Annotated in this window: 40 protein-coding genes; 25 read left to right on the forward strand and 15 right to left on the reverse strand. The window is 68.6% G+C overall.

Annotated elements, in window-relative coordinates:
* Window positions 1–560 precede the first annotated feature (560 nt).
* Window positions 561–2,540 carry a protease pro-enzyme activation domain-containing protein gene (locus tag ACFXI3_RS36255; RefSeq protein WP_378405778.1) on the forward strand — a complete coding sequence of 660 codons (1,980 nt, stop codon included), beginning with the start codon at window positions 561–563 and terminating at the stop codon, window positions 2,538–2,540.
* Window positions 2,541–2,646: 106 nt separating this feature from the next.
* Here the strand turns inward: ACFXI3_RS36255 and ACFXI3_RS36260 are convergent, their stop codons facing one another.
* Window positions 2,647–3,858: an MFS transporter gene (locus ACFXI3_RS36260; protein ID WP_378405780.1), complete on the reverse strand. Its 1,212-nt coding sequence runs from the start codon at window positions 3,856–3,858 to the stop codon at window positions 2,647–2,649.
* Window positions 3,859–3,959: 101 nt separating this feature from the next.
* Between ACFXI3_RS36260 and ACFXI3_RS36265 the strand changes: the two genes are divergently transcribed.
* From ACFXI3_RS36265 to ACFXI3_RS36295, 7 genes are all read left to right on the forward strand, one after another.
* Window positions 3,960–5,333, forward strand: coding sequence for a purine-cytosine permease family protein (locus ACFXI3_RS36265; RefSeq protein ID WP_378405782.1), 1,374 nt, complete (start codon window positions 3,960–3,962; stop codon window positions 5,331–5,333).
* Between the two features lie 44 nt (window positions 5,334–5,377).
* On the forward strand, window positions 5,378–6,052 hold the full coding sequence (locus ACFXI3_RS36270) for an SDR family NAD(P)-dependent oxidoreductase (RefSeq protein ID WP_378405784.1): 675 nt from the start codon (window positions 5,378–5,380) through the stop codon (window positions 6,050–6,052).
* Window positions 6,049–7,074: an S-adenosylmethionine:tRNA ribosyltransferase-isomerase gene (locus ACFXI3_RS36275; protein ID WP_378405786.1), complete on the forward strand. Its 1,026-nt coding sequence runs from the start codon at window positions 6,049–6,051 to the stop codon at window positions 7,072–7,074. Before ACFXI3_RS36270 ends, ACFXI3_RS36275 begins: the two co-directional genes overlap by 4 nt.
* Window positions 7,075–7,188: 114 nt before the next feature.
* Window positions 7,189–8,244 (forward strand): ABC transporter substrate-binding protein, encoded by a 1,056-nt coding sequence (locus ACFXI3_RS36280; protein WP_378405788.1) that lies wholly within the window; start codon window positions 7,189–7,191, stop codon window positions 8,242–8,244.
* Window positions 8,245–8,269: 25 nt separating this feature from the next.
* Window positions 8,270–9,046, forward strand: coding sequence for an ABC transporter ATP-binding protein (locus tag ACFXI3_RS36285; protein ID WP_344269589.1), 777 nt, complete (start codon window positions 8,270–8,272; stop codon window positions 9,044–9,046).
* On the forward strand, window positions 9,033–9,917 hold the full coding sequence (locus ACFXI3_RS36290; protein ID WP_378405790.1) for an ABC transporter permease: 885 nt from the start codon (window positions 9,033–9,035) through the stop codon (window positions 9,915–9,917). Before ACFXI3_RS36285 ends, ACFXI3_RS36290 begins: the two co-directional genes overlap by 14 nt.
* 47 nt (window positions 9,918–9,964) lie before the next feature.
* Window positions 9,965–10,957 carry a YdcF family protein gene (locus ACFXI3_RS36295; protein WP_344269595.1) on the forward strand — a complete coding sequence of 331 codons (993 nt, stop codon included), beginning with the start codon at window positions 9,965–9,967 and terminating at the stop codon, window positions 10,955–10,957.
* A gap of 12 nt (window positions 10,958–10,969) precedes the next feature.
* Here the strand turns inward: ACFXI3_RS36295 and ACFXI3_RS36300 are convergent, their stop codons facing one another.
* Window positions 10,970–11,380: a hypothetical protein gene (locus ACFXI3_RS36300; protein ID WP_378405792.1), complete on the reverse strand. Its 411-nt coding sequence runs from the start codon at window positions 11,378–11,380 to the stop codon at window positions 10,970–10,972.
* Window positions 11,381–11,459: 79 nt separating this feature from the next.
* Here ACFXI3_RS36300 and ACFXI3_RS36305 point away from each other — a divergent pair, with 79 nt between their 5' ends.
* Window positions 11,460–11,891 (forward strand): MarR family winged helix-turn-helix transcriptional regulator, encoded by a 432-nt coding sequence (locus ACFXI3_RS36305; protein ID WP_378405794.1) that lies wholly within the window; start codon window positions 11,460–11,462, stop codon window positions 11,889–11,891.
* A gap of 202 nt (window positions 11,892–12,093) precedes the next feature.
* Here the strand turns inward: ACFXI3_RS36305 and ACFXI3_RS36310 are convergent, their stop codons facing one another.
* Window positions 12,094–13,653: a DEAD/DEAH box helicase gene (locus ACFXI3_RS36310; protein WP_378405796.1), complete on the reverse strand. Its 1,560-nt coding sequence runs from the start codon at window positions 13,651–13,653 to the stop codon at window positions 12,094–12,096.
* Between the two features lie 277 nt (window positions 13,654–13,930).
* On the opposite strand from ACFXI3_RS36310, the gene ACFXI3_RS36315 reads away from it, so the two are divergent.
* Together ACFXI3_RS36315 and ACFXI3_RS36320 are read left to right on the forward strand one after the other, a co-directional pair.
* On the forward strand, window positions 13,931–15,259 hold the full coding sequence (locus tag ACFXI3_RS36315; RefSeq protein WP_378405798.1) for a serine hydrolase domain-containing protein: 1,329 nt from the start codon (window positions 13,931–13,933) through the stop codon (window positions 15,257–15,259).
* Between the two features lie 12 nt (window positions 15,260–15,271).
* Window positions 15,272–16,999 (forward strand): acyl-CoA dehydrogenase, encoded by a 1,728-nt coding sequence (locus ACFXI3_RS36320; RefSeq protein WP_378405800.1) that lies wholly within the window; start codon window positions 15,272–15,274, stop codon window positions 16,997–16,999.
* Between the two features lie 55 nt (window positions 17,000–17,054).
* On the opposite strand, the gene ACFXI3_RS36325 is transcribed toward ACFXI3_RS36320, so the two are convergent.
* Window positions 17,055–19,472, reverse strand: coding sequence for a Tex family protein (locus ACFXI3_RS36325; RefSeq protein WP_378405802.1), 2,418 nt, complete (start codon window positions 19,470–19,472; stop codon window positions 17,055–17,057).
* A gap of 125 nt (window positions 19,473–19,597) precedes the next feature.
* Here ACFXI3_RS36325 and ACFXI3_RS36330 point away from each other — a divergent pair, with 125 nt between their 5' ends.
* Window positions 19,598–21,100 (forward strand): chitinase, encoded by a 1,503-nt coding sequence (locus ACFXI3_RS36330; protein WP_378405804.1) that lies wholly within the window; start codon window positions 19,598–19,600, stop codon window positions 21,098–21,100.
* Here ACFXI3_RS36330 and ACFXI3_RS36335 read toward each other — a convergent pair.
* Together ACFXI3_RS36335 and ACFXI3_RS36340 are read right to left on the reverse strand one after the other, a co-directional pair.
* Complete coding sequence (locus ACFXI3_RS36335) at window positions 21,072–22,547, reverse strand: flavin-containing monooxygenase (RefSeq protein ID WP_378405806.1); 1,476 nt, start codon at window positions 22,545–22,547, stop codon at window positions 21,072–21,074. The genes ACFXI3_RS36330 and ACFXI3_RS36335 overlap by 29 nt on opposite strands.
* Before the next feature lie 81 nt (window positions 22,548–22,628).
* On the reverse strand, window positions 22,629–23,720 hold the full coding sequence (locus tag ACFXI3_RS36340; RefSeq protein ID WP_378405808.1) for a winged helix DNA-binding domain-containing protein: 1,092 nt from the start codon (window positions 23,718–23,720) through the stop codon (window positions 22,629–22,631).
* Between the two features lie 80 nt (window positions 23,721–23,800).
* Here ACFXI3_RS36340 and ACFXI3_RS36345 point away from each other — a divergent pair, with 80 nt between their 5' ends.
* From ACFXI3_RS36345 to ACFXI3_RS36355, 3 genes are all read left to right on the forward strand, one after another.
* Window positions 23,801–24,817, forward strand: coding sequence for an AraC family transcriptional regulator (locus ACFXI3_RS36345; RefSeq protein ID WP_378405810.1), 1,017 nt, complete (start codon window positions 23,801–23,803; stop codon window positions 24,815–24,817).
* A gap of 42 nt (window positions 24,818–24,859) precedes the next feature.
* Window positions 24,860–25,459 carry a TetR/AcrR family transcriptional regulator gene (locus ACFXI3_RS36350; protein ID WP_378405812.1) on the forward strand — a complete coding sequence of 200 codons (600 nt, stop codon included), beginning with the start codon at window positions 24,860–24,862 and terminating at the stop codon, window positions 25,457–25,459.
* A gap of 67 nt (window positions 25,460–25,526) precedes the next feature.
* Complete coding sequence (locus tag ACFXI3_RS36355; protein ID WP_378405813.1) at window positions 25,527–26,723, forward strand: MFS transporter; 1,197 nt, start codon at window positions 25,527–25,529, stop codon at window positions 26,721–26,723.
* Here the strand turns inward: ACFXI3_RS36355 and ACFXI3_RS36360 are convergent.
* Window positions 26,672–27,295: a TetR/AcrR family transcriptional regulator gene (locus ACFXI3_RS36360; protein ID WP_344269799.1), complete on the reverse strand. Its 624-nt coding sequence runs from the start codon at window positions 27,293–27,295 to the stop codon at window positions 26,672–26,674. The genes ACFXI3_RS36355 and ACFXI3_RS36360 overlap by 52 nt on opposite strands.
* A 70-nt stretch (window positions 27,296–27,365) precedes the next feature.
* On the opposite strand from ACFXI3_RS36360, the gene ACFXI3_RS36365 reads away from it, so the two are divergent.
* The gene (locus ACFXI3_RS36365) at window positions 27,366–27,749 is read left to right on the forward strand and encodes a hypothetical protein (protein WP_377927732.1); all 384 of its coding nucleotides are present in this window, start codon (window positions 27,366–27,368) and stop codon (window positions 27,747–27,749) included.
* 60 nt (window positions 27,750–27,809) lie between these two features.
* Here ACFXI3_RS36365 and ACFXI3_RS36370 read toward each other — a convergent pair whose 3' ends face one another.
* Window positions 27,810–28,691, reverse strand: a complete 882-nt coding sequence (locus tag ACFXI3_RS36370) for a GntR family transcriptional regulator (protein WP_378405815.1) — start codon at window positions 28,689–28,691, stop codon at window positions 27,810–27,812.
* Window positions 28,692–28,796: 105 nt separating this feature from the next.
* Between ACFXI3_RS36370 and ACFXI3_RS36375 the strand changes: the two genes are divergently transcribed.
* Window positions 28,797–29,981, forward strand: a complete 1,185-nt coding sequence (locus ACFXI3_RS36375) for an FAD-dependent monooxygenase (RefSeq protein ID WP_378405817.1) — start codon at window positions 28,797–28,799, stop codon at window positions 29,979–29,981.
* Here ACFXI3_RS36375 and ACFXI3_RS36380 read toward each other — a convergent pair.
* Window positions 29,970–31,283 (reverse strand): MFS transporter, encoded by a 1,314-nt coding sequence (locus ACFXI3_RS36380; protein WP_378405819.1) that lies wholly within the window; start codon window positions 31,281–31,283, stop codon window positions 29,970–29,972. The two genes, ACFXI3_RS36375 and ACFXI3_RS36380, sit on opposite strands and share 12 nt — an antisense overlap.
* Window positions 31,280–32,506 (reverse strand): M20 family metallopeptidase, encoded by a 1,227-nt coding sequence (locus ACFXI3_RS36385; RefSeq protein ID WP_378405821.1) that lies wholly within the window; start codon window positions 32,504–32,506, stop codon window positions 31,280–31,282. The genes ACFXI3_RS36380 and ACFXI3_RS36385 overlap by 4 nt, the downstream gene beginning before the upstream one ends.
* A 120-nt stretch (window positions 32,507–32,626) precedes the next feature.
* Between ACFXI3_RS36385 and ACFXI3_RS36390 the strand changes: the two genes are divergently transcribed.
* On the forward strand, window positions 32,627–33,661 hold the full coding sequence (locus tag ACFXI3_RS36390; protein WP_378405823.1) for an Lrp/AsnC ligand binding domain-containing protein: 1,035 nt from the start codon (window positions 32,627–32,629) through the stop codon (window positions 33,659–33,661).
* On the opposite strand, the gene ACFXI3_RS36395 is transcribed toward ACFXI3_RS36390, so the two are convergent.
* A complete protein-coding gene (locus ACFXI3_RS36395) occupies window positions 33,658–34,605 on the reverse strand; it encodes a GlxA family transcriptional regulator (protein ID WP_378405825.1) in 948 nt (315 codons plus the stop codon). The genes ACFXI3_RS36390 and ACFXI3_RS36395 overlap by 4 nt on opposite strands.
* 72 nt (window positions 34,606–34,677) lie before the next feature.
* Here ACFXI3_RS36395 and ACFXI3_RS36400 point away from each other — a divergent pair, with 72 nt between their 5' ends.
* On the forward strand, window positions 34,678–35,679 hold the full coding sequence (locus tag ACFXI3_RS36400) for a saccharopine dehydrogenase family protein (RefSeq protein WP_378405827.1): 1,002 nt from the start codon (window positions 34,678–34,680) through the stop codon (window positions 35,677–35,679).
* Between the two features lie 4 nt (window positions 35,680–35,683).
* Here the strand turns inward: ACFXI3_RS36400 and ACFXI3_RS36405 are convergent, their stop codons facing one another.
* From ACFXI3_RS36405 to paaI, 4 genes are read right to left on the reverse strand one after another with little or no spacing between them, the layout of a single operon-like run.
* Window positions 35,684–37,264 carry an SMI1/KNR4 family protein gene (locus tag ACFXI3_RS36405; RefSeq protein WP_378405829.1) on the reverse strand — a complete coding sequence of 527 codons (1,581 nt, stop codon included), beginning with the start codon at window positions 37,262–37,264 and terminating at the stop codon, window positions 35,684–35,686.
* A 45-nt stretch (window positions 37,265–37,309) separates the two neighbouring features.
* Window positions 37,310–37,900, reverse strand: a complete 591-nt coding sequence (locus tag ACFXI3_RS36410; RefSeq protein WP_116206018.1) for a TetR/AcrR family transcriptional regulator — start codon at window positions 37,898–37,900, stop codon at window positions 37,310–37,312.
* On the reverse strand, window positions 37,897–39,177 hold the full coding sequence (gene paaK, locus ACFXI3_RS36415) for a phenylacetate--CoA ligase PaaK (RefSeq protein WP_378405831.1): 1,281 nt from the start codon (window positions 39,175–39,177) through the stop codon (window positions 37,897–37,899). Before paaK ends, ACFXI3_RS36410 begins: the two co-directional genes overlap by 4 nt.
* Window positions 39,174–39,569: a hydroxyphenylacetyl-CoA thioesterase PaaI gene (gene paaI, locus ACFXI3_RS36420; protein ID WP_344269804.1), complete on the reverse strand. Its 396-nt coding sequence runs from the start codon at window positions 39,567–39,569 to the stop codon at window positions 39,174–39,176. Before paaI ends, paaK begins: the two co-directional genes overlap by 4 nt.
* A gap of 200 nt (window positions 39,570–39,769) precedes the next feature.
* Here paaI and paaZ point away from each other — a divergent pair, with 200 nt between their 5' ends.
* From paaZ to paaE, 6 genes are read left to right on the forward strand one after another with little or no spacing between them, the layout of a single operon-like run.
* Entirely contained in the window at window positions 39,770–41,800 is a 2,031-nt protein-coding gene (gene paaZ, locus ACFXI3_RS36425) for a phenylacetic acid degradation bifunctional protein PaaZ (RefSeq protein WP_378405833.1), read from the forward strand.
* The gene (paaA, locus tag ACFXI3_RS36430) at window positions 41,797–42,738 is read left to right on the forward strand and encodes a 1,2-phenylacetyl-CoA epoxidase subunit PaaA (protein ID WP_378405835.1); all 942 of its coding nucleotides are present in this window, start codon (window positions 41,797–41,799) and stop codon (window positions 42,736–42,738) included. Before paaZ ends, paaA begins: the two co-directional genes overlap by 4 nt.
* The gene (gene paaB / locus ACFXI3_RS36435) at window positions 42,735–43,019 is read left to right on the forward strand and encodes a 1,2-phenylacetyl-CoA epoxidase subunit PaaB (protein WP_009073848.1); all 285 of its coding nucleotides are present in this window, start codon (window positions 42,735–42,737) and stop codon (window positions 43,017–43,019) included. Before paaA ends, paaB begins: the two co-directional genes overlap by 4 nt.
* A gap of 13 nt (window positions 43,020–43,032) precedes the next feature.
* Window positions 43,033–43,890 (forward strand): 1,2-phenylacetyl-CoA epoxidase subunit PaaC, encoded by an 858-nt coding sequence (paaC, locus tag ACFXI3_RS36440; protein WP_378405837.1) that lies wholly within the window; start codon window positions 43,033–43,035, stop codon window positions 43,888–43,890.
* Window positions 43,884–44,375 (forward strand): 1,2-phenylacetyl-CoA epoxidase subunit PaaD, encoded by a 492-nt coding sequence (gene paaD / locus ACFXI3_RS36445; protein WP_344269687.1) that lies wholly within the window; start codon window positions 43,884–43,886, stop codon window positions 44,373–44,375. The genes paaC and paaD overlap by 7 nt, the downstream gene beginning before the upstream one ends.
* Window positions 44,376–45,452, forward strand: a complete 1,077-nt coding sequence (paaE, locus tag ACFXI3_RS36450; RefSeq protein ID WP_378405839.1) for a 1,2-phenylacetyl-CoA epoxidase subunit PaaE — start codon at window positions 44,376–44,378, stop codon at window positions 45,450–45,452.
* The last annotated feature ends 553 nt before the right edge of the window (window positions 45,453–46,005 follow it).

The raw sequence follows: 46,005 nt of genomic DNA on the forward strand, positions 1-46,005 counted from the left end.
GGGGGGGCGCCCCCCCCGGGCCTACCCCCGCCTCCCCCCCCCCCCCCCAACCGCAGGGAGGCTTCGTATCGGGGTGCGGGGGAGGGGCTGGGTGCCTCGATCGTTGGGTGCATCGGTGTCTGTTGGGTGGGCTGTGAGGGGCTCCTTGAGGGAATGTCGGTTCGCGAAGGGGGTTGCGCGGCTCTGAGGTTCGTGAGGGGAACCCTGAGGGACTCAGAGTTCGTCAGGGTTCCCCTCACGTACTTGGGGGCGGGTGGGCAGATGGGTGAGTTTTTGGTGTTGTTGATCAGGATTGTGCGACCTTCGTAGGTGGCGGTTGGGGCTGTCTGGTGCTGTGAGGGGAGGGTGGTGAAACGGGCGTTTTTCTGATTTCGGCACATTCCGCTGTGGACAGTGCGGATGAAACGGACTTTGGTCGCACTTGTCCCTTGTGTCGCGATGAGGGGAGCAGATAACGGTTCCGCACCGGGGAGCTTGACGCTTCCCCGGCGGGCGGGGGCAGTCCTAGTCTCGTTCCGGCGGCAGGCGGGGTCGAGGCCGCGCAACACGAGGGAGTTGCTGTGCGTAGAAGCGTCACCATGTTTCTTTCGCTGGCGGTGGTGGGCGGCCTGGCCGCTTCGCCTGCCGTGGCGTCGGCTCAGGGGCGGGCGGACATTCCGCAATCGCATCCGGCTTGGGCCAATCCGCAGTCCAAGGTGGCCGACACGGCTGGGTCGTCCACAATGGACTTTCGGGTTTACCTGAATCTCAAGGACCAGGGGGCGGCCGAGGCTGCCGCGCAGTCGGTGTCCGATCCGAACAGTCGCGGGTACCGGCATTATCTTTCGCCGGACCAGGTGCGCGACCAGTTCGCGGCTTCCGACCAGACTGTGTCCGCGGTGAAGAATTGGCTGTCCGCAAGCGGATTCGCCACCGGCGAGGTGCCGTCCAACCGGGCGTACGTCGAGGCGACCGGTACCGCTGACCAGGTGCAGCGCGCGTTCGCGGTGAACCTGGGCAAGTACCAGGTCAAGGGGCAGACGTTGCGGGCGGCGGACAAGGACCTGTCCGTTCCGGCGTCGCTGGCCAAGGACGTGCTCGGCGTAGTCGGTGTCGACCAGGCGACGAATCTGTTCAAGCCGGACCACACCGACGGTGCGGACACGCCGGCGACGAAGCAGTCTCGCGTGCAGGGCAGCCCGTCGACCGCGCCGCCCAGCAAGGGGTTCCGCAACTCGGGGCCGTGCAGCGCCTACTACGGCGAGAAGACCGACACGACTGACCCGGCGTACAACGGGAAGCAGCTTCCCTACGCGCCGTGCGGTTACACGCCCGCGCAGCTGCGTTCGGCGTACGGCTTGGACCAGGCCGCGAAGCTCGGTGCGGACGGTCGCGGCACCACGATCGCCATCGTGGACGCGTTCGCCTCGCCGACGATCTACGCCGACGCGGCGGAGTACGCCAAGCGCAACGACCCGGCGCACCCGCTGACCAAGCAGCAGTTCAAGCAGCACATTTTCCCGCCCAACCCGGTGCTCGAAGGACCGGACCAGTGCGACGCTTCCGGCTGGTACGGCGAGGAAACCCTGGACGTCGAGGCCGCGCACGGGCTCGCGCCGGGCGCCGACATCCTCTACGTCGGCGGGCAGGACTGTGAAGACCTGTCGCTGGACACCGCGCTGAACTACGTCGTCGCGGGGCACAAGGCCGACATCATTTCCAACTCCTACGGCGACACCGGCGAGGACATCCCGGCCGCCGAGGTCAAGGTGTTCAACCAGATCTCGCTGCAGGCGGTGCTCGAGGGCATCGGCGTGTACTTCTCCTCCGGCGACAACGGGGACGAGGTCGCGCGGCTGGGCACGCCGTCGCCGGACTTCTCCGCTTCGGCTCCGTGGGTGACCGCGGTCGGCGGGACGTCGCTGGCGGTCGGCCAGGACGGCAAGCGGATCTTCGAAACCGGTTGGGAGACCGGCAAGTCGACGCTGACCGACGGCGCCTACGCCCCGGCCTTCCCCGGCGCGTTCAACGGCGGCGCGGGCGGCGGCACGAGCCGGCTGTTCGGCCAACCCTTCTACCAGAAGGGGATCGTGCCGGACGCGCTGTCCACGAAGAACCAGACCGGCGGCGCGAAGGGCCGCGTGGTCCCGGACATCTCCGCGGTCGCCGACCCGAACACCGGGTTCCTGGTGGGCCAGACGCAGACCTTCCCGGACGGCGTCTACTACGACCAGTACCGGATCGGCGGCACGAGCCTGGCGTCGCCGGTGTTCGCGGGCGTGATGGCGGTGTCGGACAGCCTCGACCACTTCCACCACGGGTTCATCAACCCGGTGCTGTACCAGCTGACGTCGCGCACGTCGGCGATCCACGACGTGCAGCACGTCGACGGCACGGTGCAGCGCGTGGACTTCGCCAACGGGACCGACGCGAGCGGCGGGCTGAAGACCTCGGCCCGGGTGCTCGACTACCCGAACCTGACGATCCACACGACCAAGGGCTACGACGACGTGACGGGCCTCGGCTCGCCGAACGGAGTGGCATTCCTCTTGCTGGTGTGACCGAGGGGTGAAAGGAAGGGCCTGCCGGGACTCTCCGGCAGGCCCTTCCTTGCGTGACGGTCCGTGAAGGGCTCCTTGAGGGAATCTAATTCCCTCAAGGAGCCTTTCACGGCACGGGGACCGGCGGGTGCCGCAGTGCGCGGACGGCGCGGGAGCGCAACGGGGAAAGCGAGGTGGCGACCAGGACGAACCCGCCGACGAGCAGCACCGCGGGCGCGCCGAACGCGGCGCCGAGCGGTCCGGCGAGGAGCTCGCCGATCGGAATGCCCGCGTAGGAGCCGAAATCGTCGAACGCGGCCATCCGCGACAGGAGATGCCCGGGGATGTTCTCCTGGACCGTCGTATCCCAGGCCACGCCCATGACGCCGGCGGAGAATCCGGCGACGAACGTCGTCCCGGCCAGCACGGCGAAGTTCGCGTGCGTGCCGAGCGCGAACAGCGGCAGCGCGGTCAGAGCCGCACCAACCAGTCCGACCGGCAGCAGTCGTTTCGGCGCGAACCGGTACATGACCAGACCGGCCAGCAGCGCGCCCACCGCGCGCACGCTCAGCGCCGCGCCCCATCCGGCCGCGCCGATGGTGTCCTGCGCGATGCCCGGCGCGAGAACCAGCCAGCCGCCGGTGAAGACGATGTTGTAGACGGTGAACGCCGTGACCACCCGCCACAGCCACGGGATCCGCCAGAACTGCCGCCAGCCGATTCGCACACTGTGCAAGACACTGTGCTGCTCGGACTTTTCCGCCGGGGGCAGCGTGATCGCCTGGTAGAGCAAGGCGGCGAGTACGAACGACACCCCGTCGGCGGCGATCGCCCACCCGCCGCCGACCGTGCCGACCAGCACTCCGGCGACGGCCGGACCGGCCACCTTGGTGATGTTCCGTCCGGTGGCCAGCAGCGAGTTCGCCTGGCGCAGCGATTCCGGCGGGACGATCTGCGGGACGATCCCGCGCAGCACCGGCGTCGTGAACGCGGTGCAGATTCCGCCGAGGAACTCGGTCGCGACGAGGGCGCCCAGCGAGTAGTTGCCGGTGAGCAGGATGGCCGCGGCCGCCAGCTGGGCCGCACCGGCACCGAGGTTCGACAGCCGCAGCACCCGGTTGCGCGGGAACCGGTCGCCGACCGCGCCGCCCACCAGCAGGAACGCCAGCAGCGGCACGATCCCGGCGGCGAGCACGACGCCGAGGTCGGTCGGGCTGTGGCTGCTGCCGAGCACCGCGAACGACAAGGCGACCGGGGTCATGGCGCTGCCCAGCAGCGAGACCAGTCGTCCGGTGTAGAAAATGGCGAACGCGCGATGGCGCAACGGTGCTTCCCCCACCCGGCGATCCTGCCGGGAACGGGTCGGGAACGCCACAGAGTATTGGCGCGGCCGGGCGCTCCGGTTCAGACTCACGGGTCAGCCGGGAGAAAGGGCAGCGCATGAGCGGGATCGACGCCGAGGTCTTCGGCGGCCGGATGCCGTCCGGAGCAGGGGATTTCGCGATCGAGACGCACGGAATCACCCCGATCCCGGCGGAGAACCGGTTCGGCCGTCCGTGGCGGCTCGCGGGCGTGTGGTTCGCGCCGAACCTCACCATGACCGCCGTGTTCACCGGCACCCTCGGCGCGACGCTCGGGCTCGGTTTCACCACCGGGTTCGTCATCGCGCTGATCGGCACCGTGGTCGGTTCGCTGCCGGTCGCGTGGCTGTCCACCTGGGGTCCGCGCACCGGAACCGGCCAGTTGCCGCTCGCCCGGCTCCCGTTCGGCCGCGGCGTCGTGCTGCCCGGCCTGGTGCAATGGCTCGGCTCGATCGCGTGGGACGCGCTGGTCGGCCTGTTCGGCGGCGAGGCGCTGGCGCAGCTCACAGGGCTGCCGTTCTGGGCCGCGGTGCTCGTGGTGCTGGTGCTGCAGTGCACGCTCGGCGTATTCGGTTACGCGGTGATCCACCGGGTCCAGGCTGTGATGAGCGTGGTGCTGGTTGTCGCATTTGTCGCGCTCGCCGTAAAGGTGGTGCTTGACCACCCGATTACGTTTACCGATTCCGCGAGCGGCGGCGATTTCGCCGGTGCCGTCGTGCTGTTTTCCACTATTACGCTCAGTCTCGCTATTTCTTGGGCTCCTTATGCGTCGGATTTCAGCCGTTACCTGCCTGCTTCGACGCGCCCGAGCGGCGTCTTCTGGTTCACCCTTCTCGGCCTGACCGCCTCGTACGCGCTTGGCGAGGGCATCGGTCTCGCGCTCGGCACTGCGCTGGGCGACCAGACCGCTGCCGGGGTGTCGACGCTGCTCGGCGGCGGTGTGCTGGGTGCGGTGGCGTTGCTGGTGATCGCGCTGGCGGCGGTGTCGTCCAACGCGATGAACGACTACAGCGGCTCGCTCGCGCTGCAGACTGTCGGCGTGCGGGTGCGTCGGCCGGTGTCGGCGGTGGTCGTGACGGTGCTGGCGTTCGCGTTGATTCTCTGGATGCACACCGGTGACCTGGCGGCGAAATTCCAGAACGTGCTGCTGGTGGTGAGTTACTGGATTCCGCCGTTCCTCGGTGTCGTCGTCCCGGATTGGCTGCGGCGCAAACGTGGCGGGCGCGAGATCGATGTGCTCGCTGAGCTGCAGCGTCCGGTCCGCAGCTGGGCCGCACTCGTAGCGTTCGTAGTTGGCTTCGCGGCGGCGGTGCCGTTCATGAACACGACTGTCTACACCGGACCGGTCGCCGCCGCGCTGCACGGTGCGGATCTGGCCTACTACGCCGGGTTCGTGGTTTCGCTCGTGGCGTACACGCTGCTGCGCGGCCGTCGACCGGTTGACCTCCAGTAAGGTAGAGGTCGCACGCTGGCAGGTGCCTACTTCTGGAGGAACCCATGCCAGTAGCTGTAGTCACCGGAGCGTCCGCCGGTCTGGGCCGGGCGCTAGCCGCGGCTCTCGTCCGTCGCGAATGGACAGTGCTGGGCACCGGGCGCGACCAGGGGACGCTGCGCACCGCCGCAGCGGACCTCGGGTTCACCCCGGTGCCCGGCGACGTCACCGACCCCGAGCATCGCGCCCGGCTCGCCGAAGCCGCCGGACCCCGGCTCGACCTGCTTGTCAACAACGCCAGCAAACTCGGCGTCAGCCCGCTGCCGCCGCTGGCCGAGTATCCGCCGGACGAGCTGGAAACTGTCTTCCGCACCAACGTTTTCGCGCCGCTCGCGCTCGCCCGCCTGCTGTTGCCCGCGCTCACCGCGGCCAAGGGAGTGCTGGTGAACATCAGCTCCGACGCCGCCGTGGAGCCGTATGCGGGCTGGGGCGGCTACGGCTCCGCGAAAGCCGCGCTGGACCACGTGAGCGCGGTGCTGGGCGTGGAAAATCCGGACATCGCGGTGTACGCCGTCGATCCCGGGGACCTGCGCACGGCCATGCACCAGGCCGCTTTCCCCGGCGAGGACATTTCGGACCGGCCGCTGCCGGAGACCGCGGTACCGGCTTTCCTGCGGCTGCTGGAGGAACGTCCGCCGAGCGGCCGGTTCCGGGCAGCGGATCTGCAGGTGCGGTCGTGAACGCGCCGCACACCCGGTTCGACCTGGCCGAGGACCGCAGCGCGTCCGCTCCGCCGGAAGCGCGCGGACTCGCGCGGGACGAGGTGCGGCTGCTCGCGGCCAGTCCGGAGGGCGTACAGCACGCGACTTTCCGTGATCTGGCAGCGTTCCTGAATCCCGGCGACCTGTTGGTGGTCAACACGTCTGGCACGTTGCCCGCCGCTGTCGACGCGGTCCGGGACGAACGCGTCATCACTGTCCACTTCTCCACCGAACTCGACGACGGCACCTGGGTGGTCGAGCTCCGCGCACCCGGCGGTCCGCTCCTCGACGGTCGCGTGGGGGAGCGGCTCGGCCTGCCCGCCGGTGCTGTCGTCACGCTGCGCGCGCCACACGTCGCCGGTGCGCAACGGTTGTGGCGCGCGAAGATCGACGTGGAAGGCGAGGTCGCGCGGTATCTCGCGAAGGTCGGCCGGCCGATTCGCTACGGCTATGTCCCGCGCGCGTGGCCGTTGCCGAATTACCAGACCGTGTTCGCGCTCGATCCGGGTTCGGCTGAGATGCCGAGCGCGGCCCGGCCGTTCACTCCGGAGCTGGTGACTCAACTGGTCTCGAGGGGAGTGCTGTTCGCGCCGATCTTGTTACACACTGGCGTCTCGTCGCCGGAAGCCGGAGAACCGCCGTACGGTGAGCGATTTCGCGTTCCGGCGACGACTGCCGCGTTGGTCAATTGGGTGCGTGACCAGGGTGGACGCGTTATCGCCGTAGGGACAACGGCGGTCCGCGCGATCGAATCGGCCACGAATCCCGGCGGACTCGTCACCGCGGCGGCAGGCTGGACCGAACTCGTGCTCGGTCCCGATCGGCCAGCCCGCGCCGTCGACGGTTTGATCACCGGACTGCACACGCCGGAGGCGTCTCACCTGCTGCTTCTCGAGGCGGTCGTGGGTCCCGCGCTGGTGCAGCGGGCTTACGACGCGGCAGTGCGACGGGACTATCTGTGGCACGAGTTCGGTGACGTCTCGCTTCTGACAAGCAGGTGAGGCCCGGGCCTGTCAAGTAATCCCACACAATTTCCCGGGATGCGGATGCCTATGCAGTCTCGCGGGTGAACGTGTCATTCTCGCCCCGTTCCGCTGACCGCGAAAGGGCCATTTGTGCGTACATTTCCGCGAACCCGATTGCTTGCTTCCGCGCTCGCCGCGCTGACGGTGCTCGGGGCGCTCGCCGGGTGTTCCCGCGCGGACCGCACCGAGGCCGCGACCAACCAGGGCGCCGCGGGGGAGGTGCGCGTCGGCTTCTTCCCGAACGTGACGCACACGCCGGCGCTGATCGGGGTCAAGAAGAACTTCTTCGCGCAGAACCTCGGCGGCACGAAACTCACGACACAGACGTTCAACGCCGGTCCGTCCGAAGTGAACGCGCTGCTCGGCGGTTCGCTCGACGTCGCGTTCATCGGATCCGGACCGGCGATCAACGCCTTCACCAAGTCCAAGGGCGCGATCCAGCTCGTGTCCGGCGCGGTCACCGGCGGCGCGCAGCTGGTGGTGAAGCCCGGGATCACGTCGGTCGACCAGCTCAAGGGCAAGACGATCGCGACGCCGCAGCTGGCCAACACCCAGGACGTCGCGCTCAAGAAGTTCCTCGCCGAGAAGCACCTGACCGGCCAGGTCAACGTGACCAACCTGGACAACCCGAAGACGTTCGACGCCTTCAAAAAGGGCGAGGTCGACGGCGGCTGGCTGCCTGAGCCGTGGTCGTCGCGGCTGGTCGCCGACGCGGGAGCGAAGGTGCTGGTCGACGAAAAGTCGCTGTGGCCCGAAGGCCGCTTCCCGACCACTGTCGCGATCGTGCGCAGTGAGTTCCTCAAGCAGCACCCGGACACCGTGCGCGCGCTGCTGAAGGGCGAGCTGCAGGCGATCGATTGGGCGAAGAAGAACCCGGCCGAGGCGAAGACCGTCGTCAACGGGGCGCTCAAGGAGCTGTCCGGCAGCTCGCTCAGCCCGGCCGTGCTCGACCGCGCGTTCTCGAACATCGAGCTGACCACCGACCCGGTGCCCGCGCAGTTCCCGCAGCTGGCCAAGGACTCGGTGACCGCGGGCGTGGTCGACAAGGTGGTGGACCTGAAGGGGTTCGCCGACTTCGGCCCGCTCAACGACGTCCTCAAGGCACAGCAGCTGCCCGCCGTCAACGCGCCCGAACTGGCCAAGTGACGTCCCGACCGGAAGGCGATCCGCGATGACCTCCACCCTGGCCCGACCAGTGACCGCCGCCGTGCACCTCGACCGCGTGGGCAAGGTGTTCGGCTCCGGCGGCGGCGCGGTGACCGCGCTCGACGGGGTCGACCTCACCGTCGAGCCGGGCGAGTTCGTCTGCCTGCTCGGCGCTTCCGGCTGTGGCAAGAGCACGCTGCTGAACCTCGTCGCCGGCCTCGACCAGCCGTCCGCCGGCGAGATCACTCTCACCACTTCGCGGCCCGCGGTGATGTTCCAGGAGGCCGCGCTGATGCCGTGGCTGACCGCGTCCCGGAACGTGGAACTGCCGTTGCGGCTGGCCGGATTCGGCCGATCCGAGCGTCGCGAAAAGGCTGCGGAGCTGCTGGACCTGGTGCGGTTGAGCGACGCCGCGCGCAAGCGTCCGCACGAGCTGTCCGGCGGGATGCGGCAGCGGGTCGCGCTGGCCCGCGCGCTGGCCGCGACCCACCGCGTGGGCGGTGACGACGGCAATGCGTTGCTGCTCATGGACGAACCGTTCGCGGCGCTCGACGCGATCACCCGCGATGTGCTGCAGAGCGAGCTCCTGCGAGTGTGGCGCAGCACCGGTACCTCGGTGCTGTTCGTGACGCACGACGTCCGCGAGGCTGTCCGGCTTGGACAGCGAGTGGTGCTGCTGTCGTCGCGTCCGGGCCGTGTGGTCCGCGAGTGGCACGACGTCCCGTCCGCGGACGCTGAACTGCTGGCCGACGAGATCACGGCCGATCTGCGAAAGGTGATCAGCACCCATGCCCCGTCCTGACCAGGCGGCCCCCGACCTAGACGAAGCCGTCGGCGCTGGCCTGGACCGGCTCGACACTCCCGCCGGCGCGCGGCCGGCGTCGCTGCGCCGCCGGTTCGTCCGCGGATTCCTGCCGCCGCTCGGCGCGCTCGTGCTGCTGGTGGTGATCTGGCAGATCCTGTGGGCCGCCGCGTTCTGGCCGGAGACGACGCTGCCCGCGCCGCTGGACGTCTGGGCCGAGTTCGTGAGCACGATCAACGACGGTTCGGTGTTCGGCTTCATCTGGACTTCCGTGCACCGCGCCGCTTTGGGCTTCGCCGCCGGCGTCGTGATCGGGACGCCGCTGGGCATCCTGGTGGCGAAGGTCCGCGTGGTGCGCGCCGCGATCGGGCCGCTGCTGAGCGGGTTGCAGAGCCTGCCGTCGGTGGCCTGGGTGCCCGCCGCGGTGATCTGGTTCGGCATCAACGACGCGGCGATCTACTTCGTCGTGCTGCTCGGCTCGGTCCCGTCGATCGCGAACGGCCTCGTGTCCGGCATCGACCAGATCCCGCCGATCCTGCCGCGCGTCGGCAAGGTGATGGGCGCCGGCCGCTTCGCCGCGGCCCGGCACATCCTGCTGCCCGCCGCGCTGCCCGGGTTTCTCGCCGGGCTCAAGCAGGGCTGGGCGTTCTCGTGGCGTTCGCTGATGGCGGCGGAACTGATCGCGCGCTCGCCGAGCCTCGGGGTCGGGCTGGGGACGTATTTGAACGACGGGTCCTCGTACAACTCGATGCCCAAGGTGATCGCGGCGATTTTCCTGATTTTGTTCGTCGGGGTGGCGATCGAGCTGATCGTGTTCCGCCCGCTGGAGCGGTCGGTGCTGCGGGCACGGGGCCTGACGACGTCACTCTGAGTACCTGCCCGCGCGACGCTCGGGCTTGCCAGACAGAATGCACGACCATGACGTCCGGGCTTTTCGCGATCGCTTCCGTGCTGGTGTTCGTCGTGCGGTTCGCGCGCGAGCCGAGGCGGGTCGGCAACGCGGTGTGGTTCCTGGTCGCGCTGTTTTTCACCGGGTTGTGGCTGCTGTCGTTCTTCAACCACGTCGAATGGGCGCAGATCGCGATCATCGCGGTGGTGGTGATCATCGGCGGGCTCGGCGCGCTGGCCCTGCCGTGGGCGCTGATCGCGAACGGCGTCGTGATGCTGCGACGCGAAGGACGGCGGCTCGCTAACCTCCTCTCGCTGCTCGCCGGGCTCGGTCTGCTCGCGGTGTTCGCGCTCGCGGTGAGTTCGCTGGTCTTCGACGATCAGCCGTTGCTGCGCGTGGCCGCGATGGCGGTGCTGTTCGTGACCGGTTATCTGGCGTTCCTGTTCACGGCGCTGTTGCTGTACTCGATTCTCTACAGCCGGGTCACCCGACGCGCTCGCGCCGGCGCAGTGGTTGTTCTCGGTTCGGGGCTGCAGGGCGACCGGGTGCCGCCGCTGCTGGCCAGCAGGCTCGACCGCGCGGTGCAGGTGCAGCAGCGATCGCCGGGTGCGTTGCTGGTCGTGTCCGGCGGTCAGGGCGCGGACGAACTGACGTCCGAAGCGGATGCGATGGCACGGTATCTCATCGATGCTGGGGTTCCGGCGGAGCAGATCGTCCTTGAGGACCGGGCGACGACCACTAACGAGAACCTGCGGTTCAGCGTCGCTTTGCTTGAGCAGCGCGGGTTTTCCGGCCCGATTCTGGCCGTGACGAACAACTACCACGTGTTCCGCACAGCGGTGCTGGCGCGGCAATTGGGGTTGCGGCTCAACGTGATCGGGGCGAAGACGGCGTCGTACTTCGTGCCCAGCGCGTTCTTGCGGGAATTCGTGGCGTTGCTGCTGGAGTACCGGAAGACGAACGCGGCGGCGTTGTTGTTTTTGGGCGTGGGACCGTTTTTGCTGTTCTTGTCCGCGCAGTGAGCCGGTTTGGCGTTAGGCGGCCGACCCGCTGAGGCCCGCCAGCACAGTCCGGTACTCCGATTGGACGGCATTGAGGACACGCCCCGCGGCGGCGACGTCATCGGGGTCGAGGTTCTCCCAGATCGATCCCGTCAGGCTGGTGATGACCTGCGTGATCCGTGCGATCAAGGACTGGCCCTCGCCGGTGAGCTGATCGCCGGCGACGAGCCCGCGGGCCGCGAGCCGCGCCACGAGGTCGTCCGCGTCTTCGAAGTGCGCCTGAGCACGCACAAATGCCGCCAACGGCACGGCGCTGGTGTCGGCAGCGAGCCGAAGGGCGACCCATTCACTGGTCGACAGGTCGTGCTCGCGCAGGATCCTGGTCAAAGCGGCGTCGAGCGTCTTCTCGGTCTGGCCGATCAGCCGCGGTCCGAGGGGGAGCATGGGCGATACCTCCATGTCGTTGGTGTCACCAACAATATCAGGTTGTTGGTGGCACCAACAAGTCCGGTAGGCTGCCAGCGTGCTGAAGCGACTTCACGGCCGGGCGACCTGGTTGGTCAACCTGGCGCAGAGCCGGAGCCATGCCTTGCTGTCCGAGGCCTTCGCGGAGGCGGGCTCGCGGCCTTACCACTATCGGATCCTGGCCGCGTTGGAGCAGGCAGGCCCGCTCAGCCAGGCAGAGGCGGGCCGGCTTTCGGGCATTGACCGCAGCGACGTCACCGTTGCGCTCGAAGCGCTCGACCAGGCTGGATTCACCGAGCGCCAGCCTCATCCCTCGGACGGGCGCAAGAAGCTCGTTCGGCTGACGGCCTCCGGCCGGCGAGAACTTGCCAGGCTCGACACCGTTCTCGAGGACGTCCAGACCCGCTTTCTCGCACCCCTCAACGCTTCTGAACGCCAGCAATTCTTCACCCTTGTCCGCAAGATTGCCGACGAGGGCGCTCCGGAGTAGCAACAGCGGGGTGGCGTTCGCGGGAGCGACTTTCCGGCTGGCCGTGGCCGGCTGGCTCGCCGGGGGCGACTAGCAGAAAGACGCGTTCCAATGGAAATGCGTCGGTGCCTGGTTCACCGACGAGGAAGCGGACTGACTTCCCCGCACAGAAAAGCGGGCCGGAGATCGAACAAACCGATCCCCGACCCGCCCAGAGCGAAACTCAGGACTCTGACTGACGCCGTCCGCTCGAGCCGTTTCGGCGGTTTCGGGGCGGCTGGCCCGATCCGCGACGGTCGGTGCCGGCAGCGCGACGGCCAGCGCCTTCCGAGCCTCGGCGGCCGGTGCCCGTGCCGCGGCGTTGGTCTTCCCGGCGAGCTTGACCTGGCTGCCGGTCTGAACCAGCCGAAGACCCGGCCCGAGCGGCGCGCGGCTCCGTGCCCTGACGAGGTCCGCCGCGGCCGCCGCCGGAGCGGCGGGGTTGCGAACCGGTCCGAGCACCGAGGCCGCCTCGGTTTTCCGAAGGGGCGCCTCGGCGGCGGCCGGTACCCGGTGCGGCGCCGGAAGCGGTCACCGTCTTGGGGCGGTTGTCCACCACCGGGCGGCGCGGCGAAGCGGTGAACGAGCGGTCCCCGGGGGCCAGTTCGGCCAGCAGCGGGTGCGAAGGCGAGATCCGCGTGGTGGTCGGCGAGATGCCCGCCTTCCGGGTGAGCGCGCGGACGTCCGAGACCTGCTCGTCGGTCATCAGCGTGACGACGGTGCCGGACGCGCCCGCGCGGGCGGTGCGGCCGGAGCGGTGCAGGTAGGCCTTGTGCTCGACCGGCGGGTCGGCGTGGATGACCAGCGTGACGTCGTCCACGTGGATGCCCCGGGCGGCGATGTCCGTGGCCACCAGGGTTTTCGCGGTGCCGGAAGAGAAGGCTTCCAGGTTGCGCGTGCGCGCGTTCTGGCCGAGGTTGCCGTGCAGTTCGACGGCCGGGACGCCGCTCGCGACCAGTTTGCGGGTGAGGGCCTTCGCGCGGTGCTTCGTGCGGGTGAAGACCAGGGTGCGGCCCGGAGCCGCGGTGAGGTCGACCAGTACCGGCAGGCGGTGGGTTTCCTCGAGGTGCAGCACGTGGTGCGTCATGGTCGAGACCGGGGACTGCGCCGAGTCGACGCTGTGCAGCATCGGGTCGTTCATGAAGCGCTTCGCGAGCACGTCGATGCCGTTGTCGAGCGTCGCCGAGAACAGCAGGCGCTGGCCGCGCTCGGGGGTCGCCGCCATGATGCGGCGGACCTCGGGCAGGAAGCCGAGGTCGGCCATGTGGTCGGCCTCGTCGAGGACGGTGATCTCGATCTTGTCCAGCTTCGCTTCGCCGGAGCGCATGTGGTCGGCGAGCCGGCCGGGGCAGGCGACGACGATGTCGACGCCGTCGCGCAGGCGGGTGATCTGCGGGTTCGCGCTCACGCCGCCGAAAATCGTGGTGGCCTTGAGGCCGAGCGGGCGCGCCAGCGGCACGATCGCGGCCTCGATCTGGGTGGCCAGTTCGCGCGTCGGGGCGAGGATCAGCGCCCGCGGACGGCCGGGACGCCGCCGCGTCGGGCCCGCGGCCAGGCGGGCCAGCACGGGCAGCACGAAGCCGTAGGTCTTGCCGGAGCCGGTGCGGCCGCGGCCGAGGACGTCGCGGCCCGCGAGCGTGTGCGGGAGCGTGGCGGCCTGGATCGGGAAGGGCTCGGTGACGCCCTGCGCGGCGAGCGCGTCGACCAGAGTCTTGGGCAGGCCGAGTTCAGTGAAAGTCGTCATGGTTGGTGCGGACGCGAAAGCGTCCCGTATCTCCGTACGTAGCGCGGTTGTCCTGCCCGGCGCGGCCTCGGGTGGCTGCGGCGCGTGGTCGTCGACAACAGTGAAACGCGGTCCGAGGCAGAACTGAGCGGACCGCACCGTCCACTATACCGTCCCAAGATCCAGCGGGCTACGTGATATCGCCCGCAGGCCGCCACGCGCGAACCGACGAAGCGGGCGCGCGATGTTCGTTCGTTTCCACCATCGACGGCGCGCCGGCGGGTGCGAGGCTGGCCGCATGAGCGCAGACGAACTCCGGGGACTGCTGGGCGAATGGGCGCGGGAAGCGGGGGTTCCCGGCGTCTCCGCCGGGATTTTCCACGAGGGCAAGGAAACCTTGCTCACCGCAGGAGTGTCCAGTGTGGACACCGGAACCCCGGTGGACGACGACACCCTGTTCATGATCGGCTCCACCAGCAAGACGTTCGCCGCGGCCGCGGTGCTCGTGCTGGTCGAGGACGGCGTACTCGAATTGGACCAGCCGGTGGTCGAGTACCTCCCGGAGCTGCGGCTGGCCGATCCGCTTGCGACCAAGACCGTGACGCTGCGCCACCTCCTCACGCACTCGTCCGGCTTCCTCGGCGACATCGAGGTCGACACGGGCTGGGGCGACGACGCGCTCGCCCGCGCGGTGCGGCAGTTCGACGAGTTGCCGCAGGTGTTCCCGGTCGGCGAGGTGTTCTCCTACTGCAACGCCGGGTTCCTGCTGGCCGGCCGCGTCGCGGAGGCGGTGTCCGGCGGCAGCTACGAGGACCTGGTCCGCACCCGGCTCCTGGAGCCGCTCGGCATGACGGACTCGTACTTCCAGCCCTGGGACGTGCTCACCCGGCGGCACGCGGTCGGGCACGCGCTGCGCGAGGACGGTCCGGCGGTCGCGCACACCGTCGGCCTCGTCCGGGCGGACGCTCCGGCGGGCGGCCTCTGGTCGACTGCCCGTGACCAGCTGAAATGGGCTCGCTTCCAGCTGACCGGCGCGGAGATATTGAGCGACGAGACTCGCCGCCTGATGCACAACGCGCAGCGCAAGGGTGCGTTGCCGTTCGAGGAGGTCGGGCTGTCCTGGCTGCGGCTGAGCCACGGCGACGCGCAGCTGGTGCGGCACGGCGGGAACGTCAGCAACCTGCAGCTGTCCGAGTTCGTCATGGCACCGAGCGAGAACCTCGCGGTCACCGTGCTCACCAACAGTGCGGGCGGCGGCGCGCTCGGTCCGCGGATCGTCGACTGGTGCCTGGAGAACCTCGCTGACCTGCCGAAACTGGACGGTCGCCCGTCCAGGGCGATCGACCCGGGCGACTGCCCTGGACGGTATCGGACCGGCTCGCTGATCTTCGAGGTCACCGAGCGCGACGGTGCGCTCTGGGCGCAGATGATCCTCGACACCGATCAGCCGGACATCCTCTCGGCCCCGCCGTTCGAGGTCGTCTTCGTCGCCGACGACGTGCTCGCCCGCGCCTCGGACACCCGCAGGCCGAGCGCGCGTTTCCGCCGCGATGACCACGGCCGGGTGGACGCGGTGGAATTCGGCGGCCGCACCGCGCTAAAGTTACCGGGCAGTAATATCGGCTGACCTGGAGATGCGATGAGCGAAACGGCGACAGCGCTGCTGAACCCGCGCGACTACGACGCCCGGAAGTTCGACCCGGAGACCCAGCGGCTGCTGCGGGCGACGATCGACTGGTTCGAAGCGCGCGGCAAGCGCCGTCTCGCGCAGGCGTATCACGACCGCGAGTTCTACGCCGACTTCCTGGAGTTCGCGGGCAAGGAAGGCCTGTTCGCCACGTTCCTCACCCCGGCCGCGGATTCCTCCGGGGACTCCGAGAAGCGCTGGGACACCAGCCGGATCGCCGCGCTGGCGGAAATCCTCGGCTTCTACGGCCTCAACTATTGGTACCCGTTCCAGGTCACCGTTCTCGGGCTCGGACCGGTGTGGCAGAGCGGAAACGCGGCCGCCCGCAAGCGAGCCGCGGAAGCGCTGGCCGAGGGCGGCGTCGGCGCGTTCGGACTGTCCGAAAAGGAACACGGCGCGGACATCTACTCGTCCGACCTCGTGCTCACCCCGGACGGCGAGGGCGGCTACCGCGCCAACGGGTCGAAGTACTACATCGGCAACGGAAACTGCGCGCGCACGGTTTCGGTGTTCGGCCGGATCGAAGGCGTCGAAGGACCCGAGCAGTACGTGTTCTTCTACGCCGATTCCGAGCACCCGAACTACCACGTCGTGAAGAACATCGTGCCGTCGCAGATGTACGTCGCGGAGTTCCGGCTCGAGGACTACCCGGTGCGCGCCGAGGACCTCCTGCACACCGGGGCCGAGGCCTTCAGCGCCGCGCTGAACACGGTCAACATCGGCAAGTTCAACCTGTGCTTCGGCGGCATCGGGATGGCGACGCATTCGCTGTACGAGGCGGTCACGCACGCGCAGAACCGGATCCTGTACGGCAACCCGGTCACCGATTTCCCGCACGTGCGCCGCGAATTCGTCGAGGCCTACGCGCGGCTGACCGGGATGAAGCTGTTCTCCGACCGCGCGATCGACTACTTCCGCTCGGCGAACCAGCAGGACCGCCGCTACCTGCTGTACAACCCGATCACCAAGATGAAGGTGACCACCGAGGCGCAGAAGGTGATCGGGCTCGTCGCGGATGTCGTGGCGGCCAAGGGTTTCGAGGCCGACACCTACCTCGCGATGGCCAAGAACGACATCGACGGCCTGCCCAAGCTGGAGGGCACGGTCGCGGTGAACCTCGCGCTGATCGCGAAGTTCATGCCCGCGTACCTGTTCGCGCCGCAGGAATACCCGGCGGTGCCGACCCGCGACGACGCCTCCGACGACGATTTCCTGTTCCGCCAAGGCCCCGCGCGCGGGCTGTCGAAGATCCGGTTCCACGACTGGAAACCGGCTTACGAGAACGCGAAGCACCTGCCGAACGTCGCCCGGTTCACCGAACAAGCCAATGTGCTGGTGCGGCTGCTTTCCGAGGCGACGCCGGACGAGGCGCAGCAGAAGGACCTGGACTTCGGCCTCGCGCTCACCGAGCTGTTCACGCTCGTCGTGTATGGGCAGCTGATCCTGGAGCAGGCTGAGCTGACCGGCGTGTCAGACGATGTGCTAGACCAGCTGTTCGCCGTGCTGGTGCAGGACTTCAGCGTCGCCGCGGTCGATCTGCACGGCAAGCCGAGTTCCACCGAGAAGCAGCAGGAGCTGGCGCTGGCCGGGCTGCGGAAGCCAGTGGTGGACGACGAACGGTTCGGTCGCGTGTGGGCGATGGTGCGCGAGCTTTCCGGCGCGTACGAGATGAATCCCTGAGTCGAGACAACCAAAACGGCCTCCCGAATAGCTCGGGAGGCCGTTTTTCGTTGTGCTACTTGCCGAATCCGGCGCGCCGCAGAGCGTCCGCCATCGCGCCGCCGCCCCCGGAGTCGCGGCGGTCCCGGCCGCCACCGCCGCCGCGCTGCTGCGGCTGGTTCCGGCGCTGACCGCCGCCACCCTGACCGCCCTGGCCACGGTCCCGGCCGCCGCCACCGCCGCGGTTGTTGCCCGCGCCGGGCTCGTCGTCCAGCCGCAGCGTCAGCGAGATCCGCTTGCGCGGCACGTCGACCTCGAGCACCTTCACCTTCACGATGTCGCCCGGCTTCACGACGTCGCGCGGGTCCTTCACGAAGTTCTTCGACAGCGCCGAAACGTGCGCGAGGCCGTCCTGGTGCACGCCGACGTCGATGAACGCGCCGAACGCGGCCACGTTCGTCACCACGCCCTCCAGCCGCATGCCCGGCTTGAGGTCGCCGATCTTCTCGACGCCCTCGGCGAAGGTCGCGGTCTTGAACGCCGGACGCGGGTCGCGGCCCGGCTTCTCGAGCTCGGAGAGGATGTCGGTGACCGTCGGGAGACCGAAGGTGTCGTCGACGAACTCGGCGGGCTTCAGCGCCTGCAGGGTCCGGGCGTTGCCGATCAGTTCGCGGATGCCGCTGCCGGTGCGGTCGAGGATCCGCCGCACCACCGGGTACGCCTCCGGGTGCACCGAGGACGCGTCGAGCGGGTCGTCGCCGTCGGGGATGCGGAGGAAGCCCGCGCACTGCTCGAACGCCTTCGGGCCGAGCCGCGCGACGTCCTTGAGCGCGGTCCTTGAGCGGAACGGGCCGTTGCCGTCGCGGTGCGCCACGATGTTCTCCGCGAGCGACGTCGTGATGCCCGAAACCCGGGTCAGCAGCGGGGCGGACGCGGTGTTCACGTCCACGCCGACCGCGTTCACGCAGTCCTCGACCACCGCGTCCAGCGAACGCGACAGCGACACCTCGGACAGGTCGTGCTGGTACTGGCCGACGCCGATCGACTTCGGGTCGATCTTCACCAGCTCGGCCAGCGGGTCCTGCAGCCGGCGCGCGATCGAGACCGCGCCGCGCAGCGAGACGTCCATGCCCGGCAGTTCCTGCGAAGCGAACGCCGAAGCCGAGTACACCGAAGCGCCCGCCTCGGACACGACGGCCTTGGTGAGCTTCAGCTCCGGGTGCTTCTTGATCAGCTCGATCGCCAGCTTGTCGGTCTCGCGCGAGGCGGTGCCGTTGCCGATCGAGATCAGGTCGACGTTGTGCTTCCCGGCCAGCACGGCCAGCTCCGCGATCGACTGGTCCCACTTGTTGGCGGGCTGGTGCGGGTAGATCACGTGGGTGTCGACGACCTTGCCGGTCGCGTCGACCACGGCCACCTTCACGCCGGTGCGGAAGCCCGGGTCGAGGCCCATCGTCGCGCGGGTGCCCGCCGGAGCCGCCAGCAGCAGGTCGCGCAGGTTGGCCGCGAACACGCGCACGGCGTCGTCCTCGGCCGACTGGCGCAGCCGCATCCGCAGGTCGATGCCCAGGTGCAGGAGGATCTTCGTGCGCCAGGCCCAGCGCACCGTGTCGCCGAGCCACTTGTCACCCGGGCGGTCCTGCTGGCTGATGCCGAACCGGGCGGCGATGCGCTGTTCGTACTCGGTGGGGCCGACGCGGACCGGAGCGTCCTCGGCGACCGGCTCGGAAGGCTCCATCGACAGGTCGAGGATCTCTTCCTTCTCGCCGCGGAGCATCGCGAGGATCCGGTGCGAGGGGAGCTTGGTGTAGGGCTCGGAGAAGTCGAAGTAGTCGGAGAACTTGGCCCCGTCGGTCTCCTTGCCCGCGCGGACCTTCGACGCCAGGTGGCCCTCGGTCCACATCTTCTCGCGCAGCTCGCCGATCAGGTCGGCGTCCTCGGCGAAACGTTCGACCAGGATGGCGCGCGCGCCGTCGAGGGCGGCCTGCGCGTCCGCGACGCCCTTGTCCGCGTCGACGAACACCGCGGCGGCGGCCTGCGGGTCGGTCGTCGGGTCGTTCAGCAGGCCGTCGGCCAGCGGCTCCAGACCGGCCTCGCGGGCGATCTGCGCCTTGGTCCGCCGCTTCGGCTTGTAGGGCAGGTAGATGTCCTCCAGCCGCGACTTCGTGTCCGCGGCGAGGATCTGCGCCTCGAGCGCCTCGTCCAGCTTGCCCTGGCTCCGGATGGACTCCAGCACCGCGCCGCGGCGCTCGTCCAGCTCGCGCAGGTAGCGCAGCCGCTCCTCGAGCGTGCGCAGCTGCGCGTCGTCCAGCTCTCCGGTGACTTCCTTGCGGTACCGGGCGATGAACGGCACCGTGGACCCCTCGTCGAGGAGCCCGACGGCGGCCTTGACCTGCCCCTCGCGCACCCCCAGCTCTTCGGCGATCCGCTGCTCGACCGACTGCACGCTCAAAACCAGGCTCCTGCTTCGTCTCGGGTTGCTCCGAGCCTGCATTGTGCCGCTGCCCGCCCGGCGCGGCGCGCATGGCCCGCCGAAGCACCTCCGGAAGTTCCTTGACATCCGTATTGGTCTAGTCCATTTTGAGGTGACCTGGCTCACTGTCGTGCGGAGGTCTGCCCGTGTCCCCACACCCGTCCCCCCGGCGGCTGCCTGCCCTGGTGTCCCTGCTGGCCTCGGTCGCGCTCGCGCTCGGTGTCACGCTCGCCCTCGGCACCAGCAGCGCGTCGGCCGCGAACATCCTCGCCAATCCCGGCTTCGAGACCGGCTCGCTGTCGGGCTGGACCTGCACCGGCACCTCGTCGGTCGTCACGACCCAAGCGCACGACGGCAGCCACTCGCTGAGCGCGGCGCCCTCGGGCTCCGACACCGCGCAGTGCTCCCAGCAGGTCACTGTGCAGCCCAACACCGCGTACAAGCTGTCCGCGTGGGTCCAGGGCAGCTACGTCTACCTGGGCGTCTCCGGCTCCGCGGTGCAGAACACCTGGACGCCCGGCGCGACCGGCTGGCAGCAGCTCAGCCTGAGCTTCACCACCGGCTCGTCCACGAGCCTCACGGTGTACCTGCACGGCTGGTACGGCCAGCCCGCCTACCTCGCCGACGACGTGAACCTCGACGGCCCGGGCACCCCGCCCACGACGTCCACGACCCCGACCTCGCCGACGTCCACCACGCCGACGACTCCGACGTCGCCGACTACGACCACGACGACCAGCACGCCGCCCCACAACGGCGACCTGCCGAAGCACATCCTCACCGGCTACTGGCAGAACTTCGACAACGGCGCGAAGACACTGAAGCTCGCTGACGTGCCCACGACGTACAACGTCATCGCGATCGCCTTCGCCGACGCCACCACCACGCCCGGCGCGGTGAGCTTCACGCTCGACCCGGCCCTGTCGTCGAAGCTCGGCGGCTACACCGACGCGCAGTTCCGCGACGACATCAAGACCGTGCAGGCGCGCGGCCAGAAGGTGATCATCTCGGTCGGCGGCGAGAAGGGCACGATCAGCGTCGGCGACAGCTCCTCGGCGAGCAACTTCGCCAACTCGGTGAAGCAGCTGATCTCCACGTACGGCTTCGACGGCGTCGACATCGACCTGGAGAACGGCATCAACGCCACCTACATGGGCCAGGCGCTGCGCAGCATCCACGACGGCGGCGGCTCGGTGATCACCATGGCGCCGCAGACGATCGACATGCAGTCCACCCAGGGCGGCTACTTCCAGCTGGCGCTGAACGTCAAGGACATCCTGACCGTCGTCAACATGCAGTACTACAACTCGGGCGCGATGAACGGCTGCAACGGGAACGTCTACTCCCAGGGCACGGTCGACTTCCTCACCGCGCTCTCGTGCATCCAGCTGCAGGGCGGCCTGCGGGCCGACCAGGTCGCGTTCGGGCTGCCGTCCTCGGGCTCGGCGGCGGGCGGCGGGTACCAGTCGCCGTCGAACGTGGTGTCGGCGATGAACTGCATGGCCAAGGGCACCGGCTGCGCTTCGTTCAAGCCGTCGACGACGTACCCGGAGTTCCGCGGCGCGATGACCTGGTCCATCAACTGGGACGCGTCGAACGGTTACGGCTTCGCCAACACGGTCAGCGCGGGCCTGAAGAACCTGCCCTGATCGAACGCACCAGGTAGTCGGCCGGGTCGAGTGCCCTGGTCCGGCGGTCGTATTCGGTGACCAGCCCGGGCCAGTTGGTGCTCACCCGGCCGTTCTCCTGCCGGTACCAGCTTGTGCAACCGCTCCAGACGCTGTGCGAGAGCCGCGCTTGCACCTCGCGGTCGTAGCGTTCTTCGACGTCGGCGCGCACCTCCAGCGATGCCACGTCCGGCCGGGCGAGGTGTTCGACGGCCTGGCGGAGGTAGCGCGCTTGCCGCTCGATCATGTAGATGATCGAGCCCGCGCCGAGGTTGGTGTTGGGGCCGTAGACGCAGAACAGGTTCGGGAATCCCGGCACCGTCATGCCGAGGTACGCCCGCGCGCCGCCGCGCCACGCCTCGGACAGCGACCGGCCGTCACGGCCGAGCACCTTCATCGGACCGAGGAATTCCGTCGCTTTGAATCCGGTGCCGTAGATCAGCACGTCTGCTTCGTGCTCCACGCCGTCCGCGGTGCGCACGCCGCGTGGGGTGATTTCCTTGATCGAGGACGTTTCGACAGAGACGTTCGGCTGCGCGAGCGCGGGCAGGTAGTCGTTGGTGAACAAGATCCGCTTGCAGCCCAACGGATAGTTGGGCTTCACGCTGCGGCGCAGGGCGCGGTCCTTGAGATGGCGACGGCGCAGTTGAGCCGTGCGCAGTTCGAAGATCTTGGTCAGCAACGGATATCGCGTCATGCCGTAGGTCGCGTACTCGGCCAGCAGGAAGATCCGGGCGCGGCCGAACAGCTGTGTCTTCGGCAGACGGCGGAAAAGCCGCTTCTGCCAGGCTTTGTAGCGGCCGTCGTTCTTGCCCATGATGTACGGCGGCGTGCGCTGGAAGACGGTGACGTGCGCGGCTTCCTTGCGGATCTCCGGCACGAACTGGATCGCGCTCGCGCCGGTGCCGATCACCGCGATCCGCTTGCCCGCCAACGGGATTTCGTGGTTCCACTCAGCGGAGTGGAACGCCTCGCCGGCGAAGGTCTCGCGGCCGGGGATCGACGGCCAGGCCGGCCGGGAGAGCTGGCCGACGGCGGGCACGAAGACGTCTGCCTCGAAGGTTTCGCCTTGCGCGGTCTCGACCCGCCAGCGGCCGTCCTCGTAGGTCGCGGACGTGACCTCGCGGCCGTAGCGGATGTGCGGTTCGATGCCGTACTTCGCGATCACGCGCTTGAGGTAGGCGTGGATGTCCGGCTGCATCGCGTACCGCTTCGGCCAGTCCGGATTGGGCTCGAAGGAGAACGAGTACAGCGGCGACGGAATGTCGCAGGCCGCGCCGGGGTAGGTGTTCTCGCGCCACACGCCGCCCGGTTCGGCCGCCCGCTCCAGGATCGTGACGTTCGGGAAACCGGCGCGCTTCAGCTCGATCGCGGCGCCGATTCCGCCGAATCCGGTGCCCACGATCAGCACTGACGGGGTGTCGTCCATAGCCCGAAGCTACGCAGGCGGCCGCCGGTCCGGAAGGGCACGAACGGCCACTCGATCGAGAATTCCGGCCAGCGGACGCGGTTACTCGCTCATCAGCCGGACCTCGTGCGTCTTGCCGGGCTCGGCCCAGGCGAGCAGCTTCCGCCCGGCGCTCTCCAACGCGGCGGTGTCGCGCTTCGAGATGCGCTCGAACGGCGTCAGCGCCATTGCCGCCGACTCGCGCGTGGTCGTTGTTTCCCAGATTCCGCGGACCCGGCCGTCGACCAGCAGGGTGCCCTTGACCAGGCCGTTGATGGTGATCACGCGTTTGCGGTGCTCGTCGCTGATCATCCGCGTGCGGTCGGCGTAGGACAGCAGCGTCTGATCGAACGGACCCAGCAGCCGCGGCGGCGCGGGCGTGTCCTCGTCGGGCAGCGTGGCGTCCGGCAGGTCGTAGAGCGTGCGGCCTTCAGGATCGAGATAGGTGCGCAGGTCCATCTCCTCGATGACCTCGCCGAGCTTCGTGACACCAGCCCAGGCCTGCACGTCCGCCACCGTCGCCGGACCGAACGCGGCGAGATAGCGGCGGACCAGCTCGGCGGCGGACGGCTCGGGCGCGGCGACGCCGTCGAGCCAGTGGTCCGCGACCTGGTACGTCGGCTGCCCGGCCTTGCCCCACACGCCGCGCGGCGGGATCTGCACGAGTGGCAGGACCGCGCGGACCAGGAACATCAGCGACGCGGCCGGCGTCTCCGGATAGTGCTCGACCAGCGCTTTGCCGAGCTGGTCGCTCGAATACGGTCGCTCGCGCAGCAGTTCGCTGGTCGTCTTCGCCACGGCGTCGTGATCGAGTTTCGACAGCGGTTCCCGGTGCTGGTTGGCGGCTGTCAGGGCGCGGTCCATGACGATCTGCGTCAGCGGACGCCAGGCCAGCGCGTCGGCGGCGGGGACGAGGTGCACCGTGCCGCGCATCAACACCATCCGCACCACGCTGCGGTCGAGCAGCAGGCTCGCGAGATCGTCCGGCTGGAAACCCGGCAGCCGGCACCACAGCGCGTAATACGGCGGGAACGGCGCTTGCGCTTGCAGCCCGGCGAGATGCGTGACGGCGTCGAGAACCGGCATCTTGGCGGGCTTCAGGAGCAACTGCCGGTCGAGGGTCGCGCGGTTGAGGAGGCGGTGGGAAAGGTGCACGGCGGGAGCTTAACGACCAACTCCGACAGTTTTGGCCCTCGATCGGCACGCGGGCGGCCGGTTCATCCATAATTCCGGCCATGGCCGAGCTAGCCGCACCCGCCATCCGCGACTGGGACTACCCGCGCGGCACGGCGAGTGTGCTGCTCATGCACCGCTTCGCCGAGGAGCACGGCGTCGCGCTGCCCGGCGTGCCGGTCGAGGAATTGCGCGCGCCGGACCGGCAGCTCGACGCTCGGCAGGAGCTGGCCGTCGTGCGCGCGCTGCTGTCGACAGTCGGCTCGGGCGACGACGTCGCGCTCAGTCTCGGTTGCCGGTATCGCGCGACGACGTTCGGCATCTTCGGCTTCGCTTGCATCAGCAGTCCGACGATGCGCGACGCGATGGTGTTCGCCTTGCGATACTTGGATTTGTCGTTCACTTTCTGCATTCCGCACGTCGAGCTCGACGCCGCCGGACTCCGCCTGGTGCTGGACGATTCGCGAGTGCCGGAGGACGTCGCGCGGTTCCTCGCGCTGCGCGACCTGTCCGCGATCTGCACCGTCATGCGGGATCTCTTGCCGGAGATCTCCTTGGAACGGCTGGAGTTCCGGTTCCCGTCGTCGTCCTTTGTGGATTCATATCGGACGGCCTTCGGGGTCAGCCCGATTTTCGGTGCGGCCGAGCATCAGGTCATTCTCGATCCGGAGCTGTTGAATCTTCCGTTGCCGCAGGCCAACGAGCAGACCGTCGCGTTGTGCGCCGCGCAGTGCGACGCCCTCGTCGCCCGTCGCCGCACGCGATCGGGAGTCCCGCAGCTGGTGCGGGAACGGCTGGTGCGGCTGGGCGGCGCGGACGCCGGGATGGACGAGATCGCCCGTCAGCTCACGCTCAGCGCGCGAACCCTGCGGCGTCGGTTGACCGAGGCAGGCACCGGCTACCGTCAGCTGCTCGACGAGGTCCGTCAGACGCTCGCCGAGGAAATGCTCGACACCGGCGTGCTGTCCGTCGACGACGTCGCGCTCCGGCTGGGCTACGCCGAGGCGTCGAGCTTCATCTACGCGTTCAAACGCTGGACTGGCACCACGCCTGCCGCGTACGCCCGCCGCAACCGATAGCCGTTATGGACATATCGTTACACAATGCCGTAGGCTCACGGCATGGCTCGACCACGCACCTTCGATCGCGAGCAAGTGCTCACCGCCGCCACTGACCTGTTCTGGCGGCGGGGCTTTCACGCGACCAGTGCCGAAGAGCTGTGCCAGGCAACCGGTCTGGGCCGCAGCAGCCTGTACAACACCTTCGGCAGCAAGGGCGCACTGTTCGCGGAATGCCTCGGCCGCTATCTCGACACCACTGCGCAGGCCACCGCCGAGGTGATCGCCAAGAAGGGCGACGCAGTGGCGCGAATCGAGGCTTATCTGACGAAGGCGGTCCTCGAGGAAGCCGAACGGTCGAGCACTGGCGCGCCGAGTGGATGTCTCGCCGTGAATTCCGTTGCCGAACTGGCTGGCGACACCGAGAACGCGGAATTCCTGGAGCAGGTCGCGCGCGACACCGATGCCCGGCTGCGCCTGCTGACGGACCTGTTGCGCGCAGGTCAGGCGGCTGGCGAAGTCACCGCCGAGGTTCCCGCGGAAGGCTTGGCCGCGTATGTGAACGCCAGTGTTGCCGGGCTGCGGATCTCCGCTCAAGGCGGCGCACCGCTGGCCCGGCTGGCCGACATCGTCCAGGCCGCCACCCGGGCACTTCGTCCGTAACAACCCCGTCCTTCCCGGTTGAACGCTGACCGTGTTTTGAACCGATCGTTACAGGAAAGGGTCTCCCATGTCCGCGCCCCAAGTGCCGTCCGCGGTTTACGTACTGGCGGCAGGCATTTTCGCCATGGTCACCAGCGAATTCGCCGTCGCCGGACTGATGCCGCAGCTCGCCGCCGGACTCGGCGTCGAGGTCGCGCAGATCGGCTACCTCATCACGGTCTTCGCCGTCGCGATGGCAGTCGGCGGCCCGGTGCTGACGCTGGTGTTGCTGCGCGTCCGGCCGAAAACCGCGCTAATGGTCATCTTCGCGGTGTTCCTGGCGGGCAACGTGCTGGCCGCGCTCGCGACCACGTATTCGGTGATGGTGGTCGCCCGCGTGATCAGCGGTGTCGCGTCGCAAGCCTTCTTCGGCATCGCGATTTCCCTGTGCGGGCAGCTGGTCGAAGAACGCGTGCGCGGCCGGGCGATCGGCGTCGCGATGAACGGCCTGATGCTCGGCACCCTGCTCGGGCTGCCGCTGGCGACCTTCGCGGGCGGACATTTCGGCTGGCGGGCGGCGTTCTGGACGATCACCCTGCTGACCGTGCTCGCCGCGCTGCTGACTCAGTTCCAGGTGCGCGATTCCGGGCCGGTTCCGCAGCGAGCATCTGCGGACCTGCGCGTTTTCCGCCGTCCGAAGCTGATTCTCGCGCTCGTCTCCAGCACGCTGATCATCGGCGCGACATTTTCCGCATTCAGCTTCTTCACCCCGATCTTGACCGAGGTCAGCGGGTTCTCGCCGGACACGGTCCCGCTGCTGTTGCTCGGCTACGGCGCGGCCACGGTCATCGGCAACAGCGTTGTCGGCAGGCTTGCCGACCGGCACACCCTGGCGACGCTCGTGGTCGGCACGCTCCTCAACGCGGTCTTCCTCGCCGGCTTCGCGCTGTTCACCGACGTGCCTGCGGCCGCGCTGGTGTTCATGCTCGCGGTCGGCCTGGCCGGCGTGACGATGAACCCCGCGATGGCGGTGCGGGTGCAGCGGGCGGGGAACACCAGTCCGCTGGTCAACACGGTGCATTCGTCGTTCATCACGCTCGGGGTCATGCTCGGCTCGTCCGTGGGAGCCAGCCTGATCGAGCCGTACGGGCTGCGCGCGCCGATCGTCCTCGGTGCCGCGATGGCCATGGCCGCGGTTGTGACGATCCTGCCCGCGCTCCGTCGCCGAGCAGCTCAGCCGGCGCTGCCCGCTCCGGAGGTCTGCTGCGCCAGCACGGCCGGATAGGTGGTTTCCAGCAGCTGCACCAGCGATTCCACCAGGAACGCGCGCAGTTCGGCCCGCTCCAGCGTGCCGCGGACCAGCCATTCCCGGGACGCGGCGCGCAGCATCCCGCCGTACGCGCGAATCATCGCCCGCAGCTGCGGATGTCCGTTCGCGGGCAGCTGAGCGGCGGCGAGCACGCGGTCGGCGGCGATCTCGTCGGCCTCCCGCATGATCCGCTCGACCTCGGGGTCGTGCGCCGCGTCGATCACCGTGAGCCAGGCGTCGCGGTTGCGTTCCACGACGTCGATCCACCGGTCGATGCCGATTTCCAGCCGCAGCCGGGGCGGGCCCTCGGGCAGCGCGTCGACGACCGGGGCGGGCACGATCGTCATCTGCCGCACCACTTCGAGGTACAGCTCGCGTTTGCCGCCGAAATAGTGGTTGATCAGCGGCCGGGCGACCCCCGCGGCCGCCGCGATGTCCGAAGTGGACACCGAGGAGTAGCTGCCCGCGCCGAAGCACCGCCGGGCCGCGGCGAGGATCTCGGCGCGGCGCTGCGCGGGGTCCAGCCGCCGCCGGGGTCCGCTGCTCACCGCGCCAGCCTCGCCGCCGGGCGAGGTCGTTGTCAACACGTTGCGGGCTCCCCGGCGGCGCGGTCACCGGATGCCGTTACCCAACCGGAACAACCGGCTGGTAACTCCGGCCGCCCCGGCCGCGACCTTCAGCCGGGGGACGTGGGGCGAGCGGGAGCGGGCGATGAACGGCACGGACCAGCAGCCGCGGCCGCCCGGCCGGTGGGTCGGGGTGCGGTTGCACTACCGGCACGTCCGGATGGACGACCGGCCGTGCGCGACCGGCTGCCCGGAGGACGAGCTGACGGTGTCGTATCCGGGGATACTGATCAGCAGCTACGACGACGGCGAACTGGTGGAGGAGCGGTGGATCCCGCTGGGCGCCGAGCCGAGCGAGGAGGACGACGAAGCGCTGATCGAACAGCTGCGTGCGGCGCTGTGGTGGCAACTGGGCGAAACCCAACCGGACACCTGACCCCCGCGGAGAAGTCCGTGAGGGGAACCCTGAGGGACTCTGATTCCCTGAAGGTTCCCCTCACGGACTTCCCAGCCGCCGTTCGAGGCCGTCGAGGAGCAGGCGCAGGCCGTATTCGAAGGTCTGGTCGAGGGTGTGCTGGGTCTGCTGGGCGGTCAGGTGGTCGAGCGCGGGGTAGCGGCCGGTCCCGACGATCCGGCGGAACTCGGCCTCGTGCCCGTCGAGCCATTCGTCGTTGGCCAGGCCGGTGTCTTGGCGCGCCCACGCTTCCGACTGCCAGGTGAGCGCGAGGCTGCGGACGTGGCCGAAAAGATTGAGGTGCGCGAGAAGCAGCTCTTCGGTGGGCAGTCTGGTCCGGAGCAGCGCGGCCAGCACCCACTCGGAGTACCGCATCAGGTTCGGCATGGGCCGGGGCCGCGTCATGGACAGCGCCTCGGCGACCCAAGGATGGCACCGGCAGACTGTCCACAAGAGACGAAGGGTGTATTCCAGGCAAGCTCGCCACGGGGTCGGCGGCTCGCGGCGGATCGCTTCGCTGGCAACAGTGTCGGCCATCAAATGGAGCAGTTCTTCTTTGTCGCCGACGTGCCGGTACAGCGACATCGTCGCCGCGCCGAGTTCGGTGGCGATCCGCCGCATCGACACCGTCGGCAGCCCGTCCGCGTCGGCGATTTCGACGGCGACGCGCACGATCCGGTCCCGGCTCAGTTCCGGTTCCCGCTTCCGCCGCACCGACCGCACGACGGTGCCCGCGCCTGGTTTGGGGTCGACCAGACCCTGCTCGCGCAGTTCGGCGATGACCTTCGTCGCGGTCGCCATCGCGACGCCCCATTCCCGGGTGATCTGCCGGGTCGACGGCGCGCGGTCGCCCGGCCGCAGCCGTCCGCTCGTGATGCGCTCCCGGATCTCGGCCACGATCCGCTGGTAGGGCGCGGAGTCCATCGATGCCTCCAGTGCACTAGTGCGCTCCATCGCCCCAACCGGGGTGTTAGAAGAACTGCACTAGAACAAAGGTACCCGAAGGAGAAGCGCTCGTACGGTGTACACATGCGCACTGTCCTGATCTCCGGCGCGGGCGTCGCCGGTCTTTCCCTCGCGTACTGGCTGCGGCAGTACGGTTTTCACCCGACGCTGATCGAGCGTGCTCCCGCGTTGCGGCCAGGCGGCCAAGCCGTCGACATCCGCGGCACGGCCCGCGAGGTCCTCGCTCGGATGGGCCTGCTGGACGAAGTCCGCGCCGCGCACACCGGAACTCGCGGCATAGCCTGGCTCAACGAGCGTGGCCGTCGGGTGGCGGAGATGGCGGCGGACGCGTTCGGCGATTCCGGCGGGGTGATCGCGGATCTCGAAATCCTCCGCACCGACCTCGTCCGGATCCTGTACGACGCCGCAGCCGCCGACATCGAATACGGCACCGAAATCACCGCGCTGACCGAGGAATCCGACGGAATCCGCGCGACCTTCACGCACGGCCCGGCGCGGACGTTCGACGTCGTGGTCGGCGCGGACGGCATCGGCTCGGGCGTGCGGTCGCTGGTGTTCGGTCCGGAATCCGTCCGCGATCTGGGCTATCACCTCGGGTACTTCCCGGCCCGGACGCGGCTCGCTCTCGATGGCTGGGAGGTGGTCTACAACCTGCCCGCGGGCAACGGCGTCGGCGGCCGGGTCGTCATGCTGTACCCGCTCGGCACTTCCGGAGACTGCCGGGTCCTGATCGGTTTCACGTCGCCGGAACCGATTTCGCCGCAAGCAAACCCAGCCGCGGTGGTAACCGACGCGTTCGCCGGTGCTGGCTGGGAAATCCCCGCACTCCTGGCGCAACTGCCGGACGACCTGTACTTCTCCCGCGCCGGAGAGGTCCGGCTGGCTGAATGGCACCGAGGTCGCACGGTCCTGCTCGGCGATTCGGCCTTCGGCGGTTCGCTCGGCATGGGGACCAGCCTGGCGATCGTCGGCGCCTACGTCCTCGCCGGTGAACTGTCCACTATGGACGACCCGCGAGCCGCTTTCGCCCGCTATGCCGACGAGATGCGGGATTACGTGGCCGCGAACCGGAAGCGCCCGCCCGGCGGGGCCAGCGGATTCGCCCCGCGGACCCGGAACGGCATCCGCCTGCGCAACGCGGTCATGCGAGCGATGCCGTATCTGCCGGGCAGGCAACGAATGCTGGGCGGGCTTCAGCGCTCGGCGAACGGCATCACGCTGAAGCCCTACCCGGCCTTACGCTCCTGATCCGGTGACTGCCCGGTCGGCAGTCTCCGTCTTCTCCCGCAGGTCCACGCCCCGGGTTTCCGGAAGCGTGAACACGACCAGCGCGCTGATCACCATCAGCACAATCCCGTAAATGATGAACAGCGACGGATGTCCGTTCCCGGCGAACAGCGTCTGCAAGTACGGCGCCGTGCCGCCGAACGCCGCGACCGCGATCGAGTACGGCACGCCGACGCCGACCGCGCGGATGCGGGTCGGGAAGATCTCCGCGTAGACCGCCGGGCCGATGGAGGAGAACCCGGCCATGAACACCAGCGCGATCGACATCGCCACGAACAGCTGCCACGCCTCGTGCCCGACCATCGCGTTCAGCGGGAAGCTCAGCACGAGCAGACCCGCGATCGCGATGAACAGCACCGGCTTGCGGCCGATGCGGTCGGACAGCATTCCCCACAACGGCAAGGCGATCAGGAACACGACGTTCGCGAACACCCCCGCCCACAGCGCGCCGGTCGGGGCGACGCCACGCACGGTGATCGCGTACGACGGCGCGGCGACGGCCCACATGTAGTAGATGACCGTCGCGCCGACCGTGAGCCCGACGACCTGCGCGAGCAGCTTCGGGTTCTGCTTGATCGTCTGCCAGATCTGGCCCTTCTCCTTCGCCGCGTCCTTCTTCGCGGCCTGGAACACCTCGGTCTCGCGCATGCGAAGCCGCACGTAGAGCGAGTAGATCCCGAAGACGCCGCCGAGGATGAACGGGATGCGCCAGCCGTAGGACAGCATCTGCTCGTGCGTCAAGACGCCGGAGAGAACCGCGCCCAGCAGGGTGCCGACGAGCACGCCGCAGGTGCCGGAGAAGTAGATCAGGCTCGACCACAACCCGCGTCGGGCCGGCGGAGCGACCTCGGCGATGTACGTCTGCGCGGAGGGCAGCTCGCCGCCGTGCGCGAGGCCCTGGGCCAGCCGCGCGACCACGAGGATCACCGACGCCCACACGCCGATTTGGCCGTACGTCGGGGAAAGGCCGATGACCAGGCTGCCGGCGGCGGCGATCGCGACGGTCAGCGACATCGCCAGCTGACGGCCCTTGCGGTCGGCGATCCAGCCGAACACCCAGCCGCCGACCGGCCGCGCGGCGAACCCGACTGCGAACACCGCCAGCGTGCTCAGCAGGGCCGAAACCGCACTGTGGGCGTTGAAGAACTGCGCGGCGAAGAAGGACGCGAAGGTGGCGTAGACGTTCCAGTCGAACCACTCCATCGCGTTGCCGGCACCGAGCCCGAACAGGGTGCGGCGACGGTCTGGGACCACAGAAGTCATCGCAGTGCTCCTTCGGCGAAACGGTCGAGACGGCGGACGGCGAGCTCTGCGTAGACGGTGGCGGCGCGGGACAGCACGGACGGGTCGAAATCGGCGTACGGGCTGTGGTTGTTGGGCGCGGTGTGCGGTTCGAGGCCCGGCATCAGCGCGCCGAGGCCGAGGAATGTGCCCGGCACCGCGGCGAGCACGCGGGAGAAGTCCTCGGAACCGGCGACCGGGTTGGGCAGTTCGGTGTAGTACTGCTCGCCGATCGTCTCGCGGACGACCTCGGCTCCGAACGCCGTCTCGTCGACATCCGTTACGGTCACGGGATATTCGTTCTCGAACACGACGTCCGCGGTGACGCCGTTCGCCCGCGCGATCCCGTCGATCGTCTCGCGGATCGTGGTGTCCAGCAGAGCGGCGGTGTCGTCGGAGAAGCAGCGGACGGTGGCCTCGAACTCAGCGGTCGCGGGGATGATGTTGCGCTTGGTGCCGCCGCGGATGACGCCGACGGTGAGCACGGCCGGGTCGAAGATGTCCAGCCGCCTCGTGATCATGGTCTGCAGCGCGGTAATCATCGCTGCCGCAGCGGAGATCGGGTCCTTGGCGCGATGCGGCATCGAGCCGTGGCCGCCTTCGCCGTGCACGGTGACGAGCAGCTTGTGCGAAGCGGACATCAGCGTTCCGGGGCGGCTCGCGAACTGGCCGCTGGGCAGCATCGACGAGAAGACGTGCAGCCCGTACGCGGCGTCGACGCGTCGGCCAGCAGCGTCGAGCACGCCTTCCTTGAGCATCACGCCCGCGCCGTCCCAGCCTTCTTCGCCGGGCTGGAACATCAGGACGACGTCGCCGTTGATCCGGTCGCGATGTGTGTGCAGCAGCCGGGCCGCACCGACCAGCGACGTCGTGTGCAGGTCGTGGCCGCACGCGTGCATCGCGCCGTTGGTAGCGGCGAAGTCGAGCCCGGTCGCCTCTTGGACCGGGAGCGCGTCCATGTCGGCGCGCAACAGGACCGTGCGCGGCTGTGCCGAATCCCGGGCGGAGCCTTCGCCGCGAAGCACCGCGGTCACCGACGTCGTGCCGGTTCCGGTGGAGATCTCCAGACCGAGACCGTCGAGTTCGCGCAGCACGCGTTCCTGGGTGCGCGGCAGGTCGAGGCCGATCTCAGGCTCGCGGTGCAGGTCGCTGCGCAGCCGGGCCAGGTCGTCCTGCTGGCTGCGGGCGTCGTCGTGGAGGTCCACCGGCTCGGCTCCTCTTCGTTGGGGAACGGGCGTCTTGGTGGTCGAGTGTGCGAACTGACGCCCGATATCGGGTTAGAGTTGTCGGAATCGCTCGCCGGATGGCCCTCTGGAGAAGAAACAATGATCGACTCACTGGAGGAGGAAGACTTTTCGCTCATCCACGCACTGCAACTGCGCCCCCGCGCCACCTGGACGCAGCTGGCCGCGGCACTCGACTCCTCCCCGGTGACGCTGGCGCGGCGCTGGGAGCGGCTGCGCGACGGGGGAGCGGCCTGGGTGACGGCGTATCCGCACGTGCCCGGGCTGTATCAAGTGCAGGCGGCGTACGTCGAAATCCGCTGCGCGAGCGGCCAGGTGCGCGAGCTGATCCGGGAACTGTCGACGTGGCCTTCGGTGGCCAGCATCGAGGAGGCTTCGCGTGAGTACAGCCTCGTGCTGACGGTCTTTGGTCTTGGCCTGCGCGACCTGTCCGCCTTGCTGCTGGACGCGATCCCGAGCCTGCCCGGCGTGCTGAACACCCGCTCGCACCTCGCGTCGCGGCTGCACGTCGAAGGCAGCTCATGGCGAGTCGGCGCGCTGGATCGGCGACGCGTGCAGGCCCTGTCGCAACTACCGTCCATCGGAGGCGGGCGACTGGCCAAGCTGCAGCCGTGGGAAGAGCCGTACGCCCCGCTGACCGTCGCCCTGGGCGAGGACGGCCGGCGCAGCGCCGCGGACCTGGCGCGGATCACCGGACGCCCCGTGTCGACTGTCCGGCGTCAGCTCGGACACCTGCTGAGCGCCGACGCGCTGACGTTCCGCTGCGAGATCGCACAGGGGCTGACGCCGTCGCCGATTGTCGTGAACTGGTGGTGCCAGGTGCCGGTGGCGCACGTGTCGACGTGCGTGGATCGGTTGCGTGCCAACCCGACTGTGCGGCAGATGGCGAGTCTGCCCGGTCCGGCGAATCTTTTGGTGACCACGTGGATGCGCTCGATCGAGGAGTCGATGCGGATGCAGGAGCATCTGGAGCAGGATCTGGCGCCGCTGTCGGTGGTGGATTCGGCGTTGATCCTGCGGACGGCCAAGCGGATGGGCTGGCTGCTGGACGATTTGGGGCGGAGCACGGGGTTTGTGGTGACTATGCCTGCTCCAGCTCGGAGGGAAGCGCCTTAGGTCAGCCGGAACGTCGCGCGGTATTCGGACGGTGAGACGCCGAGTGCGTCGCGGAAGTGGCGGCGCAGGGTGGCGGCGCTGCCCATCCCGCAGCTGGCGGCGATCTGCTCGACCGGTGAGTCGGTGCGTTCGAGCAGTTCCTGTGCGCGGGCGAGGCGTTGCCGGTGCAGCCAGTTCAGCGGGGCGGACCCGAATTCGGCGCGCATCCGGCGGGCGAGTTGTCGGGAGCTCAGACCGGCGTGGCGCGCGAGGTCGGCAACCGTCAGCGGTTGGTCCAGCCGGGACCGTGCCCACTCCGCGGTGCGGGCCAGGCCGGAACCGTCCGGAGACGGCGGAGGGGACACGAATTGCGCCTGGCCGCCGTGCCGATGCGGCGGGACGACCAGACGGCGGCCGAGGTCGTTGGCGACCGCGGCACCCAGGTCGCGGCGCACCAGATGCAGGCACAGGTCCAGTGCGGCCGTCTTGCCTGCGGAGGTCAGGATGTCGCCCTCGTCGACGTAGAGCACGTCGGCGCGCACTTGCACGCGCGGATAGCGGCGGGCCAGATCGTCGGCGTGCATCCAGTGGGTGGTCGCGATCCGGCCGTCCAGCAGTCCGGCCTCGGCCAGGACGAACGAGCCGGTGCACAGGGCCGCGATCCGGACGCCGTTCGCGTGCGCCTCCCGGAGAGCGGCCGCGAGCGCCGGATCGATCTCCTCGCCGGGCGAATCCGTGGAGGGGACCACGATCAGGTCGGCTGCGGCTTCGCCGATCTCCGAGACGCCGATCGCGGGCAGATGGGGCAGCCAGTGCCGCGGCGACCGCTCCGGGCAGGCGACGACGACGTCGTACCAGGCACCGCCGGGGGTGAGCTCCGATCGGTCGACGCCGAAGACTTCGGCCGCGATCGCGACCTCGTACAGCATCGCGTGCTCATGCAGGACGAGCACCAGTCGAGGCATGTCCGATACTGTACGCAACTCGTCCTTTCAGACACTCACCAGCGGCACGCGAGAGTGTCCAGAATCAGCCTCATGGCAGATTCCCAGCGGGTCCTGGTCTACGGCGCCAGCGGCCACACCGGAAAGTTCGTGGTCGACGAGTTGCTGCGACGCGGTCTTCAGCCGATCGTCGCAGGGCGCAGCCTCTCGCGGCTCACTCAGTTCGCGGAGCTGGACCGGCGCGCGGCAAGCATCGACGACGGCCCCGGTTTGCGGGCGCTCCTCAACGACGCGGCGGTGGTGATCAACTGCGCCGGCCCGTTCCTGGACACCGCGCTCCCGCTCGCGACGGCAGCCGTCGAAACCGGTACTCACTACTTGGACGTCACCGCTGAGCAGCCCGCTGTCCAACAGCTCTATCGGGAACTCGACGCAGCTGCCCGCTCGGCGGGGACAGTCGTCATGCCCGCCATGGCGTTCTACGGTGGGCTGGCCGATTTGCTCCTCACCGCGGTGCTCGGCCCCGAGACGTCCGCTGACGAGGTCGAGATCGCCATCGGACTGGACCGGTGGTGGCCCACGGAGGGAACCCGGGTCACCGGCGCCCGCAACACCGCGACCCGGCTGGTCATCCGCGACGGCGCCCTCACCCCGATCTCCGACCCGGCGACCGGCAACTGGGACTTCCCGGAACCGATCGGCGCACAGTCCACTGTGGAGCTTCCGTTCTCCGAGGTCGTCACAATCGACCGGCATCTCAAGGTGGGAACACTGCGCTCCTGGCTGAACACCGCCCCGCTCGACGACCTCCACGACCCGGACACCCCGGCCCCGCAAGCCCACGACGAGCACGGCCGCTCGGCGCAACGCTTCGCCGTCGAGGTCACCGCCGGCTCAGGTTCGCGGACTCGCCGCGGCACCGCGACCGGGCGCGACATCTACGCCACGACCGCACCGATCCTGGTCGAAGCCACCGTCCGGCTCCTCGACGGCCGGTACCAAGGCGCGGGCGCGCTGGCACCAGGCGAGGTGTTCGACGCTGCCGACTTCCTGACGGCAATACCGGACGCCGATTTCACTGCCGTGTGGCGATAAACGGTCAAACGGACGGACCGAGCGAGCCGGTGAACTCTTCGAGGCGGACGTCGGTGCCGCGGAGCTGACGGAGGAATTCGACTGCTTCAGCCAGCAACACGCGGCCGGAGATGGTGAGGGCGGCCAGCTGGGGGAGGCGGTTGCCGGAGGCGAGGAGGCGAGTGAGCTGGCTGGCGTCGAGGGTGAGGACCCGGAGGGCTTTGAGGCGGGCGAGCTGGTCGATCGCCGGGATGTCCAGGCCGTTGACGGTGAGCCGGGTGAGGTTCGGGAGAGTCGCCAGCGGGGTCAGGTCGACGGGGTGGGCGAGACCGCTGAGGGTGAGGTCCCACAGGGTCGGATGACCGGAGAGCGCATTGAGGTCGGTCTGTTCGGCGGTGATGGTGAGCGATTCCAGGAGCGGCAGCCCGGCGACGTTCGGGACGACGGTTTTCATGCGATGGGCACCGACCTCGCGCAGCCCGTCCAGCCGTTCGAGCACGGCCAGATCGACGTCGATGCCGTCGCTGAGATGGCAGGATTGGATCGCTTCCGGATCCTCGGCGCCGATCTCGGCGGTCAGGTCCAGTTTCGCGACATCGCGGACGAGAAGCACGTGGTTCTTGTAGGGGACGTCGTGGAATGCCGCTTGGACTTCGAGCCGGGGATCGCCTTCGTGCCGGGTGAATCTGCCCGCGCGGAGGGCGGTCACGACGTCGGTGAGCATTTCGGTGACCGACGACGCGATCAGCTGAGCCACCTCCTCGCCGTGTTCGATCACTTGCCCGGACCGGCCGCCCTCGGCGGGATCGAGATCGACCGCGATCCACTGGTCGCTGTGATTCCCGCCGAAAGAAACCCACCAGTCGTTGCGGGAGACGCGTTTGATCCGCCCCGGTGGCACTGCCTCGAACACCACGCCCGCTCTGTACTGCGGTTCGTCGCAGGCGGCTCCGCGGTAGGCGCCGGGCCAGCTGTAGTGGTAGTCCTCGACCACCGTGTCGAGGGAGTCGTGAGCGAAGTAGCCGAGCAGCCCGGTTTCGCCGGAGTCCCGGCCGATCAGCCGGTAGAGCGCTCGCAGGTCTTCCGGCAGCCGCGCTTGGATCCGCGCCTCGGCAGCCGCGATCTCCTCCTCGCTCCGCCCCGGTTCCCAGTCCGGCGCGTGGCCGGTGATCGCGGTGTACCGCTCGGCGAATTCCGCGACAAGCGCGCTGACTTCCCGCAGCACCGCCGGGTCGGTCGGCGCACTGGTCGGTTCGGCTCCCGCCGGTCGCGGCATCCCCGGCGACGGGCGTTGCGGGCAGCGGAAATCCGGATCGAACACGCGCCGGGCCGGGGACAGGTGGTCGACGTCGGGGCTGGTCGTGAAACGGTAGGCGCCGTCGGCGCGCAGCCGCACCTCATACACCGCCGGAGGATGGTCTCGCGGGTAGGCCCCGTGCATCGCATCGAGAAGATCGCGCCCATTGCCTCGATCCGATCCGTCAGTCCACGCCTCGACGGACCCCCAGGTGCCCATCGAAATCTGCAACACCGCTTCGGACCAGCCGTCGCCTGCCCAGTCTCGGAGCCGTTCCGCCAGAGTCCGCCCGATCTCCCCCAGATCCATGCCGTCAGCGTAGCGAGAAACCCGTACGCACAGCACGAAATCGGGTCAAGCGCGCAGCCCGTCGAACGCCATCTTGCACACCGCGTCCGCCAGTTCCTCCGGAGACGATCCCCGCCGCGGCCGGTACCACTCGATCAGCGAGTTCACCGTGCCGAAGAGCAGTCGCGCCGCGATCGCCGGGTCGATGTCCGGCCGGACATCTCCCTCTGCTTCGGCCTGTTTCACCAGATCCGTCACCAGATGATCGAACTCGCGCCGCCGCGCCAAAGCCGCCCGCTCGGCCTTCGTATTGCCCCGCACCCGCAGCAGCAACGTCACGAACGGCAGCCGATCCGCCAGCACCAGCACGCTTCCGCGCACCAGATGCTCCAAGCGGTCGATCGCGCGCCCGTCGAGCGCCTCCGTCGACTCCGCGACCTCGAACAGTCCGTCCAAGGCCCGGCCGACTGCCAGCCGCAGCAGTTCTTCCTTGCTCGGGACGTGGTGGTAGATCGCGGATTTCGTGATGCCGAGCTTGCGCGACAGGTCCTCCATGCTGGTCCCGTCGTAGCCGCGGTCGTTGAACAGCTTGACCGCGACCTGGAGAAGCGACTCCAGGTCGTAGCCGGGACGGCCGCGGCGGGCGGGGGTTGTCACGAGCGTTCGTCCAGCACGCGGCGCATTTTACCGAGCGAGCGTTCCAGCGTGTCCGGGTCGACGACCTCCACCGAAACGCTTACGCCGACGCCGTCCTTCACCCCGGCGGCAACCGCGGAGGCCGCCGAAGACCGGCCCTCGGCAGTCGTATCCGCGCGGGCTTCGACGCGCACGGTGAGGTGGTCCAGGCGGCCGCGGGTCGAGCGGACCAGCTGGAAATGCGGGCTCAACCCCTCAGTGCGCAGGACGATTTCCTCGATCTGCGTGGGGAAAACGTTGACGCCGCGCAAAATAATCAGATCGTCGCTGCGGCCGGTCACCTTCTCCATCCGGCGGAAAGCCGGACGCGCGGTGCCGGGCAGCAGGCGGGTCAGGTCGCGGGTGCGGTAGCGGATGATCGGCAGCGCTTGTTTGGTCAGCGACGTGAACAGCAGTTCGCCGCGTTCGCCCTCGGGCAGCACCTGGTCGGTGAACGGGTCGATCACCTCGGGGAAGAAGTGGTCCTCCCAGATGTGCAGGCCGTCCTTGGTTTCCGCGCATTCCTGCGCGACGCCGGGGCCCATCACCTCGGACAGGCCGTAGATGTCGACCGCGTCCAGCGCGAAGCGTTCTTCGATCTCGGACCGCATCTGCTCGGTCCACGGTTCCGCGCCGAAAATGCCCACCTTCAGCGAACTGGCCCGCGGGTCCACGCCCTGGCGCTCGAATTCGTCGAGCAGCGTCAGCATGTACGACGGCGTGATCATGATGATCTCCGGCTTGAAGTCGGTGATCAGCTGGACCTGCCGGGCGGTCATTCCGCCGGACGCCGGAATCACCGTGCAGCCGAGCTTTTCCGCGCCGTAGTGCGCGCCGAGCCCGCCGGTGAACAGGCCGTAGCCGTAGGCCACGTGCACCTTGTGCCCCGGCCGTCCGCCCGCCGCGTGGATCGAGCGCGCCATCACGGTGGCCCAGGTGTCCAGGTCGTCCTCGGTGTAGCCGACGACGGTCGGCTTCCCGGTGGTGCCGCTGGAAGCGTGCAGCCGGCGGATCTGGTCCTGCGGCACGGCGAACATGCCGAACGGGTAGTTGTCGCGCAGGTCGGCCTTGGTGGTGAAGGGGAACTTCGCCAGGTCGCCCAGCTCGCGGCAGTCGTCGGGATGCACGCCCGCTTCGGCGAACTTCTTGCGGTACAGCGGGACGTTCTCGTACGCGTGCCGCAGGGTCCACTGCAGCCGTTCCAACTGGAGCGCGGCCAGCTCGTCGGCGCTGATGTTTTCGGCGAGGGTGGGGGTCACTGTGTTTCCCGGGTCTTCTCGATGACGCGGCTGCGGCCGCGGAATTCGGCGACGACCTCGGGCCCGCCGGGGGTTTCCCGGTGCACGGTGACGTCGTAGATGCCGTTGCGGCCGTAGCGGGTGCGCTCGGCGGCCGTCGCGACGAGGTGGTCGCCCAGTTTTCCGGCGGCGACGAACGAGATCTCCGCGCCCGCGGCGACGGTGACCGGCCCGTACGTGTTGCAGGCGAGGGCGAAAGTGGTGTCGGCGAGCAGGAACACGTAACCGCCGTGGGCGATGTCGTGGCCGTTGACCATCGTCTCGGTGACCTTCATCGTGGCCACCGCGCGGCCGTCGGCCGCCTCGACGAGTTCGATGCCGAGCGAACGGGACGCCTCGTCGGTGTCGAACATGGCGTGCGCGGCGTTGCGGGTCACGAGTTCGCCCTCCGGAATGGTGACTTACTGACCGAACGACCGGTAATCCTGGCTGGAGCCCAGTAAAGGCCGCGCCTGGCGCGGTGTCAAGCAACGCGGGGGTTCCGATCAGCGGGGAGAACGGCTATCCTGCGAATTACTGAACGTCCGGTTGGTAATTCGGCGAGAGGGTCGGCATGGTTCTGCTCCGCAGCTACGTCTCCGGGGGATGGCACACGGCGCCGGGCGAGGGCGCCCCGCTGCACGACGCGGCGACCGGGGAGGAAGTGGCCCGGATTTCGTCGGAGGGGATCGACTTCGCCGCTGCGCTCGACTACGGCCGCACTGTCGGCGGTCCGGCGCTGCGGAAGCTGACGTTCCATCAGCGGGCGGCGCTGCTGAAGGCGCTCGCCTCGCACCTGCGCGAGCACCGCGAAGAGCTGTACGCGCTGTCGGCGCGCACGGGTGCGACGCTCGGCGACTCGAAGTTCGACATCGACGGCGGCATCGGCGTCCTGTTCAGCTACGGCTCGAAGGGCAAGCGCGAGCTGCCGAACGACACCGTGTACGTCGACGGCGCGGTCGAGCCGCTGAGCCGCGGCGGCACGTTCGTCGCGCAGCACATCGCCACGCCGCTGCAGGGCGTCGCGGTCCAGATCAACGCCTTCAACTTCCCGGTGTGGGGTCCGCTGGAGAAGTTCGCACCCGCGTTCCTCGCCGGGGTGCCGAGCCTGATCAAGCCGGCCAGCCAGACCGCCTACTTGACCGCGCGGCTCGTCGAGCTGATCGTCGAATCCGGCATCCTGCCCGAGGGCACGGTGCAGTTCGTCGCGGGCAGCGTCGGCGACCTGCTCGACCACGTCACGGCGCAGGACCTGGTGTCGTTCACCGGTTCCGCGTCCACGGCGCAGAAGCTCCGCGCGCACCCGGCGATCGTGCGGAACTCCGTGCGGTTCAACGCCGAGGCCGACTCGCTGAACTGCTCGATCCTCGCCCCGGACGCCCGGCCGTCCACGCCGGAGTTCGACCTCTTCGTCAAGCAGCTGACCACCGAGATGACGGTGAAGGCGGGCCAGAAGTGCACCGCGATCCGGCGCGCGTTCGTCCCGGCCGAGATGCTGGACGACGTCGCCGAAGCTGTCAGTGCCCGGCTCGCCAAGGTGACTGTCGGCAACCCGAACGCTGAGGGCGTTCGGATGGGCGCGCTCGCCAGCCTGGAGCAGCGCGAGGAGGTACGCCGTTCGCTGAAGGCGCTGCTCGACGCGGGCAGCATCGTCTTCGGCGACCCGGAGCACGTCGACGTCGTGGACGGCGACGAGGCGACCGGTGCGTTCATCTCGCCGATCCTGCTCAAGGCCGCCCCGGAGCGCGCGGAGCCGCACGAGGTCGAGGCATTCGGCCCGGTGTCCACGCTGATGCCGTACACGTCGGTCAAGCAGGTCATCGAGTTCGCGGCGCGCGGCGGCGGCAGCCTGGCCGGCTCGGTCGTGACTGGTGACCCGGTGTTCGCGCGCGAGATCGTGCTGGGCGTCGCGCCGTATCACGGTCGGCTGCTGGTGCTGGACAGCGAAGACGCGAAGGAATCCACCGGACACGGTTCGCCGATGCCGCAGCTGGTGCACGGCGGCCCGGGTCGCGCGGGCGGCGGCGAGGAAATGGGCGGTATCCGCGGCGTGCTGCACCACATGCAGCGCACGGCCGTGCAGGGCAGCCCGACGGTGCTCGGTGCGGTCACCGGCCGGTGGGTCGAGGGCGGCCCGCGGATCGAGGACGACGTGCACCCGTTCCGGAAGTCGCTGGCTGAACTGAAGGTCGGCGACTCGGTGGTGGCCGGCCCGCGCACCGTCACGCGCGCGGACATCGACCACTTCGCCGACTTCACCGGCGACACTTTCTACGCGCACACCGACGAAGCGGCCGCTGCGGCGAACCCGCTGTTCGGCGGCATCGTGGCGCACGGCTACCTGGTCGTCTCGTTCGCCGCGGGCCTGTTCGTGTCGCCCGAGCCGGGTCCGGTGCTGGCCAACTACGGCCTGGAGAACCTGCGCTTCCTCACGCCGGTGAAGGTCGACGACGCGCTGACGGTCACCTTGACGGCCAAGCAGATCACGCCGCGGATCGACCAGGAGTACGGCGAAGTCCGCTGGGACGCCGACGTCACCAACCAGGACGGCGACTCGGTCGCGAAGTACGACGTGCTCACCCTTGTCTCGAAGGAGCAGCCGTGACCGCTGTGGCAGAGCCTGAATTGGAAGCCCTGTTCGAGCACACCATCGAACGGGACCAGCGCATCGAACCGCGCGACTGGATTCCCGAGGGCTACCGCAAGACGATGATCCGCCAGATCGCGCAACACGCGCATTCGGAGATCATCGGAATGCAGCCCGAAGGCAACTGGATCACCCGCGCGCCTTCCTTGCGGCGCAAGGCGATCCTGCTCGCGAAGGTGCAGGACGAGGCCGGGCACGGGCTGTACCTGTACTCCGCGGCGGCGACGCTCGGCGCCGACCGCGCGGACCTCACCGACAAGCTCATCACCGGCCGGCAGAAGTACTCGTCGATCTTCAACTACCCGACGCTGACCTTCGCCGACGTCGGCGTGATCGGCTGGCTGGTGGACGGCGCGGCGATCTGCAACCAGGTGCCGCTGTGCCGGTCCTCATACGGGCCGTACGCGCGGGCGATGATCCGGATCTGCAAGGAGGAGTCCTTCCACCAGCGGCAGGGCTACGAGCTGCTGATGACCATGATGCGCGGCACCTCTCAGCAGCAAGAGATGGTGCAGGAGGCGGTGAACCGCTGGTGGTGGCCGTCGCTGATGATGTTCGGCCCGCCGGACGCGGATTCGCCGAACACCGCGCAGTCGATGGCGTGGAAGATCAAGCGGCACACCAACGACGAGCTGCGGCAGCGCTTTGTCGACATGTCCGTGCCGCAGGCCGAGGCGCTCGGCGTGACCTTCCCGGACCCGGAGCTGAAGTGGAACGCCTCGCGCGAGCACTACGACTTCGGCGCGGTCGACTGGGACGAGTTCAAGAACGTGCTCAAGGGCAACGGCCCGTGCAACGCGGACCGCATCGCGCACCGGCGGCGAGCGCACGACGACGGTGCTTGGGTTCGAGAAGCTGCTGCGGCGCACGCGGCCAAGAAAGAGGTTTCGGCATGAAGCACGACTGGCCGTTGTACGAGGTTTTCGTCCGCGGGAAGCGGGGCCTGAACCACGTGCACGTGGGTTCGCTGCACGCGGCGGACGACGAGATGGCGCTGCACCACGCGCGCGATCTCTACACGCGCCGCAACGAGGGCGTGTCGATCTGGGTCGTTCGCGCCTCGGACATCACCGCGTCGTCGCCGGACGAGAAGGACCCGTTCTTCGCGCCCAGCGGGGACAAGGTGTACCGGCACCCGACGTTCTACGACATTCCCGACAACGTTCCCCACATGTAAGGGATGTCTTGCTGTGTCCTTCGATAACGTCTACGAAGCCATCACCGAGGACAACGACGCCCGGTGGGCTTTCGGCACCGGCTTCGCCGACCCGCTGTCCGGTGTGGACACTTCGGTTCCGTCCGGAGTGGACGGTGCACAGCTGGCCGCGTACTGCCTGATGCTGGGCGACGACGCGCTGATCTTCTCGCACCGGCTGCAGGAGTGGGTCAGCAACGCGCCGGAACTGGAGGACGAGGTCGCAATCGCGAACATCGGCCTCGATCTGCTCGGCCAGGCGCGGTTGCTGCTGGCTCGGTCCGGCAAGGCTGACGGCACTGATCGGTCTGAGGATTCGTTCGCGTTCTTGCGCGCCGAGAACGAATTCCGGAACGTTCGGTTGGCGGAGCTGGGTGGCGGGCACTTCGGGCACTTGATCGCGCAGCTGTTCGTGTTCTCGACTTGGCGGCTCGCGTTGTTCCAGCAGCTGGAGTCCAGTGTGGACCCGGTGCTGGCGGCGATCGCGGCCAAGGGTGTCAAGGAATTGGCTTATCACCGGGATTACGCCGCGCAGTGGTTGGTGCGGCTGGGCGACGGGACGCCGTTGTCGCGTGAGCGGATGGCCGAGGGGCTGGCTGCGGCTTGGCCCTATGTCGAGGAGTTGTTCTCGACGCATCCGGCTGAGCTCGTGGATGCTGCTTCGTTGCGGCCGGAGTTCGACGCTGTGGTGGATCAGGCGTTGGCTGCGGCGACCTTGGAGCGCCCGGAGATCGGTGCTATTGCTGGGGTTTCCGGTCGGACCGGGCGCGACGGTGTCCACACGGAACAGATGGGCTTCCTGCTGGCTGAGCTGCAGAGTGTGGCTCGGGCGATGCCTGGGGCGTCGTGGTGACCGCGGTCGCGGTGGCCTCGACGGTCACTGATCCGGAGCTGCCGATGCTGACACTCGCGGATCTGGGTGTGTTGCGCGAGGTGTCCGAAGAGGACGGTCGGGTTACGGTTTCTATTACGCCGACTTATACCGGCTGTCCGGCCATGGACACTATGCGGGACGACCTGGAGCATGCGTTGCGTGGTGCGGGGTATGTCGAGATTGACATTCGCACTGTGCTGGAACCGGCTTGGACTTCGGACTGGATCAGCGAGGACGGGCGGCGGAAGCTTGCTGAGGCCGGGATCGCTCCGCCGGGGTCTGCTCCTCAGCGGGCGGCTGGGCCGATTCCGTTGACGCTGGGGCCTTCTGTGCGGCGGGTGGCTTGTCCGCATTGCGGGTCTTTGGATACGGAGGAGCAGTCTCGGTTCAGCGCCACCGCGTGCAAAGCGTTGCGGCGGTGCCGGTCTTGCTGGGAGCCGTTCGAACACGTCAAGGAGATTTGAGTGACTGCCACCGTTTCCCGTCGTACCGGGTTCCATCCGTTGCGGGTGGCTGAGGTTGAGCGGCTTTGTGATGACGCTGTGGCCGTTACCTTCGACGTGCCTTCCGAGCTTGCGTCGGTTTATGCCTTCGCGCCTGGGCAGTCGCTCACGCTGCGGCGGATGGTGGACGGGCGGGATGAGCGCCGCTCGTACTCCATCTGTGCTGCGGTGGGGGAGCGGCCTCGGGTCGGGGTGCGTCTCGTGCCGGACGGTGTCTTTTCGACGTGGCTGGTCAATGAGGTCCGGCCTGGGGACACTGTTGAGGTTTCCGCGCCGACTGGGTCGTTCACACCGGACCTCGCCGGTGGCGGTCACCATGTTCTGATCGCTGCTGGGTCTGGGATTACGCCGGTGTTGTCGATTGCGGCTTCTCTGCTGGCTACTCCGGATGCTTCGGTCACCGTGCTGTATGGGAATCGTCGGACTGACACGGTGATGTTCGCTGATGATCTGGCTGATTTGAAGGATCGGTATCCGGCTCGGCTGGAACTCGTGCATGTGTTGTCACGGGAACCTCGTGAGGCTGAGCTGTTCACTGGGCGGTTGGATGCGGACAAGTTGAGTGCGTTGTTCGGGTCGATTGTGCCGGTGGACGAGGTGGATCACTTTTGGCTTTGCGGGCCGTTTGGGATGGTTGCCTCTGCGCAGGATCTTCTTGGTTCGCTGGGGGTTCCTGGGGAGAGAATTCATCAGGAACTGTTCTATGTGGACGATGTGCCGCCGGAGCCGGTTAAGCATGTTGATCCTGCGGTGGCTGGTGCTTCGTCTGAGGTGACACTGGTTCTTGACGGTCGGTCTACGACTATGAATTTGCCGCGTGAGTCTTCGGTGCTGGATGGGGCGCAGCGGTTTCGGCCGGATTTGCCGTTTGCTTGCAAGGGCGGGGTTTGCGGGACTTGCCGGGCGCGGGTGACTGAGGGGGCCGTTGATATGCGGCGGAATTTCGCGTTGGAGAAGGCGGAGGTGGAGGCTGGGTTTGTGCTGACTTGTCAGTCTCATCCGGTTTCTGAGCGGGTTACTGTGGATTTTGATGCTTGATTGCTCGTCGCCTGGCGGCAACATCGCTGGTGGTTGCGTGGGGCACCCCGAAGCCCGAGTGTGCTGACGGTTCGGGGGTGCTTGTCAAGGCGGGAAAGATGCCTTGACAAGCACCCCCGAACCGCAGGGAGGCTTCGTATCGGGGTGCGGGGGAGGGGCTGGGTGCCTCGATAGCGGGTGCATCGGTGCGGTTTAGGGGCGGGTGCCTCGAACGTTGGGTGCAGTGGTGCCGGTGTGGGGCTGGGTGCCTCGATTGTTGGGTGCACTGGTGCGGTTTGGGGCTGGGTGCCTCGAACGTTGGGTGTGTCGGCGGCGGTTGGTGGGTGGGGCAAGCGTCCCAATGTGGCGTTGGGTGCATGGGATGCAACCAATGCCGCATTGGGTGCGTGGGATGCACCGAATGCCACATTGGGTGCATCGCGGAGGTGGGGGCGGTCCGTGAAGGGCCCCTTGAGGGAATCTAAGTCCGTGAAGGGGCCCCTCACGGAACGCCCCGGGTCGTGTGGGGGAAACCGAGGGGAAAAAAATGACGAAAGGGTACCCAAAACGACGG

This window comes from Amycolatopsis sp. NPDC059235 (assembly GCF_042754125.1).
GTDB lineage: Bacteria > Actinomycetota > Actinomycetes > Mycobacteriales > Pseudonocardiaceae > Amycolatopsis > Amycolatopsis albidoflava.

Bases quoted from the DNA above. Each gene is read 5' to 3' on its own strand.
- ACFXI3_RS36300 (WP_378405792.1), bottom strand. From the start codon at position 11,380: ATGCTCCCCCTCGGACCGCGGCTGATCGGCCAGACCGAGAAGACGCTC.
- paaI (WP_344269804.1), bottom strand. From the start codon at position 39,569: ATGTTCGACACCGACGAGGCGTCCCGTTCGCTCGGCATCGAACTCGTC.
- paaZ (WP_378405833.1), top strand. From the start codon at position 39,770: ATGGTTCTGCTCCGCAGCTACGTCTCCGGGGGATGGCACACGGCGCCG.
- ACFXI3_RS36265 (WP_378405782.1), top strand. From the start codon at position 3,960: ATGAGCGGGATCGACGCCGAGGTCTTCGGCGGCCGGATGCCGTCCGGA.
- ACFXI3_RS36405 (WP_378405829.1), bottom strand. From the start codon at position 37,264: ATGGATCTGGGGGAGATCGGGCGGACTCTGGCGGAACGGCTCCGAGAC.
- ACFXI3_RS36315 (WP_378405798.1), top strand. From the start codon at position 13,931: ATGAGCGCAGACGAACTCCGGGGACTGCTGGGCGAATGGGCGCGGGAA.
- ACFXI3_RS36285 (WP_344269589.1), top strand. From the start codon at position 8,270: ATGACCTCCACCCTGGCCCGACCAGTGACCGCCGCCGTGCACCTCGAC.
- ACFXI3_RS36290 (WP_378405790.1), top strand. From the start codon at position 9,033: ATGCCCCGTCCTGACCAGGCGGCCCCCGACCTAGACGAAGCCGTCGGC.
- ACFXI3_RS36325 (WP_378405802.1), bottom strand. From the start codon at position 19,472: ATGCAGGCTCGGAGCAACCCGAGACGAAGCAGGAGCCTGGTTTTGAGC.
- ACFXI3_RS36370 (WP_378405815.1), bottom strand. From the start codon at position 28,691: ATGGACTCCGCGCCCTACCAGCGGATCGTGGCCGAGATCCGGGAGCGC.
- ACFXI3_RS36270 (WP_378405784.1), top strand. From the start codon at position 5,378: ATGCCAGTAGCTGTAGTCACCGGAGCGTCCGCCGGTCTGGGCCGGGCG.
- paaB (WP_009073848.1), top strand. From the start codon at position 42,735: ATGAAGCACGACTGGCCGTTGTACGAGGTTTTCGTCCGCGGGAAGCGG.
- ACFXI3_RS36400 (WP_378405827.1), top strand. From the start codon at position 34,678: ATGGCAGATTCCCAGCGGGTCCTGGTCTACGGCGCCAGCGGCCACACC.
- ACFXI3_RS36390 (WP_378405823.1), top strand. From the start codon at position 32,627: ATGATCGACTCACTGGAGGAGGAAGACTTTTCGCTCATCCACGCACTG.
- ACFXI3_RS36345 (WP_378405810.1), top strand. From the start codon at position 23,801: ATGGCCGAGCTAGCCGCACCCGCCATCCGCGACTGGGACTACCCGCGC.
- ACFXI3_RS36320 (WP_378405800.1), top strand. From the start codon at position 15,272: ATGAGCGAAACGGCGACAGCGCTGCTGAACCCGCGCGACTACGACGCC.
- ACFXI3_RS36310 (WP_378405796.1), bottom strand. From the start codon at position 13,653: ATGACGACTTTCACTGAACTCGGCCTGCCCAAGACTCTGGTCGACGCG.
- ACFXI3_RS36335 (WP_378405806.1), bottom strand. From the start codon at position 22,547: ATGGACGACACCCCGTCAGTGCTGATCGTGGGCACCGGATTCGGCGGA.
- ACFXI3_RS36365 (WP_377927732.1), top strand. From the start codon at position 27,366: ATGCCGTTACCCAACCGGAACAACCGGCTGGTAACTCCGGCCGCCCCG.
- ACFXI3_RS36395 (WP_378405825.1), bottom strand. From the start codon at position 34,605: ATGCCTCGACTGGTGCTCGTCCTGCATGAGCACGCGATGCTGTACGAG.
- ACFXI3_RS36295 (WP_344269595.1), top strand. From the start codon at position 9,965: ATGACGTCCGGGCTTTTCGCGATCGCTTCCGTGCTGGTGTTCGTCGTG.
- ACFXI3_RS36355 (WP_378405813.1), top strand. From the start codon at position 25,527: ATGTCCGCGCCCCAAGTGCCGTCCGCGGTTTACGTACTGGCGGCAGGC.
- ACFXI3_RS36375 (WP_378405817.1), top strand. From the start codon at position 28,797: ATGCGCACTGTCCTGATCTCCGGCGCGGGCGTCGCCGGTCTTTCCCTC.
- ACFXI3_RS36350 (WP_378405812.1), top strand. From the start codon at position 24,860: ATGGCTCGACCACGCACCTTCGATCGCGAGCAAGTGCTCACCGCCGCC.
- ACFXI3_RS36380 (WP_378405819.1), bottom strand. From the start codon at position 31,283: ATGACTTCTGTGGTCCCAGACCGTCGCCGCACCCTGTTCGGGCTCGGT.